The 56,530-nt window shown below is 62.0% G+C and carries 55 protein-coding genes (1 of these 55 running past the window's edge); 28 read left to right on the forward strand and 27 right to left on the reverse strand.

Annotated elements, in window-relative coordinates:
• On the forward strand, positions 1–215 hold the end of the coding sequence (gmk, locus tag LMH93_RS26555; protein ID WP_004575215.1) for a guanylate kinase. The gene continues 406 nt to the left of window position 1, outside the view; only the last 215 of its 621 coding nucleotides appear in the window; its start codon lies off the left edge, out of view; its stop codon occupies positions 213–215.
• A 33-nt stretch (positions 216–248) separates the two neighbouring features.
• Here the strand turns inward: gmk and LMH93_RS26560 are convergent, their stop codons facing one another.
• From LMH93_RS26560 to LMH93_RS26570, 3 genes are all read right to left on the reverse strand, one after another.
• The gene (locus tag LMH93_RS26560) at positions 249–1,790 is read right to left on the reverse strand and encodes an APC family permease (protein WP_003253391.1); all 1,542 of its coding nucleotides are present in this window, start codon (positions 1,788–1,790) and stop codon (positions 249–251) included.
• Positions 1,791–1,909: 119 nt separating this feature from the next.
• The gene (locus LMH93_RS26565; RefSeq protein WP_003253389.1) at positions 1,910–2,677 is read right to left on the reverse strand and encodes a gamma-glutamyl-gamma-aminobutyrate hydrolase family protein; all 768 of its coding nucleotides are present in this window, start codon (positions 2,675–2,677) and stop codon (positions 1,910–1,912) included.
• A gap of 4 nt (positions 2,678–2,681) precedes the next feature.
• Positions 2,682–4,064 carry a glutamine synthetase family protein gene (locus LMH93_RS26570; RefSeq protein ID WP_003253387.1) on the reverse strand — a complete coding sequence of 461 codons (1,383 nt, stop codon included), beginning with the start codon at positions 4,062–4,064 and terminating at the stop codon, positions 2,682–2,684.
• A gap of 205 nt (positions 4,065–4,269) precedes the next feature.
• Here LMH93_RS26570 and LMH93_RS26575 point away from each other — a divergent pair, with 205 nt between their 5' ends.
• The 5 genes from LMH93_RS26575 to LMH93_RS26595 all read left to right on the forward strand — a co-directional run bounded on the left by LMH93_RS26575 (position 4,270) and on the right by LMH93_RS26595 (position 9,006).
• The gene (locus LMH93_RS26575; RefSeq protein ID WP_020192232.1) at positions 4,270–5,142 is read left to right on the forward strand and encodes a LysR family transcriptional regulator; all 873 of its coding nucleotides are present in this window, start codon (positions 4,270–4,272) and stop codon (positions 5,140–5,142) included.
• A 240-nt stretch (positions 5,143–5,382) separates the two neighbouring features.
• The gene (rpoZ, locus tag LMH93_RS26580) at positions 5,383–5,646 is read left to right on the forward strand and encodes a DNA-directed RNA polymerase subunit omega (RefSeq protein WP_003253383.1); all 264 of its coding nucleotides are present in this window, start codon (positions 5,383–5,385) and stop codon (positions 5,644–5,646) included.
• A 59-nt stretch (positions 5,647–5,705) separates the two neighbouring features.
• Positions 5,706–7,814: a bifunctional GTP diphosphokinase/guanosine-3',5'-bis pyrophosphate 3'-pyrophosphohydrolase gene (gene spoT, locus LMH93_RS26585; protein WP_004575214.1), complete on the forward strand. Its 2,109-nt coding sequence runs from the start codon at positions 5,706–5,708 to the stop codon at positions 7,812–7,814.
• Positions 7,815–7,837: 23 nt separating this feature from the next.
• A complete protein-coding gene (locus tag LMH93_RS26590) occupies positions 7,838–8,218 on the forward strand; it encodes a RidA family protein (RefSeq protein WP_003253379.1) in 381 nt (126 codons plus the stop codon).
• 56 nt (positions 8,219–8,274) lie between these two features.
• The gene (locus tag LMH93_RS26595; protein WP_003253373.1) at positions 8,275–9,006 is read left to right on the forward strand and encodes a hypothetical protein; all 732 of its coding nucleotides are present in this window, start codon (positions 8,275–8,277) and stop codon (positions 9,004–9,006) included.
• Positions 9,007–9,175: 169 nt separating this feature from the next.
• Here the strand turns inward: LMH93_RS26595 and LMH93_RS26600 are convergent, their stop codons facing one another.
• Positions 9,176–10,033, reverse strand: coding sequence for an SDR family oxidoreductase (locus tag LMH93_RS26600; protein WP_014861182.1), 858 nt, complete (start codon positions 10,031–10,033; stop codon positions 9,176–9,178).
• Positions 10,034–10,222: 189 nt separating this feature from the next.
• On the opposite strand from LMH93_RS26600, the gene exbB reads away from it, so the two are divergent.
• The 6 genes from exbB to LMH93_RS26630 all read left to right on the forward strand — a co-directional run bounded on the left by exbB (position 10,223) and on the right by LMH93_RS26630 (position 16,930).
• Positions 10,223–11,185, forward strand: a complete 963-nt coding sequence (gene exbB / locus LMH93_RS26605; RefSeq protein ID WP_019752799.1) for a tonB-system energizer ExbB — start codon at positions 10,223–10,225, stop codon at positions 11,183–11,185.
• A 3-nt stretch (positions 11,186–11,188) separates the two neighbouring features.
• Entirely contained in the window at positions 11,189–11,617 is a 429-nt protein-coding gene (gene exbD, locus LMH93_RS26610; protein ID WP_003253367.1) for a TonB system transport protein ExbD, read from the forward strand.
• A complete protein-coding gene (locus LMH93_RS26615; protein ID WP_003253366.1) occupies positions 11,614–12,345 on the forward strand; it encodes an energy transducer TonB in 732 nt (243 codons plus the stop codon). The genes exbD and LMH93_RS26615 overlap by 4 nt, the downstream gene beginning before the upstream one ends.
• A 94-nt stretch (positions 12,346–12,439) precedes the next feature.
• Positions 12,440–13,366 (forward strand): hydrogen peroxide-inducible genes activator, encoded by a 927-nt coding sequence (locus tag LMH93_RS26620; protein WP_185279841.1) that lies wholly within the window; start codon positions 12,440–12,442, stop codon positions 13,364–13,366.
• A 3-nt stretch (positions 13,367–13,369) separates the two neighbouring features.
• Complete coding sequence (recG, locus tag LMH93_RS26625; protein ID WP_014861179.1) at positions 13,370–15,448, forward strand: ATP-dependent DNA helicase RecG; 2,079 nt, start codon at positions 13,370–13,372, stop codon at positions 15,446–15,448.
• Positions 15,449–15,526: 78 nt separating this feature from the next.
• Positions 15,527–16,930 carry an aminoacyl-tRNA deacylase and HDOD domain-containing protein gene (locus LMH93_RS26630; protein WP_003253359.1) on the forward strand — a complete coding sequence of 468 codons (1,404 nt, stop codon included), beginning with the start codon at positions 15,527–15,529 and terminating at the stop codon, positions 16,928–16,930.
• A 178-nt stretch (positions 16,931–17,108) separates the two neighbouring features.
• On the opposite strand, the gene LMH93_RS26635 is transcribed toward LMH93_RS26630, so the two are convergent.
• The 4 genes from LMH93_RS26635 to LMH93_RS26650 all read right to left on the reverse strand — a co-directional run bounded on the left by LMH93_RS26635 (position 17,109) and on the right by LMH93_RS26650 (position 19,451).
• Positions 17,109–17,483: a hypothetical protein gene (locus tag LMH93_RS26635; protein ID WP_003253357.1), complete on the reverse strand. Its 375-nt coding sequence runs from the start codon at positions 17,481–17,483 to the stop codon at positions 17,109–17,111.
• 148 nt (positions 17,484–17,631) lie between these two features.
• Positions 17,632–17,931, reverse strand: coding sequence for an HU family DNA-binding protein (locus tag LMH93_RS26640; protein ID WP_003253355.1), 300 nt, complete (start codon positions 17,929–17,931; stop codon positions 17,632–17,634).
• Between the two features lie 187 nt (positions 17,932–18,118).
• Entirely contained in the window at positions 18,119–19,267 is a 1,149-nt protein-coding gene (locus LMH93_RS26645; protein ID WP_060544887.1) for an NAD(P)/FAD-dependent oxidoreductase, read from the reverse strand.
• A gap of 16 nt (positions 19,268–19,283) precedes the next feature.
• The gene (locus LMH93_RS26650; RefSeq protein WP_003253349.1) at positions 19,284–19,451 is read right to left on the reverse strand and encodes a rubredoxin; all 168 of its coding nucleotides are present in this window, start codon (positions 19,449–19,451) and stop codon (positions 19,284–19,286) included.
• Positions 19,452–19,676: 225 nt separating this feature from the next.
• Between LMH93_RS26650 and LMH93_RS26655 the strand changes: the two genes are divergently transcribed.
• Complete coding sequence (locus tag LMH93_RS26655) at positions 19,677–20,234, forward strand: chorismate--pyruvate lyase family protein (RefSeq protein ID WP_230064752.1); 558 nt, start codon at positions 19,677–19,679, stop codon at positions 20,232–20,234.
• The gene (gene ubiA, locus LMH93_RS26660) at positions 20,234–21,124 is read left to right on the forward strand and encodes a 4-hydroxybenzoate octaprenyltransferase (protein ID WP_004575206.1); all 891 of its coding nucleotides are present in this window, start codon (positions 20,234–20,236) and stop codon (positions 21,122–21,124) included. The genes LMH93_RS26655 and ubiA overlap by 1 nt, the downstream gene beginning before the upstream one ends.
• 120 nt (positions 21,125–21,244) lie before the next feature.
• Here ubiA and LMH93_RS26665 read toward each other — a convergent pair whose 3' ends face one another.
• Positions 21,245–21,616 (reverse strand): COG4315 family predicted lipoprotein, encoded by a 372-nt coding sequence (locus LMH93_RS26665; RefSeq protein ID WP_020190123.1) that lies wholly within the window; start codon positions 21,614–21,616, stop codon positions 21,245–21,247.
• Positions 21,617–21,789: 173 nt separating this feature from the next.
• Between LMH93_RS26665 and phoB the strand changes: the two genes are divergently transcribed.
• The 3 genes from phoB to LMH93_RS26680 all read left to right on the forward strand — a co-directional run bounded on the left by phoB (position 21,790) and on the right by LMH93_RS26680 (position 25,349).
• Positions 21,790–22,479: a phosphate regulon transcriptional regulator PhoB gene (phoB, locus tag LMH93_RS26670; RefSeq protein ID WP_003253341.1), complete on the forward strand. Its 690-nt coding sequence runs from the start codon at positions 21,790–21,792 to the stop codon at positions 22,477–22,479.
• A 48-nt stretch (positions 22,480–22,527) separates the two neighbouring features.
• Positions 22,528–23,835 (forward strand): phosphate regulon sensor histidine kinase PhoR, encoded by a 1,308-nt coding sequence (gene phoR / locus LMH93_RS26675; RefSeq protein ID WP_004575204.1) that lies wholly within the window; start codon positions 22,528–22,530, stop codon positions 23,833–23,835.
• Positions 23,836–24,008: 173 nt separating this feature from the next.
• Positions 24,009–25,349, forward strand: coding sequence for a hemolysin family protein (locus tag LMH93_RS26680; RefSeq protein WP_003253336.1), 1,341 nt, complete (start codon positions 24,009–24,011; stop codon positions 25,347–25,349).
• A 12-nt stretch (positions 25,350–25,361) separates the two neighbouring features.
• On the opposite strand, the gene LMH93_RS26685 is transcribed toward LMH93_RS26680, so the two are convergent.
• The 8 genes from LMH93_RS26685 to LMH93_RS26720 all read right to left on the reverse strand — a co-directional run bounded on the left by LMH93_RS26685 (position 25,362) and on the right by LMH93_RS26720 (position 35,870).
• A complete protein-coding gene (locus LMH93_RS26685; RefSeq protein WP_003253334.1) occupies positions 25,362–26,258 on the reverse strand; it encodes a peptidoglycan DD-metalloendopeptidase family protein in 897 nt (298 codons plus the stop codon).
• A gap of 146 nt (positions 26,259–26,404) precedes the next feature.
• Positions 26,405–27,289: a response regulator gene (locus LMH93_RS26690; protein WP_003253331.1), complete on the reverse strand. Its 885-nt coding sequence runs from the start codon at positions 27,287–27,289 to the stop codon at positions 26,405–26,407.
• 163 nt (positions 27,290–27,452) lie between these two features.
• Complete coding sequence (phoU, locus tag LMH93_RS26695) at positions 27,453–28,223, reverse strand: phosphate signaling complex protein PhoU (RefSeq protein ID WP_003253329.1); 771 nt, start codon at positions 28,221–28,223, stop codon at positions 27,453–27,455.
• Between the two features lie 101 nt (positions 28,224–28,324).
• Positions 28,325–29,158, reverse strand: coding sequence for a phosphate ABC transporter ATP-binding protein PstB (gene pstB / locus LMH93_RS26700; protein ID WP_003253327.1), 834 nt, complete (start codon positions 29,156–29,158; stop codon positions 28,325–28,327).
• A gap of 72 nt (positions 29,159–29,230) precedes the next feature.
• Positions 29,231–30,847 (reverse strand): phosphate ABC transporter permease PstA, encoded by a 1,617-nt coding sequence (gene pstA / locus LMH93_RS26705; RefSeq protein ID WP_173881456.1) that lies wholly within the window; start codon positions 30,845–30,847, stop codon positions 29,231–29,233.
• Positions 30,848–30,918: 71 nt separating this feature from the next.
• Positions 30,919–33,207: an ABC transporter permease subunit gene (locus tag LMH93_RS26710; RefSeq protein ID WP_003253322.1), complete on the reverse strand. Its 2,289-nt coding sequence runs from the start codon at positions 33,205–33,207 to the stop codon at positions 30,919–30,921.
• A gap of 138 nt (positions 33,208–33,345) precedes the next feature.
• Positions 33,346–34,344, reverse strand: coding sequence for a phosphate ABC transporter substrate-binding protein PstS (locus LMH93_RS26715; RefSeq protein ID WP_014754876.1), 999 nt, complete (start codon positions 34,342–34,344; stop codon positions 33,346–33,348).
• A 236-nt stretch (positions 34,345–34,580) separates the two neighbouring features.
• Positions 34,581–35,870, reverse strand: coding sequence for an MFS transporter (locus LMH93_RS26720; RefSeq protein WP_003253318.1), 1,290 nt, complete (start codon positions 35,868–35,870; stop codon positions 34,581–34,583).
• 361 nt (positions 35,871–36,231) lie between these two features.
• On the opposite strand from LMH93_RS26720, the gene LMH93_RS26725 reads away from it, so the two are divergent.
• Positions 36,232–36,630: an acyl-CoA thioesterase gene (locus LMH93_RS26725; protein WP_003253317.1), complete on the forward strand. Its 399-nt coding sequence runs from the start codon at positions 36,232–36,234 to the stop codon at positions 36,628–36,630.
• A gap of 71 nt (positions 36,631–36,701) precedes the next feature.
• The gene (locus LMH93_RS26730; protein ID WP_230064753.1) at positions 36,702–37,598 is read left to right on the forward strand and encodes a D-hexose-6-phosphate mutarotase; all 897 of its coding nucleotides are present in this window, start codon (positions 36,702–36,704) and stop codon (positions 37,596–37,598) included.
• A gap of 124 nt (positions 37,599–37,722) precedes the next feature.
• On the opposite strand, the gene LMH93_RS26735 is transcribed toward LMH93_RS26730, so the two are convergent.
• From LMH93_RS26735 to purE, 4 genes are all read right to left on the reverse strand, one after another.
• Positions 37,723–38,256, reverse strand: coding sequence for a DUF3299 domain-containing protein (locus tag LMH93_RS26735; RefSeq protein ID WP_003253310.1), 534 nt, complete (start codon positions 38,254–38,256; stop codon positions 37,723–37,725).
• A 48-nt stretch (positions 38,257–38,304) separates the two neighbouring features.
• On the reverse strand, positions 38,305–38,550 hold the full coding sequence (locus LMH93_RS26740; RefSeq protein WP_003253308.1) for a GlsB/YeaQ/YmgE family stress response membrane protein: 246 nt from the start codon (positions 38,548–38,550) through the stop codon (positions 38,305–38,307).
• Between the two features lie 108 nt (positions 38,551–38,658).
• The gene (locus tag LMH93_RS26745) at positions 38,659–39,741 is read right to left on the reverse strand and encodes a 5-(carboxyamino)imidazole ribonucleotide synthase (RefSeq protein ID WP_010955825.1); all 1,083 of its coding nucleotides are present in this window, start codon (positions 39,739–39,741) and stop codon (positions 38,659–38,661) included.
• A gap of 10 nt (positions 39,742–39,751) precedes the next feature.
• Positions 39,752–40,243: a 5-(carboxyamino)imidazole ribonucleotide mutase gene (purE, locus tag LMH93_RS26750; RefSeq protein WP_003253304.1), complete on the reverse strand. Its 492-nt coding sequence runs from the start codon at positions 40,241–40,243 to the stop codon at positions 39,752–39,754.
• A 270-nt stretch (positions 40,244–40,513) separates the two neighbouring features.
• Here purE and LMH93_RS26755 point away from each other — a divergent pair, with 270 nt between their 5' ends.
• Complete coding sequence (locus LMH93_RS26755) at positions 40,514–41,140, forward strand: zinc-dependent metalloprotease family protein (protein WP_003253301.1); 627 nt, start codon at positions 40,514–40,516, stop codon at positions 41,138–41,140.
• Here the strand turns inward: LMH93_RS26755 and LMH93_RS26760 are convergent.
• Positions 41,132–42,049, reverse strand: a complete 918-nt coding sequence (locus LMH93_RS26760; protein ID WP_003253299.1) for a LysR substrate-binding domain-containing protein — start codon at positions 42,047–42,049, stop codon at positions 41,132–41,134. The two genes, LMH93_RS26755 and LMH93_RS26760, sit on opposite strands and share 9 nt — an antisense overlap.
• A 182-nt stretch (positions 42,050–42,231) precedes the next feature.
• Between LMH93_RS26760 and aspA the strand changes: the two genes are divergently transcribed.
• The 4 genes from aspA (at position 42,232) to LMH93_RS26780 (ending at position 47,322) form a co-directional block, all read left to right on the forward strand.
• Positions 42,232–43,656: an aspartate ammonia-lyase gene (gene aspA, locus LMH93_RS26765; RefSeq protein ID WP_003253297.1), complete on the forward strand. Its 1,425-nt coding sequence runs from the start codon at positions 42,232–42,234 to the stop codon at positions 43,654–43,656.
• A gap of 230 nt (positions 43,657–43,886) precedes the next feature.
• A complete protein-coding gene (locus LMH93_RS26770) occupies positions 43,887–44,879 on the forward strand; it encodes an AraC family transcriptional regulator (protein WP_003253295.1) in 993 nt (330 codons plus the stop codon).
• 296 nt (positions 44,880–45,175) lie between these two features.
• Positions 45,176–46,219 (forward strand): histone deacetylase family protein, encoded by a 1,044-nt coding sequence (locus tag LMH93_RS26775; protein ID WP_230064754.1) that lies wholly within the window; start codon positions 45,176–45,178, stop codon positions 46,217–46,219.
• Entirely contained in the window at positions 46,219–47,322 is a 1,104-nt protein-coding gene (locus LMH93_RS26780) for a polyamine ABC transporter substrate-binding protein (protein ID WP_019752811.1), read from the forward strand. Before LMH93_RS26775 ends, LMH93_RS26780 begins: the two co-directional genes overlap by 1 nt.
• A 31-nt stretch (positions 47,323–47,353) precedes the next feature.
• Here LMH93_RS26780 and pdxR read toward each other — a convergent pair whose 3' ends face one another.
• Positions 47,354–48,883, reverse strand: a complete 1,530-nt coding sequence (pdxR, locus tag LMH93_RS26785) for a MocR-like pyridoxine biosynthesis transcription factor PdxR (RefSeq protein ID WP_230064755.1) — start codon at positions 48,881–48,883, stop codon at positions 47,354–47,356.
• An 89-nt stretch (positions 48,884–48,972) separates the two neighbouring features.
• Here pdxR and LMH93_RS26790 point away from each other — a divergent pair, with 89 nt between their 5' ends.
• From LMH93_RS26790 to LMH93_RS26800, 3 genes are read left to right on the forward strand one after another with little or no spacing between them, the layout of a single operon-like run.
• On the forward strand, positions 48,973–49,602 hold the full coding sequence (locus LMH93_RS26790) for an FMN-binding negative transcriptional regulator (protein ID WP_003253288.1): 630 nt from the start codon (positions 48,973–48,975) through the stop codon (positions 49,600–49,602).
• An 11-nt stretch (positions 49,603–49,613) separates the two neighbouring features.
• Positions 49,614–50,060, forward strand: a complete 447-nt coding sequence (locus LMH93_RS26795) for a GNAT family N-acetyltransferase (protein WP_012054127.1) — start codon at positions 49,614–49,616, stop codon at positions 50,058–50,060.
• Between the two features lie 7 nt (positions 50,061–50,067).
• Entirely contained in the window at positions 50,068–50,739 is a 672-nt protein-coding gene (locus tag LMH93_RS26800) for a GNAT family N-acetyltransferase (protein WP_230064756.1), read from the forward strand.
• 161 nt (positions 50,740–50,900) lie between these two features.
• Here the strand turns inward: LMH93_RS26800 and oadA are convergent, their stop codons facing one another.
• Entirely contained in the window at positions 50,901–52,709 is a 1,809-nt protein-coding gene (gene oadA, locus LMH93_RS26805; protein WP_003253282.1) for a sodium-extruding oxaloacetate decarboxylase subunit alpha, read from the reverse strand.
• Positions 52,710–52,720: 11 nt separating this feature from the next.
• Complete coding sequence (locus LMH93_RS26810) at positions 52,721–54,136, reverse strand: acetyl-CoA carboxylase biotin carboxylase subunit (RefSeq protein ID WP_003253279.1); 1,416 nt, start codon at positions 54,134–54,136, stop codon at positions 52,721–52,723.
• A 189-nt stretch (positions 54,137–54,325) separates the two neighbouring features.
• Between LMH93_RS26810 and LMH93_RS26815 the strand changes: the two genes are divergently transcribed.
• Positions 54,326–55,288: a LysR family transcriptional regulator gene (locus LMH93_RS26815; RefSeq protein ID WP_003253277.1), complete on the forward strand. Its 963-nt coding sequence runs from the start codon at positions 54,326–54,328 to the stop codon at positions 55,286–55,288.
• On the opposite strand, the gene LMH93_RS26820 is transcribed toward LMH93_RS26815, so the two are convergent.
• Entirely contained in the window at positions 55,230–55,448 is a 219-nt protein-coding gene (locus tag LMH93_RS26820; protein WP_003253275.1) for a PA3496 family putative envelope integrity protein, read from the reverse strand. The genes LMH93_RS26815 and LMH93_RS26820 overlap by 59 nt on opposite strands.
• A gap of 211 nt (positions 55,449–55,659) precedes the next feature.
• Entirely contained in the window at positions 55,660–56,526 is an 867-nt protein-coding gene (hexR, locus tag LMH93_RS26825) for a transcriptional regulator HexR (RefSeq protein ID WP_003253273.1), read from the reverse strand.
• Positions 56,527–56,530: the final 4 nt, after the last annotated feature.

Consider the following 56,530-nt stretch of genomic DNA (forward strand, 5'->3'; position numbering starts at 1 on the left):
ACGGACGCGGGCAGGACAGCGAAGAGATCATTGCCGGGCGCATGAAGGAAGCGGTCAGCGAGATGGTGCACTACGACGAGTATGACTACGTGATCATCAATGATGATTTCGACGCGGCGCTGGCAGACTTGAAAGCGGTGTTCCGCTCGAATCGGCTGCTGTTGAAGAAGCAGCAGCAGCGTCATGCGGCGCTGCTGAAGCAAATGATCGGCTAAAGATCGATGGGGCCGCAGAGCGGCCCCATTGGTTTATTCCTGCAGTGGCAAGGTAGCCTGCTGACGCAGGGTAGCCCCGAGGAAGTACGCCGGCGCACGCATGCGCGACAGCATCATCAGGCCGATACCAAGCACCGAGATGATCGCGGCAATCACGAACACCAGCCCCAGACCGCCCACATGCGAGCCGCTGCCGAAGTCCGGCGACGCACTGTCGATGGCGGTACGCACGAAGATCACCGACAAGATCACCCCACCCACCAGCGGGCACAGGCCGCGCATGATGAAATGGCGCAGGCTGTCGAACAGGCTGCCGCGGAAATACCAGACGCAGGCAAACGCGGTCAGCGAATAGTAGAAGCAGATCATCATGCCCAATGCCGTGATGGTATCTGCCAGCACGTTCTCGCTCAGCGTACGCATGGTTACGTAGAACAGGCCTGCGGCCAGGCCGGCGCAGATGGTGGCATAGCGCGGCGTTTGCGAGCGCGGGCAGACGCTGGCGAACTTCTGCGGTACAGCGCCGTAATAACCCATGGCCAACAGGGTGCGCGCCGGCGCCACGAAGGTGGACTGCAGCGACGCCGCCGTACTGGCCAGCACAGCGATGGACATCAGGATCGCCAGCGGCCCCATGACCGGGCCGGCCAGGTGGGCAAAGACGTTCTCCTGGATGCGCGGGTTGTTCAGGCCCAGACCCGTTTCACTGATACCGGCAAACTGCAGGGTGGCGATGGCGGTGAACAGGTACAGGCCGAGAATCAACATCACGGTCCAGGTAGCGGCCTTGCCCGGCACCTCTTCGCTGCCCACCGATTCTTCACTGACGGTCAGGCAAGTGTCCCAGCCCCAGAAGATGAAGATCGACAGTGACAGGCCAGCGGCAAAGGCCGAGAACGACTCGACACCGAACGGGTTGAACCAGGCGAAATCGAACGCCAGCGGTGGCGGCGCGGTGGTGCCGCCGAAAGCGGCGAAAGCAAAGCCGATCAACACCAGCAACTGCAGGGCCACCAAGCCGTACTGCACAGTCATTGTGGTGGCGATACCCCGACAGCAGATCCACACTGCCAAACCAATGAACACGCAACAGGTAACGATGTTGATCAACAGGTTGTCGGCCAACGCTGCCAGCTCATGCTTGCCGGTGATCTGGCCAAGGAACAGGTAGAAGAAGTCCACCGCCACACCTGCCAGGTTCGACAGCACGATCGTGGTGGCAACCACCAGTCCCCAGCCGCCGATCCAGCCGATCATCGGGCCGAATGCACGCGCCGACCAGGTAAACGAAGTACCGCTGTCCGGCTCCGCCGAGTTCAGCTCGCGATAGCCCAGGGCAACCAGCAGCATCGGCAGGAAGCCCACGATGAACACGGCCGGCAGGTGGGCGCCCACCTCACGTACGGTCGGGCCAAGGGCCCCGGTCAGGGTATAGACCGGGGCGATGGTGGAAATGCCCAGCACCACGCTGGCCAGCAGGCCCAAGCGGCCCTTGGCCAGGCCTTTGCTGCGCTGAGTGTTGCCCGCGTCGGCCGCCACATCGGGTGGGCGGCCGGCTTCTGTGTAATTGCTCATGAGTATTTGCCGTAAATTTTGGAATTGTTTTAACAAGCCTTGGGTACAAGGCTCGCTTTCACTCATTGAAAGCTTGCTATCGGGGACGAGTCATCCGAGACCTTCGGCTGACGCCAGAATCATTCCTGCCGTGAGCCCTCCCGTGCTGCGTAGGCATTGCAGGCCTCGCGAAACGCTTCAAACAGACGCAGCGAAACCGGGTTTTCGTTGAAGCGCCACTCCGGGTGCCATTGCACCCCGAGCACAAAGCCCGGCGCCGCAGGCATGGACACCGCCTCGATCAGGCCATCCGGGGCCCGTGCCTCGACGCGCAGGCCCGGGGCCAGACGGTCGATGCCCTGGCTGTGCAGCGAATTGACCTCGAACTGCGCCACCAGCCCCAGGCGCTCGAACAACCCGCCAGGCTCGATGCTGACCGAGTGGCGAGGGCCGTATTGCACCTCCAGGGGGGCGTCCTCAGGTTCGCGGTGGTCAAGGTAGCCAGGCAGTTCCTGCACACGCTGGTGCAGGCTGCCGCCAAGGGCCACATTCAGCTCCTGATAGCCTCGGCAGATGCAGAATACGGGCACACCGACGGCAATGGCTGCCTGCAGCAGCGGCAGGGTCAGGCGATCACGCGCCAGATCATGCCGGGTACCCGCCACACTGGGGGCGCCATTGTAATGATGCGGCTCGATATTTGAAGGCGAGCCGGTAAAAACAATGCCGTGCAGGCGGGCCAGCAGCGCTTGCGTGTCGCTGCCGCCATCACGGGCCGGCAAGATCAGTGGCAAGCCGGCAAAGCCGGCCGCCTCGACATACTTGTCGCCGACCGTATGCGAGGAGTTCTTCCCTACCTGCTGACGGCAGGCGCTGACACCGATCAAAGGGACCGCATTTGCGCTCATGGGCTTACACCGTGTGCAGGTACCAGTTGTACTCGAGGTCGGAAATCGACACTTCGAACTCGGCCAGTTCGCTTTCCTTGCAGGCCACGAAGATATCGATGTAGTCCGGGCTGATGTATTGGTTGAGGACTTCGCTGTCATCCAGCGCGCGCAGGGCATCGCGCAGGTTGTTCGGCAGGCTTTGCTCCAGCTGCTCGTAGGAGTTGCCTTCGATCGGCGCCTCGGGCTCGACCTTGTTGGTCAGGCCATGGTGAACGCCGGCAAGGATCGCCGCGAGCATCAGGTACGGGTTGGCATCGGCGCCGGCTACACGGTGCTCAAGGCGCACATTGTCGCTGCTGTCGGTGGGCACGCGTACGGCCACGGTGCGGTTGTCCAGGCCCCAGCTCGGCGCATTGGGCACGTAGAACTGCGCACCGAAGCGGCGGTAGGAGTTGATGTTGGGGCACAGGAAGGCCATCGACGCCGGCATGGTTTCCAGCACGCCACCAATGGCGTGGCGCAGCGTATCGCTTTGCAGCGGATCGTCACTGGCGAAGATGTTCTTGCCGGTTTTCTTGTCCAGCAATGAAATGTGCACATGCAGGCCGTTGCCTGCCTGGCCCGGGTAGGGCTTGGCCATGAAGGTGGTGTCCATTTCATGGTCGTAGGCGACGTTCTTGATCAGGCGCTTGAGCAGGATCGCATAGTCGCAGGCCTTCAGCGGATCCGCCACGTGGTGCAAGTTGACCTCGAACTGCGCTGGGGCGCTTTCCTTGACGATGGCGTCGGCAGGCAGGCCCTGTTCCTTGGCTGCTTCGAGCATGTCCTGCAAGCAGTCGGCGTACTCGTCGAGGTCGTCGATCAGGTACACCTGGGTCGACTGCGGGCGCTTGCCGGAGATCGGCGAGCGTGGCGGCTGCGGGCGGCCGTTGAGGTTGTCCTGGTCGATCAGGTAGAACTCCAGCTCGAACGCGGCGCAAATATCCAGGCCCAGGTCGTCGAACTTGCTCACCACCTGGCGCAACACTTCACGCGGGTCGGCGAAGAACGGCTGGCCATCCAGCTCGTGCATGGTCATCAGCAGCTGGGCGGTGGGGCGCTTCTGCCACGGCTCGTCCGACAACGTGCCGGGGATCGGGAAGCAGATACGGTCGGCGTCGCCGATGTCCAGCCCAAGGCCGGTGCTTTCGACAGTGGAACCGTTGATATCAAGGGCGAACAGCGATGCGGGCAGGTTGATGCCCTTCTCGTACACCTTGTGCAGGCTGGCCCGCTCGATGCGCTTGCCACGTACCACGCCATTCATGTCGGAGATCAGCAGGTCTACGTACTGCGTGTCCGGATGGGCCTGGAGGAAGTCATTCATCTCGCTGGAAGAACTGGCGCACGGGGTTACCGACGTCATGGTGTACATCCTTTGATGTGCTGCGGCGATGTGGGGATACGGCTGGCGCCTCACGGGCGACGATGGTTGCAGCTGTTGTTCTTTTCACTTTCCCATCGTGGGGACTGGTTACCCGACCGGGCGCATTGATTCCGGGGGGCCGTTTCACTATAAAATGGCCCAGACGCAACAGACATTGGCAATTTGGCAAGCAGAGCGTGCACCAATGCAATATCAGATAACCCACGCAGACCTCTCTCTGGTCCTGGCACTGGAACGTGGCCGCTCGCTGGCCAAAGCCGCCGAACTGCTCAAAGTCGACGTTTCGACCGTATTCCGCTCGATCCGCCGATTGGAGTCGGCGCTGGGCACTGCTTTGTTCGTCAAGAGCCGAAAGGGCTATCTGCCGACTGACACCGCCCAGGCCTTGGCCGAGCAGGCCGAACGTGCCGAGCAGGCGCTGGAAGCGGCGCGCATTGCCATGACCAGTGGCGAGCAGGTGGTCAGCGGCACGGTGCGCCTGACCTGCACGGAGGCGGTGATGCACAGCCTGTTGCTGCCGGCACTGGCCGAGTTCATGCCCAACTACCCGGCCTTGTCGCTGGAGATGGGCACCTCCAACACCTTCGCCAACCTCAGCCGGCGCGACGCCGACATCGCCCTGCGCCTGACCAACACACCTCCGGAGCACCTGGTTGGCCGCAACCTGGGTTCGACCTCCTATGTAGTCTGCGGCCAGCCACAGTGGCGCGAGCGCCTGAGTGAGTCCCCCGCCAGCGTGCCGTGGATCGCACCAGACGACTCGATGCAGGACCACCCTACGGTGGTCTGGCGCAACCAACAACACCCGGGCCTGAGCCCGCGCTACCAGTGCAGCAGCATGTCGACCATCGCCCAGTTGGTAATGGCCGGCCTGGGCGTGGCAGCACTGCCGGACTACATGGTGCATGCGCTGCCCGGGGTGGATGCACTCAGCGGCCCCCTGCCCGGCTGCGACACTCAGCTGTGGTTGCTGACCCGGCCGGATTGCCGTGCGTTGCGCTCGGTGCAAACCTTGTTCGAAGAGCTGACCCCGCGGTTGCGTGACGCGATGCTCTGAGGTTATCGTCAGGCTCATGCACTGAGGGTGTCTGTTCCGGCCCTTTCGCGGGTAAACCCGCCGCGACAAGCTACGCGGTCCCTGTAGGAGCGGGTTCACCCGCGAAGAAGGCATCGCAGGGTTTGCAGGTACCGCCCGGCAAAACAGCGCTTCCCTATTGGCTGGTGAATTTTTATACTATCGAGTCCGCCTGCCCATTAATGGGCTGCACGCCCACCGCAATTGCTACTGAGGAAGACCATGGCCCGCGTAACTGTTGAAGACTGCCTGGAACACGTGGATAACCGCTTTGAGCTGGTCATGCTCTCGACCAAGCGCGCTCGCCAGCTGGCGACCGGCGGCAAAGAGCCACGCGTTGCGTGGGAAAACGACAAGCCAACCGTTGTTGCCCTGCGTGAAATTGCCGAAGGCATCGTCACCAACGAGTTCATCGCCGCTGAAGAGATCGTCACCGAGGATCCGGTGTTCGCCGCGTTCGAGGACGAGAACAACGAGGCTGTCTGATTGATGCCAGGTCGACGTCGTACGGCGCAAGGCCCTCTTCCTCGGCAGGAGGTGAACCCATGCCGGGTATAGAAGCCTTGGCCGAACGGCTGTCGACCTATCTTGGCCCCGAACAGGTCAACCTGGTTCGGCGTGCCTATTTCTACGCCGAACAGGCTCACGATGGGCAACGCCGCCGCAGTGGCGAGCCCTACGTGACCCACCCGCTGGCCGTGGCCAGCATCCTCGCCGACATGCACATGGACCATCAGAGCCTGATGGCGGCCATGCTGCACGATGTGATTGAAGACACCGGCATCGCCAAGGAAGCCCTCAGCCAGCAGTTTGGCGAGACCGTGGCCGAACTGGTCGATGGGGTCAGCAAGCTGACCCAGATGAATTTCGAGACCAAGGCCGAGGCACAGGCGGAAAACTTCCAGAAGATGGCCATGGCCATGGCCCGCGATATCCGCGTGATCCTGGTCAAGCTGGCCGACCGCCTGCACAACATGCGCACCCTGGAAGTGCTGTCTGGCGAAAAACGCCGGCGCATCGCCAAGGAAACCCTCGAGATCTACGCCCCCATCGCCAACCGCCTGGGGATGCACACCGTGCGCGTGGAGTTCGAAGACCTTGGCTTCAAGGCCATGCACCCGATGCGCTCGTCGCTGATTCATCGAGCAGTGAAGAGCGCACGCGGCAACCGCAAAGAAATCGTCGCCAAGATCGAGCACTCGCTGGCCAACTGCCTGTCCGCCGACGGCATCGAGGGCGAGGTCAGCGGGCGGCAGAAACACCTCTATGGCATCTACAAGAAGATGCGCGGCAAGCGCCGTGCCTTCAACGAGATCATGGACGTGTATGCCTTCCGCATCATTGTCGACAAGGTTGACACCTGCTACCGCGTGCTCGGCGCCGTGCACAACCTGTACAAGCCGCTGCCCGGACGCTTCAAGGATTACATCGCGATCCCCAAGGCCAATGGCTACCAGTCGTTGCACACGACCCTGTTTGGCATGCACGGCGTGCCCATCGAAATCCAGATCCGCACCCGCGAAATGGAAGAGATGGCCAACAACGGCATCGCCGCGCACTGGCTGTACAAGTCAAACGACGACGAGCAGCCCAAGGGCAGCCACGCGCGTGCCCGCCAGTGGGTCAAGGGTATCCTCGAACTGCAGCAACGTGCCGGCAACTCCCTGGAATTCATCGAGAGCGTGAAGATCGACCTGTTCCCGGACGAGGTCTACGTGTTCACGCCCAAAGGCCGGATCATGGAGTTGCCCAAAGGCTCCACGGCCGTCGACTTCGCCTACGCGGTGCACACCGACGTTGGTAACAGTTGCATCGCGTGCCGCATCAACCGCCGCCTGGCGCCGCTGTCCGAACCGCTGCAAAGCGGCTCGACAGTGGAAATCGTCAGCGCCCCGGGCGCTCGGCCAAACCCGGCCTGGCTCAACTTTGTGGTCTCAGGCAAGGCACGCACGAATATCCGCCACGCGCTCAAGCAACAGCGCCGTTCCGAATCCATCAGCCTGGGCGAGCGCCTGCTGAACAAGGTGCTCACTGGCTTCGACAGCAGCCTGGAGAAAATCCCCCAGGAACGCATCGAGTCTATTCTCGCCGAGTACCGCCTGGAGCTGCTAGAAGACCTGCTCGAAGACATCGGCCTGGGCAACCGCATGGCCTACGTGGTCGCGCGCCGCCTGCTGTCGGCCGAAGGCGAACAGCTGCCGGCGCCAGAAGGCCCGCTGGCGATCCGCGGCACCGAAGGCCTGGTGCTCAGCTACGCCAAGTGCTGCACGCCGATCCCGGGTGATCCGATTGTCGGCCACCTGTCGGCCGGCAAAGGCATGGTCGTGCACCTGGAGAACTGCCGCAACATCAGTGAAATCCGCCACAACCCCGAAAAGTGCGTGCAACTCTCCTGGGCCAAGGACATCACTGGCGAGTTCAATGTCGAACTGCGTGTCGAACTGGAACACCAGCGCGGGCTGATCGCCCTGCTGGCCAGCAGCGTCAACGCCGCCGACGGCAACATTGAAAAGATCAGCATGGACGAACGCGACGGCCGTATCAGCGTGGTCCAACTGGTGGTCAGCGTGCACGACCGCGTGCACCTGGCGCGTGTGATCAAGAAGCTGCGTACCCTGACCGGTGTGGTCCGCATCACCCGCATGCGTACGTAGTCCGCCAACCGCAAGGAGTCATCATGAGCAAAACCGTCATCAACAGCGACAAGGCCCCTGCCGCCATCGGCACCTACTCGCAGGCGATCAAGGCCGGCAACACCGTGTACATGTCGGGCCAAATCCCTCTGGACCCGAAGACCATGGAACTGGTCGAAGGCTTCGAAGCCCAGACCGTGCAGGTGTTCGAGAACCTCAAGGCCGTGGCTGAAGCTGCTGGCGGTTCGTTCAAGGACATCGTGAAACTGAACATCTTCCTCACAGACCTGAGCCACTTCGCCAAGGTAAACGAGGTGATGGGCCGCTACTTCGAACAGCCCTACCCGGCCCGCGCCGCCATCGGCGTTGCCGCGTTGCCGAAAGGCTCCCAGGTCGAAATGGACGCCATCCTGGTCATCGAATGATGCCCTGGTGACGGGCCCTGCCCGTCACCCTCCTTCCTCTGCAAGGTTACCCCGTCATGCGTCAAGCACTGCCCTTCGCGCTGGCAGCCCTGCTACTGGGCGGCTGCACCAGCCACAAACCCGAAGATTTCAACGGTATCTGGATCAACCAGGAAGCCATCACTGCGGCGGTCAAAGCCGGCAGCCTGCGCCAGGCGCTGAATGAGCACGGCCCAGTGTTCGAGTGGAAGCTCGACGTGGCCAATCAGCAAGCTAGCTATAGCAATGGTTTCGAGGCCGCTGACGGCCAGCTGAGCGCCAATGAAAAGCAATGGCAGGCCCGTTTCCAAGGCGGCCAGACCGAGCAGCTTTCGCTCGATGGCGACGAGCTGCTGGCCGTCGCCCAGAACGGCGCCAAGCAAACCTTCGTGCGCGCCAAGACACCGGCGACAGCCAATGCACCACTGGGCAGCAGCTTCGAGAAAGCGCTTTACCAGGCCTACCTGGGTGGTGACTGGAAGATCGTCGACGGCCAAGGCAAAGGTGCCAGTGTACGCTTCAGCGATACCGGCAACGTCACCGGCCTACCGGGGCCGGACCGCTTCGCCCTGTGCCTGGCAGGTGATTGCGCGACCATGGGTGGCAACAATGACAGCCTGTGGCTGGAGCGCAACCAGCGTGGCGCACCGTTCATCATCAAGCGCGATGGTGACAAGCTGGAGATTTTCCAGGCAGTGAACCGTGCCCAGCCGGATGAAATGCCAGAGCTGGCAGCGGGCAAGCGTCAATGGGCGCTGGAGCGCAGCTGAGATGATGCACGGTCCCTGTAGGAGCGGGGTTACCCGCGAAGAAGACACCGCGGTGGATGGCACGGGCTTCGCCCGTGTTCGCGGGCAAGCCCGCTCCCACAGGGATCGCGCCAGTTTTTAGAAATTGAGCAAGACAGTTGCTCCCACAAGGGATCGCGCCACCTGCCAGCTAGGCTTTTCCTGCCAGAATCGCGGCGTAGCCTTCCTTGTAGCTCGGATACTCAGGCGCCCAGCCCAGCGCCCGCGCCCGCGCATTGCTGCAGCGCTTGCTGCCAGTACGCCGCACCCGCTGCTCATCGGACCATTCGGTAACCCCCATGTACGCCCGTAGCCAGGCCACCACATCGGCCAGTGGCGCCGGGTCGTCATCAACGCCAATGTAGCAGTCGTCCAGAGCCTTGCCATCAGCATCGGCCTGCAGCAGAAACGCCAGCAGGCTGGCGGCATCTTCGGCATGAATGCGGTTGCCATACAGCGGTGGCTCCTCGGCAACGCGGTAACCCTGACGCACCTGGCTCAGCAACCACTCACGCCCTGGGCCATAGATACCGGTCAGGCGGACCACGCTCGCCGGGATGCCGCTGGCCAGTGCCAACCGTTCAGCCTCCAGCATCACACGCCCGGAATAGCCCTCAGGCTCGGTGGCAGCGCCCTCCTCTATCCACTCGCCGCCTTTCTGCGCATACACACTGCTGCTTGAGACGAACAGCAGGCGACGCGGGCGCTGGCCACGCTCGGCCAACCAGGCCAACACATGGCGCAAACCATCGACATAGGCTGCTTGGTAACCCGCCTCATCGTGCTGGCTGGCCGCCACGCAGTACACCAGGTAGTCCAGCGGGCCCTGTGGCCAGGCCTGCGGTATCGACGGTTCGGCCAAATCTGCGGCAACCGGCTGAACCCCTGCGGGCAGCTGACCAACAGAACGGCGCAGGCCGCTCACCTGCCAGCCTTTAGCCAACATCTGCTTGGCCAGACGCCCACCCACATCACCACAACCCACCACCATCACGGAAAGGTCTGACATCTCTAAACTCCCTAGACCAATTGATCAGCCTGGCCACGCTACACGATGGGCGGCTAGACCATAGGCGAAAAAAGCTACAATATTACTTTTGTTAACAAGAATTACTTGCAATAATGGCCGCCAAATTGTTCTCGGCCTACATCGAGGCCTTGGAGAACGTTCACTTTTTCTTCATCAGGTCCGGCCAGCATGACACGTACTCAACCTTCCGCTTCGCCAACCCCGTCGCGCGCCTGGCGCGCCATCGCCGCGCTGACACTCAGCCTGGTGCTGGCCCCGGTGGCCATGGCCGATGAGCCAACCACCAACGCAGCCACACCTGCGGCTGCTACTGCCCCGGCCGCACCCGCTGCTGCCCCGGTCGATGCGCCGGCGCCTGGTGCCACTGCCACCAACCCGGCAGATGCAGACCCAAGCGTTCAAGCCCTGGTCGAAGACACCTCGCTGGGCATGGCCCATGACCTGTCCCCATGGGGCATGTACAAGAACGCCGACATCGTGGTGAAGATCGTCATGATCGGCCTGGCCATCGCCTCCATCATCACCTGGACCATCTGGATTGCCAAAGGCTTCGAGCTGATGGGCGCCAAGCGCCGCCTGCGGGGTGAAATCGCCCAGTTGAAGAAGTCCACCACCCTGAAGGAAGCCAGCGAAGTCTCCAACAAGGAAGGCACCCTGGCCCATACCCTGGTCCACGATGCCCTCGAAGAGATGCGCCTTTCGACTAACGCTCGCGAAAAAGAAGGCATCAAGGAGCGCGTCAGCTTCCGTCTGGAGCGCCTGGTGCATGCCAGCGGCCGTACCATGAGCAGCGGCACCGGCGTCCTCGCAACCATCGGCTCCACCGCACCGTTCGTTGGCCTGTTCGGTACCGTATGGGGCATCATGAACAGCTTCATCGGCATCGCCAAGACCCAGACCACCAACCTGGCCGTCGTTGCCCCAGGTATCGCCGAAGCGCTGCTGGCCACTGCTCTGGGCCTGGTCGCGGCAATCCCGGCCGTGGTCATCTACAACGTCTTCGCCCGCTCCATTGCCGGTTACAAGGCACAGGTGTCCGATGCCTCCGCTCAGGTACTGCTGCTGGTCAGCCGTGATCTGGACCACCAGGGTAGCGAGCGCGCCGCCCCGCACATGGTGAAAGTGGGGTAAGCCATGGGCCTGCATCTCAACGAAGGTGGCGACGACCTCGCCGAAAACCACGAAATCAACGTTACGCCGTTCATCGACGTGATGCTGGTGCTGCTGATCATCTTCATGGTCGCCGCCCCCTTGGCCACGGTCGACATCAAGGTCGACCTGCCGGCCTCAACCGCCAAACCGGCGCCAAGGCCAGAGAAACCGGTGTTCGTCAGCGTCAAGGCCGACCAGAAGCTGTATGTCGGCGACGATCAGGTTGCTGCACCCGACCAGCTTGGCCCGATGCTCGACGCCAAGACCAAGGGTGACAAGGAAACCACCATCTTCTTCCAGGCTGACAAAGGCGTGGATTATGGCGACCTGATGGAGGTGATGAACAACATGCGCGCGGCCGGCTACCTGAAAGTCGGTCTGGTAGGTCTCGAGACGGCAGCCAAGAAATGATGAAAACGCGCTCTAACATGGCGCGCTACGGTGGCAGCCTGGCGATCGTGCTGGGTGTGCACGTGGTCGCCGTGCTGCTGACGCTCAACTGGTCGGTACCACAGGCCATCGAACTGCCCCCGGCAGCGATGATGGTCGAACTGGCACCGTTGCCGGAGCCTGCGCCACCACCACCCCCAAAGGCAGCTCCGCAGCCACCGGCACCGGTCGAGGAACCACCGTTGCCGAAGCTGGCAGAAGCGCCCAAGCCCAAGATCGCCATCCCCAAGCCGCCCAAGCCAAAGGCCAAGCCGCAGCCGCCCAAGCCCGAGAAAAAGCCTGAGCCGCCGAAGGAAGCACCACCCACCGAGCAAACGGTGGACGCACCGCCCAGCAACACGCCACCGCAGAAGTCCGCGGCACCGGCACCGAGCATTGCGTCCAACAGCAACGCCCTGCCAACCTGGCAGAGCGACCTGCTGCGCCACCTTGCCAAGTACAAGCGTTACCCGGAAGACGCGCGCCGTCGTGGCCTGCAAGGCATGAACCGCCTGCGCTTCGTGGTCGACGCCGAAGGCAAGGTCGTGTCGTACTCCATGGCCGGTGGCTCGGGCAGTGCCGCACTGGACCGGGCGACCCTGGAAATGATCCGTCGGGCCGGCACGGTACCCAAGCCGCCACCCGAGTTGCTGAACAATGGCACGATTGAAGTCGTGGCACCGTTCGTCTACTCACTGGACCGCCGCTAAGACTTTTGTTTCTGTCACAATTCGGCAAGTCTGATAACGTGCGTCTATCAATTGCAGCCGCTATGCTGGGCTCGCAACTTCATGGACGCACGTTATGACCCTCACAGAATTACGCTACATCGTCACACTCGCCCAGGAACAGCACTTCGGCCATGCCGCCGAGCGCTGTCACGTGAGCCAACCCACCCTGTCGGTCGGTGTGAAGAAGCTCGAGGACGAGCTTGGCGTTCTGATCTTCGAGCGCAGCAAAAGCGCAGTACGTCTGACCCCGGTCGGCGAAAACATCGTCGCCCAAGCGCAGAAGGTACTGGAGCAGGCCCAAGGCATTCGCGAGCTGGCCCAGGCCGGCAAAAATCAGCTGACCGCTCCGCTCAAGGTCGGCGCTATCTACACCGTCGGCCCCTACCTGTTCCCGCACCTGATCCCGCAGCTGCACCGCGTAGCGCCGCAAATGCCGCTGTACATCGAAGAAAACTTCACCCACGTACTGCGCGAAAAGCTGCGCAACGGCGAACTGGACGCGGTGATCATCGCCCTGCCGTTCAACGAAGCCGACGTGCTGACGCTACCGCTATACGACGAACCGTTCTGCGCCCTGATGCCTGCCGACCACCCATGGACGGCGAAGAAGACCATCGACACCGCCATGCTCAACGACAAGAGCCTGCTGCTGCTTGGTGAGGGCCACTGCTTCCGTGACCAGGTACTGGAAGCCTGCCCTACCCTGAACAAGGGGGGTGAAGGCTCACGGCACACCACGGTTGAGTCCAGCTCGCTGGAAACCATCCGTCACATGGTGGCTTCCGGCCTTGGCGTATCGATCTTGCCGCTGTCGGCAGTGCACAGCCATCACTATGCCCCCGGCGTCATCGAAGTGCGCCCGCTGACGGCACCGGCACCGTTCCGCACGGTCGCCATCGCCTGGCGCGCCAGCTTCCCGCGGCCAAAGGCCATCGAGATCCTCGCCGATTCGATCCGCCTGTGCTCGGTCGCCAAAAGCCCTGCGGAACAACCGGCCTGAGTCATGAGTGAGCTGTCGAAGGTCCCGGTCACAGTACTGAAAGGCGTGGGCGAGGCTATGGCGGAGAAACTCGCCAAGGTCGGCCTGGAAAACCTGCAGGACGTGTTGTTCCACCTGCCCCTGCGCTACCAGGACCGTACGCGCGTGGTGCCAATCGGCCAACTGCGTCCCGGCCAGGACGCGGTTATCGAGGGCGTGGTCAGTGGTGCCGATGTGACCATGGGCAAGCGCCGCAGCCTGGTGGTGCGCCTGGGCGACGGGAGCGGTGTGCTGACATTGCGCTTCTACCACTTCAGCAACGCGCAGAAGGAGGGCCTGAAGCGGGGCACCCACCTGCGCTGCTACGGAGAAGCCCGCCCCGGCGCTTCGGGCTTGGAAATCTACCACCCGGAGTACCGTGCGCTGAACGGCAACGAGCCACCACCACCGGTGGAGCAGACCCTGACGCCGATCTACCCGTCCACCGAAGGCCTTACCCAGCAACGCCTGCGCCTGTTGTGCCAGCAGAGCCTTGCGCTGCTTGGCCCGCGTAGCCTGCCCGACTGGCTGCCTGACGAACTTGCCCGGGACTACCAGCTGGCACCCTTGGACGAAGCCATCCGCTACCTGCACAACCCGCCGGCCGACGCTGACCTCGACGAGCTCGCCGAAGGCCAGCACTGGGCTCAACACCGCCTGGCCTTCGAAGAGTTGCTGACCCATCAGCTGTCGCAGCAACGCCTGCGCGAAAGCCTGCGCAGCCTGCGTGCGCCGGTACTGCCCAAGGCCACGCGCCTGCAGGCGCAATACCTGGCTAACCTGGGCTTCCAGCCGACCGGCGCGCAGCAGCGGGTAGCCAACGAAATTGCCTACGACCTTAGCCAACACGAACCGATGATGCGCCTGGTGCAGGGCGACGTGGGTGCCGGCAAGACCGTGGTCGCTGCACTGGCGGCGCTGCAGGCGCTGGAGGCTGGCTACCAGGTGGCATTGATGGCACCCACCGAGATCCTCGCCGAGCAGCACTACATTACCTTCAAGCGCTGGCTGGAACCGCTGGGCATCGAAGTCGCCTGGCTAGCCGGCAAACTCAAGGGCAAGGCCCGGGCTGCTTCCCTGGAGCAGATCGCCAACGGTGCACCCATGGTGGTCGGCACCCACGCGCTGTTCCAGGAAGAGGTAAGGTTCAAGCACCTGGCCCTTGCAATCATCGACGAACAGCACCGGTTCGGCGTGCAGCAGCGCCTGGCCCTGCGCAAGAAGGGCGTGGCCGGCGAACTGTGCCCGCACCAGTTGATCATGACCGCCACACCTATTCCGCGCACGCTGGCCATGAGCGCCTACGCCGACCTGGACACCTCGGTGCTCGACGAATTGCCGCCAGGCCGTACGCCGGTGAACACCGTGCTGGTGGCCGACAGCCGCCGCTTCGAAGTGGTCGAGCGGGTACGCGCCGCCTGCGCCGAGGGGCGCCAGGCCTATTGGGTATGCACGCTGATCGAAGAGTCCGAAGAACTCACCTGCCAGGCCGCCGAAAGCACCTACGAGGAGCTTGGCAGCGCGCTAGGCGAGCTGAGGGTGGGGTTGATCCACGGGCGCATGAAACCGGCGGAAAAAGCCGAGATCATGGCCGAGTTCAAGGCTGGCAACCTGCAGCTTCTGGTCGCCACCACGGTCATCGAGGTGGGCGTGGACGTGCCCAACGCCAGCCTGATGATCATCGAGAACCCCGAGCGCCTGGGCCTTGCACAGTTGCACCAGCTGCGCGGCCGGGTAGGCCGAGGCAGTGCCGTGAGCCATTGCGTGCTGCTGTACCACCCGCCGCTGTCGCAGATCGGCCGCGAGCGCTTGGGGATCATGCGCGAGACCAACGACGGCTTCATCATCGCCGAAAAAGACCTTGAACTGCGGGGCCCGGGTGAGATGCTCGGCACCCGCCAGACCGGTCTGCTGCAGTTCAAGGTCGCCGACCTGATGCGCGACGCCGACCTGCTGCCGGCCGTGCGCGACGCGGCCCAGGCCTTGGTATCACGCTGGCCGGAACACGTCAGCCCGCTGCTGGACCGCTGGCTGCGCCACGGCCAACAATATGGCCAAGTGTGACGCCAGTCCCAGAATGGATCCAGATTTGCTCGCAGGCTGGTTATACTTCGCGTTTAAAAGAAACAGTGGATACGGACCATGACTGAAGTTGCCCTGGACACCGCAACCCCACACGCCCCCTCCGTCATCAGGCTGCTGCTCGACAAGCTCGGCGTGCCCTACCGCCAGGTGGTCGAACACTCGCACCTGCCTGCGGCTTCGCGGGTGCAGGCTGTCCTTCTCGACGACGAGGTCGGCGCCCTCATGGTGCTGTTCCCGCAGAGCCACCTGCTGGACCTCAACCGCCTGGCCGAGCTGACCGGGCGCAAGCTGACCGCGGTGTCGGTGCCGCGCCTGAAGCAGATGCTCGACAAGCACCACCTCAAGGCCCTGCCGGGCATCCCGGCGCTGACCAGCTCGCCATGTCAGTACGAAAAGAGCCTGCTCGACGCCGAAACTGTCTTTATCCAGTCAGGCGAAGCCGGCCTGTTGCTGGAAATCGAACGCGCACACTTCAAGCGCATGCTGGCCAAGGCCAGCGCCAGTAGCTTTGGCCAGCAAGTCGAAGCGATCAGCCCCAATCTCGACCGCCCCGATGACGACACCCGGGAAATCACCGATGCGGTCCAGGCCTTCACTGCCCGACGCATTCAGAAACGCCTAGAAGAAACCATCGAAATTCCACCGCTCGCCGACACCGCGCAGAAGATCATCAAGCTGCGGGTAGATCCCAACGCCAGCATCGACGACATCACCGGCGTAGTCGAAACCGACCCGGCGCTGGCGGCACAGGTGGTGAGCTGGGCTGCATCGCCCTACTATGGATCACCGGGCAAGATCCGCTCGGTAGAAGACGCCATCGTGCGTGTGCTGGGTTTCGACCTGGTGATCAACCTGGCCTTGGGCCTGGCGCTGGGCAAGACCTTGAGCCTGCCCAAAGACCACCCGCAGCAGGCCACGCCCTACTGGCAACAATCGATCTACACCGCCGCGATCATCGAAGGCCTGACCCGCGCCATGCCGCGCGCAGAACGCCCCGAGGCCGGGCTGACTTACCTGGCCGGGCTACTGCACAACTTTGGCTACCTGCTGCTGGCGCACGTGTTCCCACCGCATTTTTCGCTGATTTGCCGCCACCTTGAGGTCAACCCGCATTTGAACCATACCTATGTGGAACAACACTTGCTGGGCATCAGCCGCGAACAGATCGGTGCCTGGCTGATGAAGCTGTGGGACATGCCAGAAGAGCTGTCGACTGCCTTGCGCTTTCAGCACGATCCAGCCTACGACGGCGAATATTTCGCGTTCCCCAACTTGGTGTGCCTGGCCACCCGCCTGCTGCGCTCGCGAGGTATAGGCTCAGGGCCGCAGGAAGAGATTCCTGACGAGCTGTTGGAACGCCTGAGCATTACCCGGGACAAGGCTGAGGATGTGGTGAACAAGGTGCTCGAAGCCGAGAACCTGTTGCGTGAGCTGGCTTCGCAGTTCCACACACCGCATTAAGCATTAACACATAGTCTGTGGCAGCAACTGTCTTGCTCAATTTCTAAAAGCTGGCGCGATTGGACTGTGGGAGCGGGCTTGCCCGCGAACACCGGCGAAGCCGGTGCCATGCACCGCGTCGCTTGTTTCGCGGGCACGCCCGCTCCCACAGGTACAGCATGGGCATCCCCGTCGGGTTTCAGCCTTTCTTCTTCGGTTTCAGGTATTTCATCAACCCCTGGAACCACATCACCAGCGCCGGATTGCCCTTGATCTGGATGTGCTTTTCCTGAATCCCCTGCATGAACGCCAGCTGCTTGTTACCCGCCTGCATGGTGGCGAAGCCATAAGCGGCGTCCCTGAAGGCAATGGCGAACGCCGGCTGTGGGTGCGCGCCGCCCTTGCTGCTGATGCGTTCGTTGTGGACGATGAAGTGTCGGGCGACCTTGCCGTCCAGGGTCTGCATCTGGAACACCAAGTCCTTGCCCTTGAGCTGCTGCTGGAATGCGGGGTTATTACGGCTGGCCCTGGCCATCAACAGCCCCATGGCCCAGAGAAGAAAGCGGAACTTCATCAACGCGCCTCGAATGAAAAGTGACTAAGGCGCGCAGTTTATCCTTTTCCAGAACTATTTATGCAAGTTCGAAACATTTTGCCTGCAGAAAGCACAACGGGCGCCTTGGGGCGCCCGCTTGGCCGACACTGGGGTTGTCAGGGAGCGATCACTTGCCTTTCTTGGCTGGCTTGGCGGGGGCGTTAACGCTGTCGCGCAGGTTCTTGCCAGGCTTGAAGGCCACGGTATTGCTGGCCTTGATCTTGACCGGTTCCCCAGTTTGCGGGTTCTTGCCGGTACGCGCGCCGCGATGACGTTTTTCGAAGGTGCCGAAACCGACCAAGGTCACGGTGTCCTTGTCCAGGGCACCGGTAATGCTGTCGAGAATCGCGTTCAAAACCTGATTGGCCTTTTCCTTGGTCAGATCAGCCTTATCGGCGATGACGGCGGCGAGTTCTGGTTTGCGCATAGTGAAGCCTCTTTGACGGAATTCTTGTTGTTATGCCGTGCTGCCTCTGGGAGCAGCGCTCAAGGCACCGCAGGCTCTAATCTGCGGCAGACGGGAGTGAGAATGGCACGAGCTCAGGGGCCGCGCCAGTATCTGGGCGGCCATTGTGCAGGCAACAACAGGATAAATCCGACAGAACAGCCGCTATTTACGCCATAACCGCTGGTAACTGACGATTCAGCGCCAGCTTCTCCATCACCGCCGCTCCGGTCAGGGCGTAGCCCAGCAACTTGCCGTCGGCATCAAGGCAGAGCACCTTGAGGTCACTGCCCTGCCCCTCTACCTGCCAGGTGCCTTCGCAACCCTGTGGCGCTGGCGAGACGACCAGCGGACAGGCCGGGGTTTTCACGGTGATAGGCATCGGCCCGTAGGAAACTGCCGTCGGCTTGCCGGCCAGGGTTTGCGCCAGCGCCCGGGCACAGCTCATCAGCGGCATCACGTACAGCAGGTTGATGCCATCGACTTCGGCACAGTCGCCAAGGGCGAAGATGTTGGCGTGTGATGTACGTAGCTCGCGGTCTACGCTTACACCTCGATTGGTCTGCAGCCCAGCTGCGGCAGCCAGATCGGTACGTGGGCGCAGGCCGATGGCCGAAACCACCAGGTCGCAGGCAATCACGCTGCCATCCGACAGGTGCGCCTCCAGGCCTTGGGTCACCTGCTGCAGGCGGGTCAGCACCGGCCCCAAGTGAAAGCGTACTCCCAGCCCCTCCAGCCCACCCTGTACAGCCGCCGCAGCGGCCGGGTGCAGCAGGGTCGGCATGACCTGTTCACACGGCGCCACAACGTCGACCTTGAAACCACCCAGGCTCATGTCGTTTGCGAATTCGCAGCCGATCAGGCCGGCGCCGAGGATCAGGACACGCTGCTTGCCCGCGGCGGCAGCACGGAAGCGCGCGTAGTCCTCCAGATCGTTGATCGGGAATACCAGATGGCCGCCATCACCCTCGATCGGCACTTGCACGGTCTGCGCCCCCCAGGCCAGCACCAGATCGCGGTATTCCACGGCCTCTTCGCCGATCCACAGCCGCTTGTGGCCCGGGTCGATGCCGCTGATGCGGGTATGGGTGCGGACCTCGGCGTTCAATTGCTCGGCCATGGCACCCGCCTCAGCCATGCACAGGCCGTCGGCGTCCTTCTGCTTGGCAAAGCCCATGGAAAGCATCGGCTTGGAGTACGAACGACCATCGTCGGCGGTGATCAGCAACAGCGGCGTCTGCGTATCGAGCTTGCGAAATTCACGGGCCAGGTTGTAGCCCGCAAGGCCGGTACCGATGATTACCACAGGGGACGTCATGTCGTGCTTTCCTCGATTAACCGATGGAGATCATTTCAAAGTCGCTTTTGCCGACACCGCAGTCGGGGCACAGCCAGTCTTCAGGCACATCCTCCCAACGGGTGCCGGGGGCGATGCCGTCGTCGGGCCAGCCTTCGGCTTCGTCGTAGATCAGGCCACAGACAATACATTGCCACTTTTTCATCAGGTCTATTTCCTCGGTTCAGGCTGGGGCTTGTGTTGCTGCTGATGGCCTCTTGGCGGACAAGCCCGCTCCTACAGTGACCGCGCAGGCCTGGCGGGCTTGCCCGCGAACAGGGCCAGCGCGCAATGCGTGGGGGCTTTGTAGCGGCCCTGCCGGCAGTATGCAAGCAGTTGGGGCAATCATGCTAAGCTCGCCGCCTCTCTGGCTGTAACAAAGCATACCGACGTGTCGTACGAATCCCCGCAAGCAGCCGCTGTCGCGTGGCTGCCGTATTCACAGCTGGCGACCGACATCGACCAGCCCACCCTTGACTGGCTGTTCGACGAGGGCTCGCTGACCCGCCGCCTGACCCGTCTGTCCATCGATCACTTTTCCGTCACCCCGTTGTTCGAGGGCTGGCAGCCGCTGCGCGATGACGAATGCCAAGCGCTGGGCATCGCTGCTGGCGCCGAAGGCTGGGTGCGCGAAGTGTACCTGCGCGGCCATGGCCAACCTTGGGTGTTCGCCCGCAGCGTGGCCAGCCGCAGCGCCCTGGAACGTGGCGGTCTGGACCTGGAATCCTTGGGCAGCCGCTCGCTGGGCGAGCTGCTGTTCTGCGACCAGGCGTTCATCCGTCATCCACTCGAAGTGTGCACTTATCCACAGGCCTGGCTGCCGTCCGAAGCTGCACATGCGGCGCTTTGGGGCCGCCGCTCGCGCTTCGAGCGCAACGGTCTGGACCTGCTGGTGGCAGAAGTGTTTCTGCCGGCATTGTGGCAAGCGGCCAAGGAGGAAATCCGCTGATGTACCTGCAACTGCTCAAGTCGCTCAACCGCCTGCATCCACGGGCCTGGGACTTCGTCCAGCTCAGCCGTATGGACCGGCCGATAGGCATCTACCTGCTGTTGTGGCCGACCCTGTCGGCAGTGTGGATTGCCGGCAATGGGTCACCCACCCTGGCCAATGTGCTCATCTTCGGCCTTGGTGTGGTGCTGATGCGCGCGGCCGGCTGCTGCATCAACGACTTTGCCGACCGCAAGGTTGACGGCCACGTCAAGCGGACCGCCGACCGCCCCCTGGCCAGTGGCCGGGTGCGGCCACGCGAGGCGCTGACACTGTTCGCGATTCTGGTCGGGGTGAGTTTCCTGCTGGTGCTGTGCACCAACAGCCGCACCGTCTGGCTGTCGTTCGGGGCGGTGGCCTTGGCGTTCTGCTACCCGTTCATGAAGCGCTACACCTACTACCCGCAGGTGGTGCTGGGGGCGGCGTATTCGTGGGGCATTCCCATGGCTTTTACAGCCGCTGGCGGTGAGTTGCCGGCCGGCGCCTGGCTGCTGTATATCGCCAACCTGCTGTGGACGGTGGGTTATGACACCTATTACGCCATGGTCGACCGCGATGACGACCTGAAAATTGGTGTGAAATCCACTGCGATCCTGTTCGGCGACGCTGATCGCAGCATCATCCTGACCCTGCAGTTGCTGTCGCTGGGCTGCCTGTTGCTGGCCGGTAGCCGCTTCGACCTGGGTGGCTGGTTCCACCTTGGGTTGCTGGGTGCGGCGGCGTGCTTTGCCTGGGAATACTGGTCAACGCGCAAGCTGGACCGGGAATCGTGCTTCAAGGCGTTTCTGCACAACCACTGGGCGGGGATGCTTGTGTTTATCGGGGTGGTGCTGGATTACGCGTTGCGCTGAGTAGTTTGGGGCTGCTGCGCAGCCCATCGCGACACAAGGCCGCACACATTGATCGGCGTACGTCGAACCATGTGGGAGCGGCCTTGTGTCGCGATGGGCCGCACAGCGGCCCCGGCTATCTCAAGGCTTGGCAACGTGCCAGACGTCTTTCATGCCGTCACCGGTCATGTCACCGGCCTTCTTGTCCTTGATGAAGGTATACAGCGGCTTGCCGTCGTAAGCCCACTGCATCGAACCGTCGTCACGCGTTACATGGGTCCATTTATCCTTCGGTGCTTCGTCTTCTTTCTTGACCATCAACGGTGGCCAGTTCTTGGCGCACTCGCCATTGCACATCGACTTGCCACCCGCATCCTTGTCAAAGGTGTACAGGGTCATGCCGGCATGATCGACCCACATGCCATCCTTCTCCATGGCATGGTGGGCCAACGCCACCCCCGGGAGCGCCAACGCAGTGAAAAGGGCCATCCAGCTCAGCGTATGTCGTGTCATTGGATTCACCATTGTTTCGGGGGGAAATGGGTTCGGGTTGCCATTAAAGCGGCCCTCTGTAGCCTAGTTCAGTCACGGAATGTCGCCAGAACGGCCAACACCCTGTCACACAGCTGCAATAATTCCGTTATCTAATGCGGGCCAAGACACCGAATCCAGGAGAGGTTTTGAGCATGGTAGGCAGGAACATTCTGATCGTCGACGACGAAGCGCCCATTCGCGAGATGATCGCCGTTGCCCTGGAAATGGCCGGCTATGACTGCCTGGAAGCGGAAAACTCCCAACAGGCCCACGCGATCATCGTCGACCGCAAACCGGACCTGATCCTGCTCGACTGGATGCTGCCGGGCACCTCCGGCATCGAGCTGGCCCGCCGCCTGAAGCGCGACGAGCTGACCGGTGATATTCCGATCATCATGCTCACCGCCAAGGGTGAAGAAGACAACAAGATCCAGGGCCTGGAAGTGGGCGCCGACGACTACATCACCAAGCCGTTCTCGCCGCGTGAACTGGTAGCGCGACTGAAAGCCGTGCTGCGCCGCACTGGCCCGAGCGACAGCGAGGCGCCGATCGAGGTCGGCGGCCTGCTGCTCGACCCGATCAGCCACCGTGTGACCATCGACGGCAAGCCGGCCGAGATGGGCCCTACCGAATACCGCCTGCTGCAGTTTTTCATGACCCACCAGGAGCGCGCCTACACCCGAGGCCAATTGCTGGACCAGGTGTGGGGCGGCAACGTCTACGTCGAGGAACGTACCGTCGACGTGCACATCCGTCGCCTGCGCAAGGCGCTGGGTGAAGCTTACGAGAATCTGGTACAAACCGTCCGGGGCACTGGCTACCGCTTCTCGACCAAGAGCTGATCGAGCTCTGGAGCGCCAAGCTGCACATCGTTGTACAAGGATCGTCAATTGAACCAGAACTGGCATGCAACCCTGATTCGCCATCTGCTGTTGCTGATTACCGTCTGCCTGATCGGCGGGCTGATCAGCGGCTACTACGGCTGGAGCCTGGCCATTGGCCTGGCGCTCTATCTGGGCTGGACCCTCAAGCAACTGCTGCGCTTGCACGACTGGCTGCGCAATCACCAACCCGACGAAGCACCGCCCGATGGCTACGGCCTGTGGGGCGAGGTATTCGATAGCATCTACCACCTGCAACGCCGCGACCAGCGCGTACGGGGCCGCCTGCAGGCAGTGATCGACCGGGTGCAGGAGTCCACCGCTGCGCTGCGTGACGCGGTGATCATGCTCGACAGCGACGGCAACCTGGAATGGTGGAACCGCGCCGCCGAGACCCTCCTGGGCTTCAAGACCCCACAGGACGGCGGCCAGCAAGTGACCAATCTGGTGCGCCACCCGCTCTTCAAAGAGTACTTCGAGGCAGAAAACTACCTCGAACCGCTGGAAATCCCTTCGCCGATCAATGACCGCATGCGTGTGCAGTTGCACATCACCCGCTACGGCAACAATGAACACCTGATGCTGGTGCGCGATGTCACCCGCATTCACCAGCTGGAACAGATGCGCAAGGACTTCGTCGCCAACGTGTCCCACGAGCTGCGCACGCCGCTGACGGTAATCACCGGCTACCTGGAAACCCTGCTGGACAACGTCGAGGACGTGAACCCGCGGTGGAGCCGCGCCCTGCAGCAGATGAGCCAGCAAGGCTCGCGCATGCAAACCCTGCTCAACGATTTGTTGCTACTGGCCAAACTGGAAGCCACCGATTACCCATCGGACAACCAGCCGGTGGCGGTCGATGCCCTGCTCGCCGCCATCAAGAACGACGCCCAGGCCCTGTCCGGGCCGCGCAACCAGCGCATCAGCCTGGAAGCTGCGCCTGGCGTCAAGCTGAAGGGCAGCGAGTCGGAATTGCGCAGTGCCTTTTCCAATCTGGTGTTCAATGCAGTCAAGTACACCCAGGACGAAGGCAGCATCCGCATCCGCTGGTGGGCCGATGCCCAGGGCGCACACCTGTCGGTGCAGGACTCGGGGGTGGGCATCGATGCCAAGCATTTGCCACGCCTGACCGAGCGCTTCTACCGCGTAGACTCCAGCCGTGCATCGAATACCGGCGGTACCGGGCTGGGGCTCGCAATCGTCAAGCATGTGCTGATGCGCCACCGGGGCAAGCTGGAAATCAGCAGTGTACCGGGGCATGGCAGCACCTTTACCTGTCACTTTGCGCCAGCACAATTGGCCAACGAAAAGGCTTGAGATTGAGGCTGCTGCGCGGGCCTTCGCGGGCATGCCTGCTCCCACAGGGACTGCAATGAGTCCGCTGCCCTTTGCTTTTACGGCCCCAGCCGCTACATTGGGTCCCCTGTGCCAGCAAAAGCTGGCACTTTTTTTCTCTCTATCTCAAAGACGGACCCCGTAAAAACTCCATCATGGACCCTTCCTCTGGTATTAGCCTCACCTCGTTATTCGCCGACTTCGGCATGATCATCTTTGCCTTCCTGCTGGTGCTGCTCAACGGCTTCTTCGTTGCTGCGGAGTTCGCCATGGTCAAGCTGCGCGCTACACGCGTAGAGGCCATCGCCGAAAAGCACGGCTGGCGTGGCAACATCCTGCGCAAGGTTCACAACCAGCTCGACGCCTACCTGTCGGCCTGCCAATTGGGCATTACCCTCGCCTCGCTGGGCCTGGGCTGGGTGGGTGAGCCCGCCTTCGCCCACCTGCTGGAACCATTGCTGGCCTATTTCGGCGTGGACAGCGCCGAGCTGGTCAAGGCGATCTCGTTCTTCGTCGCCTTCTTCGTCATCTCGTACCTGCACATCGTGGTTGGCGAGCTGGCCCCCAAGTCCTGGGCTATCCGTAAGCCAGAGCTGCTGTCGCTGTGGACCGCCGTGCCGCTTTACCTGTTCTACTGGGCGATGTACCCGGCCATCTACCTGCTCAATGCCAGCGCCAATACCATCCTGCGTATTGCCGGCCAGGGCGAGCCTGGCCCGCACCACGAGCACCACTACAGCCGCGAAGAACTTAAGCTGATCCTGCACTCCAGCCGTGGCCAGGACCCAAGCGACCAAGGCATGCGCGTGCTGGCCTCGGCCGTGGAAATGGGCGAGCTGGAAGTGGTCGACTGGGCCAACTCGCGTGAGGACATGATCAGCATCGACGCCCATGCGCCTCTGAAGCAGATCCTGGCCCTGGTGCGCCGCCACAAGTTCAGCCGCTACCCGGTGTACGACGCCGAGCGCGAAGAATTCACCGGCCTGCTGCACATCAAGGACCTGCTGCTGGAGCTGGCTGAGCTGGAGCACTTGCCAGAGACCATCGACCTGGAGGACCTTGCCCGGCCACTCGAACGCGTGTCGCGGCACATGCCGCTGGCCCAGTTGCTGGAGCAGTTCCGTAAGGGCGGCGCGCACTTCGTGCTGGTAGAGGAAGCCGATGGCAAGGTGATCGGCTACCTGACCATGGAAGACGTGCTGGAAGTGCTGGTGGGCGACATCCAGGACGAGCACCGCAAGACCGAGCGTGGCATTCTCGCCTACCAGCCGGGCAAGTTGCTGGTGCGCGGCGACACCCCACTGTTCAAGGTCGAACGCCTGCTGGGTATCGACCTTGACCACATCGAGGCCGAAACCCTGGCCGGGTTGATCTACGAGACGCTCAAGCGCGTGCCGGAAGAAGAGGAAGTGCTGGAAGTCGAAGGGCTGCGCATCATCATCAAGAAGATGAAAGGGCCCAAGATCGTACTGGCCAAGGTGCTGAAGCTGGATTGATGGCCCAATCGGTCAGGGGTTGCCGGCAGTGAAATCCGGCATCCCGCTGATCGGCCTGTCGAAGCGGTAAGGTATCGACTCCAGCGCCAACCCCACATTGCGCTGCACCACAAAATGCAGGTGCGGCCCAGTGCTGTTGCCGGTATTGCCCGACTTGGCCAGCATCTGGCCCTGCCGTACCCGTTGCCCCTCCGCCACCATCACCGAACCACGCATCAGGTGAAGGTAGACGCCCATGGTGCCGTCCGGGTGCAAAATCCTGACAAAGTTACCCGAGGGGTTGGGGCCGCGCCCGCTCTGGCTGTTCTGCGTCTTCACCACCACCCCTTCCCGCGCCGCGATGATGGGGGTGCCTTCGGGCATGGCGATATCCATGGCGTAGCGCCCTCGGGGCCCAAAATGACTGACACGGCCATTGGGGCCCTGAGTGACGCGGAACGGCCCGCCAATCCACGGGAACGCATAGCGGAAGCCTAGCGGCCGTTTGCCCGGATCACCCATGGCCTGCAGCAGGGTCGAACGGTAGTTCAGCAGCAGCCCGGGCCGCCCCCTGAGCACACTGAGCATCTGCGTGGTGCGCGGCGGCAGCAGCCGGCGCACGATACGCGGGGCATCACCGCCTTGTGCGTTGACCAGGTTGTCCAGCCGCAACTCTACCTCTACCGGCACATGCAGCTCGTTTCGTGCCGAAAAGCTCACGCCACCGTCGAAGGTTTTCGCGTTCAGCAGTACCTGGCCTTCGAGCGTTTCGACCATGGGTTCGAGCAACACCAAGGGCTTGGCGCCGGGGCCAGGGCGGTCGGAATAGGAGACGACACCGGAATCGTCAGTGATCTTGTAGAGCGTCACGCCCTGGCTCGACGCCGAGGCCATGAGCAATGCACAGAACAGCAGCAGGCGCGCGGGCATGATAGTGGCTTTTTGACAGTTATGATCTGTCGAAGCCTAGCAGCGGGTTTTACGGTAGGTATTGCAGTTGGTCGGATGGGGCAACTCGGGCTTGGGCAGGAGCACCCGTGTGCTGCTCCTGCCCAAAGCATGACGCGGGGCCGGGGTCAGGCACCGGGGGTGAAGTGCTTCTGCGCAGTGCCGCGGGCAATCAACCGAGACAGGTAGTCGAGCTTCTGGGCATCCTGATCGACAAACTTGAACGTCAACTGCAACCAGTCGCTGTCAGGTTTTGGCTCCAGCGCCGCCACCGCATGCAGGTAGCCGTTCAGGCGAGCAACTTCGGCACTTTCGCCCTGCTCCAGGTCCAGCACCGCACCTTCCAGCACCTGTGGCAGCACTTCGCTGCGGCGTACCACCAGCAGTGCCTCTTTCAGGCTCAACGCCTTGATCACGCATGGCTGCATGCCACTGGCCAGGCGCAGCTGGCCCTGGCCGCGGCCGCTCGGCGCGGGGGCAGCAGGTGCGGGTGCGGCGACCAAAGGCTTGGCCGGTACCGGCGCTGCAACCTTGACCGCTTCGGGCTTGCCCGCAGTCAGCGCGTTCAACGAATCGTTGGCAAACGCCGGGTTGGCTCGCGCCGGGCCGGTGGCCATCAGGCTGTCGAGCTTACCGATCTTGGTCAGGGCTTTTTTTACCTTGGTCAGCAGTTGCTCGTTGGTGAACGGCTTGCCTACAAAATCGGAAACGCCCGCCTGGATCGCCTGAATGACGTTTTCCTTGTCGCCACGGCTGGTCACCATGATGAACTGCAGGTTCTTCAGTGCAGGCTGCTGACGGCACCAGGTCAGCAGTTCCAGGCCTGACATTTCCGGCATTTCCCAGTCGCAGAGGACCAGATCGAACGCTTCCTTGCCGAGCATGGCCATGGCCTTGCGACCGTTGACCGCGTCGTCGATGGCCATACCCGGGAAGGCGTTGCGCAGACACTTGCGGACCAGATCACGGATAAACGGGGCGTCATCCACGACCAGCACATTCACTTTACTCATCGATACTCCTTATGAATCCCGACTAGCCTACTGCCAAATAATGGCCATTTGCTACAACCTGGTCACGCCGGGACTTCTTCACATCGTTCGCGGGTGCCTGCCGGCTCTCGACCGCAAACGAAAACGCCCGGCCAAGGCCGGGCGTCGATGCTCGGGAGCAACCTTACTTATCGTCAGATTCACCCGGAACATTAGCCTTTTCGCCGTTGGCGACGGCAGTGCCCTGCACTTCTGCCGTCATGCGCTTGAGGCCCATGTGGCGCACGTCGGTACCGCGCACCAGGTAGATCACCAGTTCGGAGATGTTGCGCGCATGGTCGCCAATACGCTCCAGCGAGCGCAGCACCCAGATCACGCTCAGCACCCGCGAGATAGAGCGCGGGTCTTCCATCATGTAGGTCACCAGCTCACGCAGCGCGGTCTTGTATTCGCGGTCGATGGTCTTGTCGTACTGGGCCACCGACAGCGCCAGGTCGGCGTCGAAGCGGGCAAAGGCGTCCAGCGCATCCCGGACCATGTTGCGCACTTGGTCGCCAATGTGGCGCACCTCGACATAACCACGTGGCGACTCGCCCTCTTCGCACAGCTGGATGGCGCGGCGGGCGATCTTGGTCGACTCGTCACCGATGCGTTCCAGGTCGATCACCGACTTGGAAATGCTGATGATCAGGCGCAGGTCCGAGGCTGCTGGCTGGCGGCGGGCGAGGATGCGCAAGCACTCCTCGTCGATGTTGCGCTCCATCTGGTTGATCTGCTCGTCAACCTCGCGCACCTGCTGGGCCAGACCAGAGTCGGCTTCGATCAGCGCGGTAACCGCGTCGTTGACCTGCTTTTCCACCAGCCCGCCCATGGCCAGCAGGTGGCTGCGCACCTCTTCCAGCTCGGCGTTGAACTGCTGGGAAATGTGATGGGTAAGGCTTTCTTTGTTGATCATCGTTTTGTCCTTTGGTAGCGCGGCCCTGTAGGAGCGGGTTCACCCGCGAACACCGGCAACGCCGGTGCCAGACACCGAGGTGCCTGTTTCGCGAGCGGCGCTTAGCCGTAGCGACCGGTGATGTAGTCTTCGGTCTGCTTCTTCGCCGGGTTGGTGAACAGGGTATCGGTATCCCCGAATTCGACCAGTTTGCCCATGTACATGAACGCGGTGTAATCCGAAACACGCGCCGCTTGCTGCATGTTGTGGGTCACGATGACGATGGTGTACTTGGATTTCAATTCATAGATCAGTTCTTCGACCTTCAAGGTCGAGATCGGGTCCAGCGCCGAGCACGGTTCGTCAAGCAGCAGCACCTCCGGCTCCACGGCAATGGTGCGGGCGATGACCAGACGCTGCTGCTGGCCACCGGACAGGCCCAGCGCCGACTCGTGCAGACGGTCCTTGACCTCGTCCCACAAGGCCGCACCCTTCAACGCCCACTCGACGGCCTCATCAAGCACGCGCTTCTTGTTGATGCCCTGGATGCGCAGGCCGTAGACCACGTTCTCGTAGATGGTCTTGGGGAACGGGTTCGGCTTCTGGAACACCATGCCCACACGCCGGCGCAGTTCGGCAACGTCTTCGCCCTTGCGGTAGATGTTGTTGCCGTACAGGTTGATGGCACCTTCCACACGGCAACCGTCAACCAGGTCGTTCATCCGGTTGAAGGTGCGCAGCAGGGTCGACTTGCCGCAGCCGGATGGGCCGATGAAGGCGGTCACACGCTGCTTCGGGATGTTCATCTGCACGTCGAACAGCGCTTGCTTGTCGCCATAGAACAGGCTCAGGCCCGGCACTTCGATGGCCACGGTTTCTTCAGCCATTCGCAGGCTTTGCTTGTTGCGGCCCAGGGCAGACATGTCGATGCCATGGGTGTGGGAATCTTGCTGCATGGTCAACTCCATACGCTATCAAGTCGTTTCAAAGGGCCGCCCGGCTTACGGGCGGCACGCTTGCAATCAGGGTCAGCCGTCCAGCGCCTTGTACTTCTCGCGCAGGTGGTTGCGAATCCACACGGCAGAGAGGTTGAGGGTCGCGATCACCAGCACCAGCAGCAGCGCAGTGGCATAAACCAGCGGCCGCGCAGCTTCGACGTTCGGGCTCTGGAAGCCGACGTCATAGATGTGGAAGCCCAGGTGCATGATCTTCTGGTCCAGGTGCAGGTACGGGTAGTTACCATCCACCGGCAGCGACGGCGCCAGCTTCACCACACCTACCAGCATCAGCGGCGCCACTTCGCCGGCGGCACGGGCCACGGCGAGGATCATGCCAGTCATCATGGCCGGGCTGGCCATGGGCAGGACGATTTTCCACAGGGTCTCGGCCTTGGTTGCGCCCAACGCCAGCGAGCCCTCACGCACGGTGCGCGGAATTCGCGCCAGGCCTTCTTCGGTGGCCACGATCACCACCGGTACCGCCAGCAATGCCAGGGTCAGCGATGCCCACAGCAGGCCCGGGGTACCCAGGGTCGGCGCCGGCAACGCTTCGGGGAAGAACAGGCGGTCGATCGAGCCGCCCAGCACATAGACGAAGAAGCCGAGACCGAACACACCGTAGACGATCGCAGGAACACCGGCCAGGTTGTTCACCGCAATGCGGATAAGCCGGGTGACCGGGCCCTGCCTGGCGTATTCACGCAAGTACACGGCAGCCAGCACGCCAAACGGGGTAACGATCACGGCCATGATCAGGGTCATCATCACGGTACCGAAGATGGCCGGGAAGATACCGCCCTCGGTGTTGGCTTCACGCGGGTCGTCGCTGAGGAACTCCCAGACCTTGCCGAAGTAGGTGCCCAGCTTGGTAAACGCCGACATGCCGTTCGGCTGAACGGCATGCACCACCTTGCTCAGGTTGATTTCCACTTCACGGCCGTTGCCATCCCGGGCCACCAGGCTGTCGCGGGAGAAAGCCTGGTGCAGGCCGGTCAGGCGTTCTTCGATAGCCTTGTAGCGGCTGTTCAGTTCGGCACGATCGGCGTCCATGTCGGCCTGGGCGGCGGCGTCCAGCTTGCCGTCCAGCTCCAGCTTGCGCGCTTGCAGGCGCAGGCGCTCAAGGCCATGGTTGATGGCACCGATGTCCTTCTTCTCCAGCTGCTGCAGCTCACTGTTGAGCTGGTTGGCACGCTTGAGGCGGGCCTGCAGTTCGTTCCAGGCAGCGGGGCCTTCGGCAACCACACGGCCTTGTTCCTTGACGCTGACCAGGTAGCCATAGAAGTTGCCCCACTCGCGGCGCTCAAGGGCCATCAGGTCAGCGGGGCGCTGTTCGTCGACCAGCCAGTCGCCGACCACCCAGGTAAAGTCGCTGCCGTTGAGGTCGCGGTTACCCACCTTGATCAGCTCGCGGGTCATGAACTCCGGGCCCTGGTCAGGCACTGGCAGGCCAGCCCCCTTCAGACGAGCACGGGGTACTTCCTCCTTCTGCACCACTTCGCCAATGACGACGTGATCGGCCTGGCCTGGCACCTTGTAGGTGGCCTGGACAAGATCGGCTGGCCAGAAGTGGCCCAGGCCGCGCACGGCGATCACCGCCAGCAGGCCGACGGTCATGATCACGGCCATGGCCACCGCGCCGCCGCTCATCCAGACGCCTGGGGCGCCGCTCTTGAACCAGCCTTTGAGGGAATCCTTTTTCACGGATCGCTACCTTTCTATCAAAGCGACGAGTATTTCTTGCGCAGACGCTGGCGAATCAGCTCGGCCAAGGTGTTCATGATGAAGGTGAACATCAGCAGCACCAGGGCGGCCAGGAACAGCACGCGATAGTGGCTGCCACCGACTTCCGACTCCGGCATTTCCACGGCCACGTTGGCGGCCAGGGTGCGCATGCCCTCGAACAGGTTCATCTCCATCACCGGTGTGTTGCCGGTGGCCATCAGCACGATCATGGTCTCGCCGACCGCACGGCCCAAGCCGATCATCAACGCCGAGAAGATGCCCGGGCTGGCGGTGAGGATGACCACGCGAGTCAGGGTCTGCCAAGGCGTCGCGCCCAGTGCCAGCGAGCCCAGGGTCAGACTGCGCGGCACACTGAACACGGCATCTTCGGCAATCGAGTAGATGTTCGGGATGACCGCGAAGCCCATGGCGATACCGACCACCAGGGCGTTGCGCTGGTCGTAGGTGATGCCTAAATCGTTGGTGATCCACAGGCGCATGTCACCGCCGAAGAACCAGCTTTCCAGGTGCGGGCTCATGGTCAGGGCGAACCAGCCGGTGAACAGGATGACCGGAATCAGGATCGCCGCTTCCCAACCATCCGGTACACGCAGGCGGATCGACTCCGGCAGCCGGCTCCAGAAGAAGCCGGCCAGCAGGATACCGATCGGCATCAGCAGGAACAGGCTGAACACACCGGGCAGGTGGCCTTCCAGGTACGGGGCCAGGAACAGGCCGGCGAAGAAGCCGAGGATCACCGTCGGCATCGCTTCCATCAGCTCGATCACCGGCTTGACCTTGCGGCGCATGCGCGGGGCCATGAAGTAGGCGGTGTAGATGGCTGCGGCAATGGCCAGCGGGGCGGCCAGGATCATGGCGTAGAACGCGGCCTTCAGGGTTCCGAAGGTCAGCGGCGACAGGCTCAGTTTAGGCTCGAAGTCAGTGTTCGAAGCGGTCGATTGCCAGACGTACTTCGGCTCGTCGTAGTTCTCGTACCACACCTTGCCCCACAGCGCGCTGAACGAAACTTCCGGGTGCGGGTTGCGCAGGCTAAACGGCAACAATTTGCCGCCTTCTTCGATGATGATGCGGTTGGCGCGTGGCGACAGGGCCAGCGTGCCAGGGCCTTCGGCAGCCGGCTCTACCAGCAGGGTTCGGTGTGCAGTGCTGTGGAACACGCCCAGTTTGCCTTCGGCGTCGAGGGCGATGAAGCCCTTGCGGCGCTCTTCGGCGTCGATCTGCACGATCGGCGCCTTGCCCATCTGGAAGGTACGGATCTGCTTGAAGCGCGATTCGCCATCCGGGTCGCGGGCCATGAACCACTGGGCCAGCCCGCCCTTGGAGTCACCGATGATCAGCGAAATGCCGCCAACCAGCTGGGCCGTGGCAGTAATTTCGGTGTCGGCGCTATCAGACAACTTGTAACGGCCGTTGAGGCTCTTGTCGCGCAGGCTGAACACGTCGGCCGTGGCGCGGCCGTTGATCACGTACAGCCAGTGCTGGCGTGGGTCGATGAAGATATTCTTCACCGTCTCGGTCATTTGCGGCAGTTCGATGCGGTTCTGCTCGGTGGTGACCTCTTCGGTCATCATGTTTTCCGTGCGCGTCAGCTCGACCACCTGCAGCTGAGCACCGGTAGAGCCGGCCAGCAGCAGGGTGTCACCATTGACGTTGACGCTGACGTGGTCCAGCGCACGCCCCTGCTCGTCGAGCACGAACGATTGCTCGCCGTACGGATAGTCGATGCCAGGGGTGATGGTTTTCTTGTTGTCCGGGTAGGTGATCTTGTAGGTGTGGTGGAACACCAGGGCCTGGCCATTGGACAAGCCCAGAACCACCAGCGCGCTGCCCGGCTGGTCAGTACTGATGGAAGTAACCTGGGTGTCCGCCGGCACTGCCAGATCGACACGCTTGAGTTCGTTACCGGTCTTGGTATCGAAGAACAATGCCTGGCCCTTGTCCGAAACACGCATCCCCACCTGATTCTGCTCTTCAAGCGCGATCATCAGTGGCTTACCGGCATCCTGCTGCAGCCATGTCGGCTCCAGGGCTTTCTTGCTGGTCAGCTCGGCGCCCTGGAACAGTGGCAACACCACATAAGCCAGGTAGAAGAAGATCAACGTGATTGCCGCCAATACGGCAAGCCCGCCTACCAGCACATACCAGCGGGTCAGGCGGTCCTTGAGCGCGCGCATGCGGCGCTTGCGTTGCAACTCGGGCGTATTGAAATCAATGCGCACGGGCTGGGAGTTTTGGGTCATGTTGGAATTGGCCAGATCATTCATGCGCACACCCTAGCGGTCCCGTGTGACAAAAACATTACAAAGTGGTGACGCGCGAAAGCCCGCCGCACAGGGAACCTGGCTTCGGACTGGAAATTCGTGGAAGAGGCCGGGCTGTGGCACCGGCCTCCTCTTAATTACTTACTTCTTTGCAACGTTACCGGCGTGCGACAGGCCCAGGTCAGCCAGGGTCTTGTCGACGACTTTGGCCGGCAGCGGGATGTAGCCATCCTTCACCACCACCTGCTGGCCCGCTTGCGACAGCACCAGCTTGACGAACTCGGCTTCCAGCGGGGCCAGAGGCTTGTTCGGCGCCTTGTTGACGTAGACGTACAGGAAGCGCGACAGCGGGTAGGTGCCGTTCAGGGCGTTGGCTTCGTTGTCTTCAACAAACTCGCCGCCTTCTTTCTTGGCCAGGGCTACGGTCTTCACGCTGGCGGTCTTGTAACCAATACCCGAGTAGCCGATGCCGTTCAGCGAGGAGCTGATCGACTGCACGACCGAAGCCGAGCCAGGCTGTTCGTTGACGTTAGGCTTGAAGTCGCCTTTGCACAGGGCTTCTTCCTTGAAGTAGCCGTAGGTGCCCGATACCGAGTTGCGGCCGAACAGCTGGATTGGCTTGTTGGCCAGGTCGCCGGTCACACCGACGTCGCCCCAGGTCTTGATCTCGGCCTTGCCACCGCACAGGCGAGTGGAAGAGAAGATGGCGTCAACCTGAGCCATGGTCAGGCCCTTGATTGGGTTGTCCTTGTGCACGAACACGGCCAGGGCGTCGACGGCGACCGGGATGGCGGTCGGCTTGTAGCCGTACTTCTGCTCGAAGGCTTGCAGCTCGACGTCCTTCATCTTGCGGCTCATCGGGCCGAGGTTGGCGGTGCCTTCGGTCAGCGCGGGTGGCGCGGTAGAGGAGCCGGCAGCCTGGATCTGGATGTTTACGTTCGGATATTCCTTCTTGTAGGCCTCGGCCCACAGAGTCATGAGGTTCGCGAGGGTGTCGGAACCGACGCTGGAGAGGTTGCCCGAAACACCCGTGGTCTTGGTGTAGGTCGGGATCGCAGGATCGACAGCGGCTACCGCGTTGGCGGTTGCAACGCCAGCGGCGGCAAAGGTAAGGGCCGCCATCAAACGCTTCAGTTTCATGCCTTGCTCCTAGCAGGAATATTGGGGTGTTGGATGGAACGGGCCCAAGTATCGGCAGGCCGCATGAACACGATATGACTTCATTATGACAATTGGATGAAAGGCCATCACTGAAAGCAGGTGTGGCCTCTTCGCGGCTAAAGCCGCTCCTACAGGTCCGGTGTCGGCCTTGAGGCCTGTGCCAAACCCTGTAGGAGCGGCTTTAGCCGCGAAGAGGCCAGTAGCCGTAGCGCAGATCAGCGCTTGTTGGCGAGCAGATACAGGCCCACGGCCAGACCGACGGCGCACAGGCCTGCCACGTAGTAGGCAGGCGCCATCGGGCTCACCTTCAGCAGTGCGGTCACCACCATCGGTGTCAGCCCACCAAAGATGGCGTAGGCCACGTTGTACGAGAACGACAACCCGCTGAAACGCACCACCGCCGGGAACGCCTTGACCATTACATAAGGCACTGCGCCAATCACACCCACGCACAGGCCGGTCACGGCATACAGCGGGAACAGCAACTCGGGGCGGGTCGGCAGGCTGTGGTAGAAGGTCCAGGAGCTGGCCAGCAGCAGCAGGCTGCCGATCACGAACACGCGGCCTGCACCAAAGCGGTCGGCCAGGCTGCCGGCACCTATACAACCAAAGCTGAGCAACACGATGGCCAGGCTGTTGGCTTTGAGCGAGTCGGTCGGGCTGATGTGGTAGAAGCTCTGCAGCAGCGCCGGGGTCATCAGGATGACCACCACGATGCCGGCTGAAAGCATCCAGGTCAGCAGCATGGACAGGATGATCGGACCACGGTGGTCACGCAGCACGGCGCGCAGAGGCAACTCCTCGGCCAGTGCCTTGCGTTGCTGCATTTCGGCGAACACCGGGGTCTCGTGCAGCCAACGGCGCAGATACACCGAGAACAGGCCGAACACACCGCCAAGCAGGAACGGGATACGCCAGGCGTAGTCAGCCACTTCTTCCGCGCTGTACACGCTGTTGATCAAGGTCGCTACCAGCGAGCCCAGCAGAATGCCGGCAGTCAGGCCGGCGGTCAGGGTGCCGCAGGCATAGCCGGTGTTGCGAGCCGGCACGTGTTCAGAGACGAACACCCATGCGCCCGGTACTTCGCCGCCGATTGCCGCGCCCTGGATCACACGCATCAGCAACAGCAGGATCGGTGCCCACATACCGATCTGCGCATACGTCGGCAGCAGGCCCATGATCAGGGTCGGCAGGGCCATCATGAAGATGCTCAGGGTGAACATCTTCTTGCGCCCGAGCAAGTCGCCGAAGTGGGCCATGATGATGCCGCCCAGCGGCCGCGCCAGGTAGCCGGCGGCGAAGATGCCGAACGTTTGCATCAGCCGCAGCCACTCGGGCATGTCGGCCGGGAAGAACAACTTGCCCACCACCGTCGCGAAGAACACGAAGATGATGAAATCGTAGAACTCCAGCGCGCCGCCCAGGGCGGACAGTGAGAGGGTCTTGTAGTCGCTGCGGGTCAGCGGCCGCGAGGGCTGCTCGATACTGCTGGGCACGGAAGTCATCGCTCGTTGTTCTCTTTATAGGGCATGCAGGCCGCTTGGCGCGCGGCTTCTGGATTGGAGACAGGCGAAGATAGCAAATTGCCGAGCTACGCCGAAAGCGATACAAAATCCACACAGATATTCGTGAATGCGCGGTCGTCGCTGGCCGTTATGCCCTATATACTGGCATTTCGTAGGATTATGTTGCTCCTAACGTGGGATGTTGTGCGAAAACGCCGGTCACTATTGTCAGGCGGTTTCGCAGAGTTTCCCTACGGCCGCCCAGTGAAACGAAATCGGCGTAGTATGTTTCAAGCTGAATCGTTTACCCGGCCTTTGCGCCACACCAACGAAAAGCGTCACGGGTCAGAGGCCCCATCGCATGATTGAGCTCGAACAAGAAGATCCAATCCCGCAAGGCGACCTGGCCTTGCAAATCACCGCATTGCCGCGAGAAACCAACGGTTTCGGCGATATCTTCGGCGGTTGGCTGGTTGCCCAGATGGACCTGGCAGGCACGGCCATGGCCAGCCGTGTCGCCGGCGGCCGCGTAGCCACCGTCGCCATCGACCGCATGGCCTTCCTGGTGCCCGTCGCGGTCGGCGCACAGCTGTCTTTCTATACCCAGACCTTGGAAATCGGCCGCAGCTCGATCCAGATGATGGTCGAAGTGTGGAGCGACGACCCGCTGTCCAGCGAATGGCGCAAGGTCACAGAAGCGGTATTCGTCTTCGTCGCCATCGACGGCAGTGGTCGTACCCGCTCGGTGCCTCGTCGCTGAGCCACGCTGGCGGTAAACTCATTGCATCTGCCCGGGTCCAAGGCCCACTGGCAATCAATGAGAAGAACGCAATGGCTACCTTTCAGGTCGTAACCGAGCAACATGGCGAACTCAACTGCTGGCGTATCAGCAGTGACCGTGCCGAACTCCTGATCGCCCAGCAGGGCGCACAGGTCCTCAGCTACCAGCAGGTGGGCGAACCGCCGCTGCTGTGGCTGAGCGACCAGGCCATCTTCCGCCAGGGCAAGTCGGTACGCGCCGGGGTACCGGTGTGCTGGCCATGGTTTGGCAACCTGCAGCGCAACCCTCAGGCCGTCCAGGCCATGTACCAGGGAACACCGGCGCCTGCCCACGGGCTTGCGCGCACGCGTGACTGGCAATTGCTGGGTATCGAGGAAGTGGGCGAGACCCTGCGGATCGAGTTCGAACTGCCTGAAGCGCGGGGCGACCTGCCCGGTTGGCCCCATGATGTCGAGCTGAAACTGGTGGTGGAGATGGGCGCAGACCTGACACTGAGCCTGACCAGCCGCAACATGGGCAATACCCCCGTGACCATCAGCCAGGCCCTGCATAGCTACTTCGCGGTCAGCGATGTGCGCCAGGCGCGGGTCGAGGGTGTCGACGGGCTGGGTTATATCGAGACCCTGGCGGACTGGGAACAGCGCCAGCAGCAAGGGGCACTGATGTTTGCCGGGGAGACGGACCGGATCTACCTGAACACCCCGCAGACCCTCAGCATCGTCGACCCGCATTGGGATCGGCGGATTACCTTGACCAGCAGCGGCTCGCGCTCGGCGGTGATCTGGAACCCGTGGACCGAGCGGGCGAAGGAGCTGGCGGACATGGCTGACGATGGATGGCAGCGAATGCTGTGCATCGAGACGGCGAATGTGTGGGATGACCTGGTGGAATTGAAGCCCGGGCACAGCAGTTCGCTAGCGGTCAGGATTGTCAGCGAAATGATCTGAGTTTTACGGTGCCTGTGCCGGCCTCTTCGCGGGTAAACCCGCTCCTACAGATACCCCGCGGCATGCGAGGCCTGTGGACGCCGGGTAGGAGCGGGTTTACCCGCGAAGAGGCCGGCACAGCCGTTCAGAGATCAGCATCCTCCACCACCCTCACCTTCCCCGCATCCAGCGCATAGGCCGCATCGGCCAGGTCATTGCTGACCTTCTCCACCTTCAGCTTGCCGCTGACCCACAGCGGGGTGTAGATGTCATCGATCTTCAGGCCTTTCGGGTAGCGCACCAGTACCAACTGGTTGGGCGGCGGTGGCGGCACATGGATGCACGCACCCGGGTACGGCACCAGGAAGAACAACGTACTGTTGCCCTTGGCGTCACTCTCCAGCGGCACAGGGTAGCCACCTAGGCGGATATCCTTGCCATTCATGGCTGCAACGGTCTTGGTCGAGTACATCACCGCAGGCAGGCCCTTGCTCTGCTTGAGGCCTCCCTTGGCGGTAAAGGTGCCCATGGCTTCCGGTGAGTTGTGGTCGATTTCAGGCATTTGTTCGAGTGCCTTCTGGTCCGACCTGGGCATCAGCTCCAGCCAGTCGGTTTCGGGCAGTTCGGCATGGGCCAGGGTACTGGCCAACAGCAAGGGGACAAGGAAAAAGGCACGCATGGAAATGCTCGGCAACTCGAATGAATTGCCGAGCATTCTAACCAGTAATCAGCGTTTCTTGATGAATCCGTAGATCACCAGCAGCACCACGGCACCGACCAGCGCGCCAAGGAAGCCTGCCGCTTGCCCAGCCTGGTATATACCCAGTGCCTGGCCGCCATAGGTAGCCAACAAGGAGCCGGCAATACCCAGCAGGATGGTCATGATCCAGCCCATGCTGTCATCGCCCGGCTTGATGAAGCGGGCCAGCAGGCCGACGATGAGGCCGATGAAGATGGTTCCAATGATACCCATGGCAATCCCTCTGCAGTGAAGTTGGAACAAGCCAAAGCCTAGACGGGCTTCGGCTTGTTGCCATATTCAGAGGGCATGCCGCTTGCGGAAGTTCGATTCGAAGCCCGATCAGTTGCTGATCAGCGCCTCTACTTCGGCAATCTTGCGCTCGAGGGTGGCCATGTCAGGGCAGCGCAGGGTGGCGTGTCCTACCTTGCGGCCAACCTTGAAGGCCTTGCCGTAGTGGTGCAGGTGACAGTCGCCGATGGCGACAACCTTGTCCACGGCCGGTACTTCACCGATGAAGTTGAGCATCGCGCTCTCGCCCACCTTGGCGGTCGAGCCAAGTGGCAGGCCGGCAACGGCACGCAGATGGTTCTCGAACTGGCTGCACTCGGCGCCTTCGATGGTCCAGTGCCCGGAGTTGTGCACGCGCGGGGCGATTTCGTTGGCCTTCAAGCCACCGTCAACCTCGAAGAACTCGAAGGCCATCACGCCAACGTAATCCAGCTTCTGCAACACGCGGCCGACGTAATCTTCGGCCAGAGCCTGCAGCGGGTGTGCCTGGCTGGCTACCGACAAGCGCAGAATGCCGCTCTCGTGGGTATTGTGCACCAGCGGGTAGAAGCGGGTTTCACCATCGCGGCCACGCACGGCCACCAGCGACACCTCGCCGGTGAACGGCACGAAGCCCTCCAGCAGGCATGGCACGCTGCCCAGCTCGGCGAAGGTACCCACCACGTCTTCTGGCGTGCGCAGCACCTTCTGGCCCTTGCCGTCGTAACCCAGCGTGCGGGTTTTCAGCACGGCCGGCAGGCCGATGCTGGCCACCGCGGCGTCCAGATCTGCCTGCGAGAGGATGTCGGCGAAGGCCGGGGTGGGGATGCCCAGGTCGCGGAACATGCTCTTTTCGAACAGGCGGTCACGGGCGATGCGCAGCGATTCGGCGCTGGGGTACACGGGCACGAACTGCGAGAGGAAGGCCACGGTCTCGGCCGGGACGCTTTCGAACTCGAAGGTGACCAGGTCGACTTCGTCGGCCAGCTGACGCAGGTGGTCCTGATCACCGTAGTCGGCACGCAGGTGTTCGCCCAAGGGCGCAGCGCAGGCGTCCGGTGCCGGGTCGAGGAAGGCGAAGTTCATGCCCAGCGGGGTACCCGCCAAGGCCAGCATGCGGCCCAGCTGGCCGCCACCGATTACACCGATCTTCATGGGTTGAGCCTCAAGCCTGGCGCGGGTCTGGGTTGTCCAGCACGGTGTCGGTCTGTTCCGTGCGGAACTGCTTCAACGCCGCGTGGTACTGCGGGTACTTGGCGCCCAGAATGCTGGCCGACAACAGGGCAGCGTTGACCGCACCGGCACGGCCGATGGCCAGGGTGGCAACCGGCACACCGGCTGGCATCTGCACGATCGACAGCAGCGAATCGACGCCCGACAGCATCGACGACTGCACCGGCACGCCCAGCACCGGCAGGTGGGTCTTGGCGGCGCACATGCCTGGCAGGTGGGCTGCGCCACCGGCACCGGCGATGATCACCTCGATGCCACGGCCCTCAGCCTCCTCGGCATACTGGAACAGCAGATCCGGGGTGCGGTGGGCGGAAACCACCTTCACTTCGTAGGGAATGCCGAGTTTTTCCAGCATATCGGCGGTGTGGCTAAGGGTGGACCAATCGGACTTGGAGCCCATGATCACGCCAACCAGTGCACTCATCGTCGAGCCTCTCCTGCAAGCGCCTTCTGGCGCGCTAAAAGCAACAAGCCACGCAGGTGGGCCGGCGTGGCTTGTCATACGGATTCTGAATCGACCAGGTCGGCCGAAGGCGCGGGATTGTAACGTATTTAAAGGCTGGCCGCCCACCCCTACAAGCACATGCCGGATCAAAGGGCAAGCTGTCTCGTGGGACAACTTTTTCCTGCTGCCTCGGGGTCGACGAGTGCTGCACGCTCGCAGCCCTTAACTCGCGCACTTTGGTACGTCTACATGAAAACTCCATGCTTTTTCGCACTTTCGTTTGGCCTGGTACTCAGCTTGCAATTGCCAAGTGCTTCGGCGGCCCACTCGCTCACCGTCACCGTCTATGTGCACGACGACCTGGCCGATATGCACGACGGGCAATTGAACGAAGACTTCTTCCAGCATTGGCTGAACGAAATGCGCCGTTTCAGCCAACATCCCATCGAAGTGATATTTCAACGCAATGTAAAACACATAACCGATATTGCTTATGCAGGAATGCCGTCCGAAAAGCTCCTGGAAGCTTTCAGCCAGCAGGTGTATGCACAACAGCGACACCGGCTCTACTCTCTCATGGACAAACATCTCCTGCTCACTCGCAACAGCTACGATCATAGCGGCCTGAACTACAACGCCGGCTTGGCCTATTTCAAGCAGAAAACGGCCATTGCCTCTGTGGCCGCATACGGTGCTGCCGCTCATGAAATTGGCCATCTGCTAGGTGCCACGCATGAAGACGCCGAACTGAAGTTCAATGGCTGGGTGTGCGAAACGTACACGCACCCCCGTGTACCGGCACGATCCAACTGCTACCGCTACAGCGACAGGAATCGTGCAAATATCACTGATTACCTGACATACAACTCAAATTGACGCTTCACCTTGTGCGCCAGACGACTCCAGCTTGCGCCATAGCAAGCGGACGTTAGCCTTACGCACCAAAGCACAGCGGTACAGGCGGATTTCCAGCGGCACATGCCATTGGCTACCGCCGCAGATCGCCAGTTCACCGCGTTCGAGCTCGCCACGCATCGACAGGCGCGGCACCCAAGCGATGCCCATCCCCTCCAGGGCCATGCTCTTGAGGCTGTCGGCCATGGCGGTTTCGTAGACGGTGGTATAACGCAGGTTGCGCTGGCGCAACAGCAAGTTGACCGAGCGGCCGAGGAATGCGCCGGCGGTGTAGGCTAGCAACGGCACACTGCCCTCGCCCTCCAGGTCGAACAACGGCTTGCCATCGGCATCCACGGCGCACACCGGCAGCATTTCAGTGGTGCCCATGTGCAGCGACGGGAAGATCTCGGCATCCATCTGCAAGGCCGCGTCCGGGTCATAGAACGCCAGCATCAGGTCGCAGCCGCCTTCGCGCAGTGCATGCACAGCATCTCCGACGTTAGTCGCAACCAGGCGGGTGGCGATGTTCAAACCGTCGTTGCGCAGCTGGGCCACCCAACGGGGGAAGAAACCCGACGCCAAGGAGTGTGCCGCAGCTACCTGCACCACTTCGCCCTGCCCGCCTTCCAAGTGATGCAAATGGCGGAGAATTTCGCTCAACTGGTCGACAACAGTACGCGCTGTGACGAGAAATAGCTGACCCGCCTCGGTCAGCTCGATGGGTGTGCGAGAGCGGTTCACCAGTTGCAGGCCCAACGCCGCCTCAAGGCTGCGAATGCGCCGGCTGAAGGCCGGTTGGGTCACGAAACGCCGCTCTGCGGCCTGGGAAAAACTGCGGGTAGCGGCCAGAGCACTGAAGTCTTCCAGCCATTTGCTTTCAAGGTTCACGAAGCACATCTCCCGGCGCGCACCAAAATGGAACACGCTCGAATATCAATTGGCGTCACATGAAACACTATGCCGTTTGTGCATAGGTTAGCGTGCAATAGCATTGGCCGCAAAAACACCTTCAGGCCTAGGATTGGCGCCATTCCGGCATGTGCCGGGTCAAAATCGAGATGATATACATCATGTCCTCTGCTGCATCGTTCCGCGTCGAAAAAGACTTGTTGGGTACCCTTGAAGTTCCTGCAGATGCCTACTACGGCATCCAGACCCTGCGCGCTGCCAACAACTTCCACCTCTCCGGTGTTCCGCTGTCGCACTACCCGAAGCTGGTCGTGGCCCTGGCCATGGTCAAGCAGGCCGCTGCCGACGCCAACCGTGAGCTGGGTCACCTGAGCGATGCCAAGCACGCTGCCATTTCCGCAGCCTGCGCCCGCCTGATCAAAGGCGATTTCCACGACCAGTTCGTGGTTGACATGATCCAGGGCGGCGCTGGTACTTCTACCAACATGAACGCCAACGAAGTCATTGCCAACGTTGCGCTGGAGGCCATGGGCCACCAGAAGGGTGAGTACAAGTACCTGCACCCTAACAACGACGTGAACATGGCGCAGTCGACCAACGACGCCTACCCGACCGCAATCCGCCTGGGCCTGTTGCTGGGTCACGACGCGCTGCTGGCCAGCCTTGATAGCCTGATCCAGGCCTTCGCTGCCAAGGGTAAAGAATTCGACCACGTACTGAAGATGGGCCGTACCCAGCTGCAGGACGCCGTCCCGATGACCCTGGGCCAAGAATTCCGCGCCTTCGCCACCACCATGACTGAAGACCTGCAGCGCCTGCGCTCGCTGGCTCCGGAACTGCTGACCGAAATCAACCTGGGCGGTACCGCCATCGGTACTGGCATCAACGCCGACCCTGGCTACCAGGCCTTGGCCGTACAGCGCCTGGCCACCATCAGCGGCCATCCGCTGGTACCCGCTGCCGACCTGATCGAAGCCACCTCCGACATGGGCGCCTTCGTGCTGTTCTCCGGCATGCTCAAGCGCACCGCGGTCAAGCTGTCGAAGATCTGCAACGACCTGCGCCTGCTGTCCAGCGGCCCGCGTACCGGCATCAACGAGATCAACCTGCCAGCGCGTCAGCCAGGCAGCTCGATCATGCCAGGCAAGGTCAACCCGGTTATTCCAGAAGCTGTGAACCAGGTGGCCTTCGCCATCATGGGCAACGACCTGGCCCTGACCGTCGCCGCCGAAGGTGGTCAGCTGCAGCTGAACGTGATGGAGCCGCTGATCGCGTACAAGATCTTCGACTCGATCCGCCTGCTGCAACGCGCCATGGACATGCTGCGCGAGCACTGCATCGTCGGCATCACCGCCAACGAACAGCGCTGCCGTGAACTGGTCGAGCACTCGATCGGCCTGGTTACCGCCCTGAACCCGTACATCGGCTACGAGAACGCCACCCGTATCGCCCGCGTTGCCCTGGAAAGCGGCCGCGGCGTACTGGAACTGGTGCGCGAAGAGAAGCTGCTGGACGACGCGATGCTCGACGACATCCTGCGTCCGGAAAACATGATCGCTCCACGTCTGGTTCCGCTGAAAGCGTAATCAGGCCGCTGTAAACAGTCTCACCAGGTCGAGGGACTAGACACCTCTCAACCTTTCCAAGGCCCGAGCGCTTGCTTCGGGCCTTTTTTTTGCCTGAAGGTTTTGGAGGCCGCTATGCAGGCCTTCGCAACACCCGGCCGCGCCGGCAGGGTATGTGGTTTGCCTGCAGCCCCGTAGATCGGCACACAACTTGCTCCATAATGCGTCCCAGCCCAACGGGATTACCCAGCATGCTGCACAGCCACCTGACCACCCTCAACGCAGTTTCGCTGATCCTCAACGTCTTCCAGGCAGACGGTTGCGAGGCGTCGGCGTTGCTGGCCGGCAGCGGCATTGGCCCGGCAGACCTGGGGCATGCCGATGCGCGCATCACCACCCAGCAGGAGCTGCAGGTTTGCGCCAATGCTGTGGCCCGGCGCGAGGACATTGGCCTGGAACTGGGCCAGCGCATGCGTGTGTCGTGCTACGGCATGCTCGGTTACGCGCTGCTCTCCAGTGCCACTTTGGGTGACGCCTTACGCCTGGCGCTGCAGTATCCGGCACTGCTGGGAACAGTCTTCAAGCTGCGCTTGCTCGACGACGGCCAACGTGTCTGGTTCAGCGCCAGCGATTACCAGGACAGCCCGGCGCTGAGCGCTTTCAACGCCGAGTTCTGCCTGGTGTCGCTGAAAGTCATCTGTGACGACCTGCTTGGCCGGCCGTTGCCGCTGCTTGGCGCACGCTTCGAACACCCTCGCCCTGGTTACCACGCGCTCTATGCCGAAGCGTTTCAATGCCCGATCGGTTTCGCCGCCGAGGACAATGCCTTTGCCTTCGAACGGCGATGGCTGGATATGCCGCTGCCGCTGGCCGACCCGATTACTCACAAAGCCATGAGCGAGCGCTGCCGGCGCCTGAACCTTGAATTCACCGGTCGCCAGGCATGGCTGGGGCGGATTCGCCAGCTGCTGGCGCAGCAACTGGACGCAGCACCTGGGCTGGAAGGGCTTGCGCGGCAGATGAACTGCTCGTCGCGCACCCTCCGCCGGCATTTGCAGGCGCTGGGCAGCAGTTATCAACAGCTGCTGGACGAGCTGAGGTTCGAGCGGGCCAAGCAGTTACTGGCCGATGAACAGATGCCGATCTACCGGATTGCGGAGACTTTGGGGTTCAGTGAGACAGCCAGTTTTCGGCATGCCTTCCAGCGCTGGAGTGGCGTGGCGCCCAGCCATTTTCGTGGTTGACCTGTTCTGGCCTCTTCGCGGGTAAACCCGCTCCTACAGGGGCGTCACAACCCCTGACGCCCTGGCGGCCATTGTAGGAGCGGGTTCACCCGCGAAAGGGCCGGGCCTGCCGGCCAATGTCCAAAGGCCGTTCACCGTTGCCGCCGCTGCCTTACCCGCGACGAGGCTGGGGTAGGTCACCACCCATCTGGCCAAAGACCTTGGCCATATCGATCCCCTTTTGGCCGTTTGCGTCGTTCTCCCCTGCTGATCAGCCCATGACAATGGACCCACGCCAGTCCCACCGGAGAACAACAATGCTGACGATCTATTCCGATGACCACCGCCTGCACCACGGCCGCTGCGAGCTGATCGATGGCAAGCTGATGCCCTGTTTCGAAATGCCTTCGCGCGCCGACCATGTGCTCGACCAAGTGAAAACCCGCAACCTCGGCGACATCCAGGGCCCGACCGACTTCGGCCGTGCGCCGCTGTTGCGCGTCCACAGCGCCGATTACCTGGATTTCTTCGAAGGCGCCTGGGCGCGCTGGGCTGCACTGGGCCAAGAGGGTGACCTGCTGCCCTTCACCTGGCCAGCCCGCACACTGCGCCAGGTCAAGCCGACCGGCCTGCATGGCGAACTGGGTTACTACAGCTTCGATGCCGGCGCCCCCATCGCCGCGGGTACCTGGCAGGCGGCCTATAGTGCTGCACAAGTTGCCCTGACCGCCCAGGCAGCGATTCAGCAAGGCGCCCATGCGGCGTTCGCCCTGTGCCGTCCGCCAGGGCACCACGCTGCCGGCGAAGTGATGGGCGGCTACTGCTATCTGAATAACGCCGCCATCGCTGCCCAGGCCTTCCTCGACCAAGGCCGACGCAAGGTCGCCATTCTTGACGTCGACTACCACCACGGCAACGGTACCCAGGACATCTTCTACAGCCGCGATGACGTGTTCTTCGCCTCGATACACGGCGACCCGCAGGACGAATTCCCGTTCTTCCTCGGCTATGCCGATGAAACAGGCGAAGGCGCAGGCCAGGGCTACAACATCAACTACCCCTTGCCGGCCGGTAGCGACTGGGCCGCCTGGAGCGCAGCCCTGGAGGATGCCTGCAAGCGCATCGCCAGCTATGACGCCGACGTGCTGGTCATCTCACTGGGTGTGGACACCTTCAAGGACGACCCCATCTCGCAGTTCAAGCTGGACAGCCCGGACTACCTGGAAATGGGCAAGCGCATCGGCCAACTCGGCAAGCCGACCCTGTTCGTGATGGAAGGCGGCTACGCTGTGGAGGAAATCGGCATCAACGCGGTCAATGTGCTGGAAGGCTTCCAGCGCGCCCAGCCAGGAGCCCGATAATGGTCCGACTCAAACGTCTGCTCGCCCCGTTCATCGCTGCCACCCTGTTCGCGGGCGCCCTGAATGCGCAAGCCGAGCAGCGCACCCTGCGTGTATATAACTGGTTCGATTACATCACCCCGCAGACCTTGACTGCCTTCCAGAAGGACAGCGGCGTGAAGCTGGTGTACGACATCTTCGACACCAATGAGGCGCTGGAAGCCAAGCTGCTAACCGGCAACTCCGGCTATGACGTGGTAGTACCGTCCAACGTGTTCCTCGCCAAGCAGATCGAAGCGGGGGTGTTCCAGCCGCTGGATCGCAGCAAGCTGCCGAACTGGCAACACCTGGACCCGGCACTGATGAAGCTGATCGAGGCTAACGACCCGGGCAATAAGTTTGCCGTGCCGTATATGTACGGCACCGTGCTGATTGGCTTCAACCCGGCCAAGGTCAAGGCTGCACTCGGCGACAACGCGCCGGTGGACAGCTGGGACCTGATCTTCAAGGAAGAGAACATCGCCAAGCTCAAGCAGTGCGGCGTGGCCCTGCTCGACTCGCCGTCGGAGATTCTACCGCTGGCCCTGCAGTACCTGGGCTTGCCGCCGAACAGCGACAAACCGGCTGACTACAAGAAGGCCGAGGAGCTGATGCTGAAGATTCGTCCGCATATCACCTACTTCCACTCCTCGAAGTACATGGCAGACATCGCCAATGGCGACATCTGTGTGGCAGTGGGCTACAGCGGCAGCTTCTCGCAGGCAGCCAACCGCGCCCGTGAGGCAAACAACGGCGTGGTGGTGGACATGCGCCTGCCCAAGGAAGGCGCGCCGATCTGGTTCGACATGCTGGCGATTCCAAAGGGCGCTGCGAACCCGGAGGATGCGCATACGTTCATCAATTACCTGCTGCGGCCAGAGGTGATTGCGCCGATCAGCGACTTCGTGGGGTATCCGAACCCGAACAAGGATGCGACCGACAAGGTGAATCCGACGATTCGCAACAACCCCAACCTGTATCCGACGGCAGAGGCGATGGCCAAGCTGTATACCCTCAAGCCTTTGACGCGAGATGCCGAACGGGCCAGAACCCGCGCCTGGACGCGGATAAAGTCCGGTACCTGATGTTGAACCGGGGGCTGCTTTGCAGCCCCACTCATTTTTTCCAGACTTTGCGTAGTTTCATCAAGGCCTCGGCAATCTCGCCCTCCGGCACTGCCGCAAAGCCCAGCACCAGCCCTGCCCGCTTATCCACAGGCACCTCGCAGTCCGCCAACCAGAAATTGCTCAGTGGTGTCACTTCCACCCCCACCGCCTCAGCCTTGGCCACCAACTCCTGCTCCCGAGCAAAGTTATCCACATCGACCTTCACATGCAGCCCAGCCGCCACTTCCGGCATTGCGCCCAACCCCGGAATATCCACAAGCCAACCGGCCTTGAGCACATCGCGCCGCTTCAATGCCGCCTTGCGCATACGGCGGATATGCCGCTGAAAATGGCCACGGGCCATGAACTCGGCCATCACGCACTGGCTGCTGACCTCCGAATGCCGCACCGCCAACGCTTTGCCTTGGCTGAAAGCCTGCACCAGCTTCGACGGAAGCACCAGGTAGCCCAGGCGTAACGCCGGGAAGGCGATCTTGCCGAAGGTACCGACATACAGCACCCGCCCGTGCCGGTCGAGCGCTGCCAGCGGGGCCAGCGGTGCACCGCTGTAGCGATACTCGCCGTCGTAGTCGTCCTCGATGATCCAGCCGTCACTGCGTTCAGCCCAGGCCAGCAATGCCAGGCGACGTGCAAGGCTCATGGTCACCCCGGTCGGGTATTGGTGCGCAGGCGTGACATAGGTCAGTCGGCAATCCGTCAATTGTTCCAGCCGGCTGCAGTTCAGCCCGTCTTCATCCACAGGCACGCCACACACCCGGCCGCCCGCGAGCGTGAAGGCATGAGCGGCCGCCCGATAGCCTGGGTTTTCCACAGCCACACCGTCGCCCGGTTGCAGCAGCAACTGTGCACAAAGGCTGATGGCCTGCTGCGCACCGCTTGTGATCACAATTTGTTCAGCCGTACAGCTCAGCCCCCGCGAGCGGCGTAGATAGGCCGCTATCAGATCGCGCAAAGCCGGCTCGCCAGCGGGGTCACCATAGCCCAGTTGCGCAGGGGACGGGTTGCGCCAGAAACCCGCCTGTAGCTTGGCCCAGACGTCAAACGGGAACAGGTCGAACGCCGGAATGCCAACGCGAAAAGCACGCGGCGCACCGCTTCTGGGCGATGGCAAATGGTTGTTTTTCAGGCGCTGCAGAGGTGCGCTGAAAAGCCTCCCGCTGGATAAATCCTCAGTATTTTCTTCACGGAATGTGGATAACCCTGTTGATAAGCCCAGGGATAACCCTGTGGATACTTGTGTGGACAGTTTTGGCAGCCGGCTAACGTAGGTGCCATCACCGACCCGGCTTTCGATGAAGCCCTCGGCATACAGTTGATCGTAGGCGCGCACCACGCTGTTGCGTGAAAGCGCCAACATGGCAGCCAGGTCGCGCGTAGCCGGCAGGCGAGTACCACTGCTCAGGCGTCCATCCAGTACCCGCGCTCGCAACGCCTGATACAGCTGCTGGCTAAGCCCGCGGCTGCGATCCAAGGCGATCCCGGCAGGGTCGAAAGGCAAGATGAGGGGCGACTCGCGCATGATATTGGACCTATGAAAACAGGCATTAATGGATCTTACCCAGAACCAATAGCCTGCCTAGGATGGAACCATTCGACAAGGATCCCGCCATGTACAACAGTAAGCCGCACCAGGAACACGACCTCACCCGCTTACACCAGCACATGCTAGACACCCGCCTGGCCGTTCTGGTCAGCCAGGGCGAACAGGGCCTTCTGGCCACGCACCTACCGGTGCTGGTCGATACCGCCGAGGGCGATTTCGGCACCGTGTATGCCCACCTGGCCCGGGCCAACCGCCAATGGCAAGACCTTCAACACGGCGGCGAAGCACTGTTGGTATTCCCCGGCGCCGATGCCTATGTCAGCCCCGGTTTTTACCCAAGCAAGGCCGAAAACCCAAAGGTGGTGCCGACCTGGAACTACCTGGCGGTGCACGCTTATGGCCCGGCCGAAGTTATCCATGAGGCCGAGCCGCTACTGGCTATCGTAAGCCGCCTGACCGACCGCCATGAACAGGGTCGCAGCGAACCCTGGAAAGTCACCGATGCCCCTGCCGACTACATCGAGGGCATGCTCCGCGCCATCGTCGGTATCCGTCTGCCCATCGCGCGCCTGCAAGGTGCGCGCAAGCTCAGCCAGAACCGCTCCGGGCACGACATCGATGGCGTGCGCGAGGGCCTGAGCGCCAGCCCCGATCAACGGGACAATCAACTCGCGGCGCACATGCGCCAACTCTGAAGGAATAGCCCATGCCCAACCTTACCCTGCGCCCTGTCACTGCCCAAGATCACGCGGCCTGGCACGCCCTGTGGCAGGCCTACTTGCACTTCTACGAGACCGAGCTGGCCGATGCCGTCAGCCTGAGCACCTGGCAACGCCTGCTCGACCCCAGCGAGCCAACCCATTCGACACTGGCCTGGGTCGACGGCAAGGCGGTGGGGATGGTCAACTTCATCTACCATCGCTCCAACTGGAGCATCGAGAATTCCTGCTACCTGCAGGACCTATATGTGGACAGCACGCAACGTGGCCTGGGCATTGGTCGACAGTTGATCGAGCACGTCTACACCACTGCCAAAGCCGACAACTGCATCAAGGTGCACTGGCTGACCCACGAAACCAACGCCACCGCCATCAGCCTGTACCAGCAGGTTGCCGAGCGCTCGGGCTTCATCCAATTCCGCAAAGGCTTGTAGGCCGAACATGACAGACGCATTGAACTGGAAACCCGCCGCAACCCCCAAGGCCGAGCCCATTGAAGGCCGCTTCATCCGCCTGGAGAAGCTCGATCCAGGGCGCCATGGCGAAGACCTCTGGGAAGTGCTGCAGGGTCCGGCTTCCGATCCGGTGCTGTGGGACTACCTGCCGTACGGCCCGTTCGCCGAACGTGCCGCCTTTGACCGCTGGCTGGAAGGCAACGCTGCTAGCCGCGACCCGCTTTTCTACACCGTCATCGACCGCGCCAGCGGCCAGGCCCAAGGCATCCTCAGCCTGATGTCGATCGTGCCTGACCATGGTCGGATCGAGATCGGCCACATTGCCTTCGGCGCCGCCATGCAGCGTACGCCCAAGGGTACCGAGGCGGTGTACCTGCTGGGCAAGCTGGGCTTCGCGCTGGGTAATCGACGGCTGGAGTGGAAGTGCAATAACGCCAATGCCCGTTCCAAACGTGCGGCAGAGCGATTCGGCTTCGTCTACGAAGGGGTGTTCCGCAAGCACTTGGTGGTGAAAGACCATAACCGCGATACGGCGTGGTATTCGATTACCGATGATGAATGGCCGGCGGTGGCTGCCGGGTTTGAGCGGTGGTTGAGTGAAGAGAACCAGCAACCGGGTGGCCAGGTGGAAAGCCTTGAGGTGTGCCGCAGAGGTTGAGCGGTGTGCTGAATCAGCTGGCCTCTTCGCGGGTGAACCGCCCCTACAGGGATGCGCGTTGTGAGGTTCGGGTCTACCCGCGCAGAGGCTAGTGATTCCGGCACAAAAAAAGGGGAGCATCCGCCCCCCAGAGGTTAACCAGTTGTAGATGAGGGCTTAAATCAGCCCTCGATCTCGATCAGGATCTCACCTGGCGTCACGCGATCACCCTTGGCCACATGGATGGCCACGACCTTGCCTGCGATGGCCGCCTGCACTTCGGTTTCCATCTTCATGGCTTCGGTGATCAAGACCGCCTGGCCGGCCTTGACCATGTCACCTTCCTTGACCAGCACATCAACGATGTTCCCCGGCATGGTGGTGCTTACGTGGCCAGGGTCAGTAGCCTGCTTGCGCTTGCTGCCGCCACCGCTGACGAACTCGTTGAGTGGCTCGAAGACCACTTCCTCCGGCATGCCGTCGATCGACAGATAGAAGTGACGCTTGCCTTCGGCCTTCACGCCCACACCGGTGATGTCGACGCGGTAGGTTTCGCCGTGTACGTCGATGACGAACTCGGTCGGCACGCCTTCACCGCCTGGGGCAGCCACGGCACCGGCTTCCGGAATCGGCAGCAGAACTTCAGGCGTCAAGGTGCCAGCTTCGCGTTCTTCGAGGAACTTGCGGCCAATGTCCGGGAACATGGCAAAGGTCAGCACGTCTTCTTCGCAACGGGCCAGGGCACCGATGTCGCTACGCAACTTGGCCATTTCCGGCTTCAGCAGGTCAGCCGGGCGCACATCGATCACTTCTTCGCTGCCGATAGCCTGGCGACGCAGTTGCTCGTTGACCACACCCGGAGCCTTGCCATAGCCACCTTGCAGGTACAGCTTCACCTCATTGGTGATGGTCTTGTAGCGCTCACCCGCCAGCACGTTGAAGAAGGCCTGGGTGCCGACGATCTGCGAGGTCGGGGTGACCAGCGGCGGGAAGCCGAGGTCTTCACGCACACGCGGGATTTCGGCCAGCACTTCGTTCATGCGGTTGAGGGCGCCCTGCTCCTTGAGCTGGTTGGCCAGGTTGGAAATCATGCCGCCCGGTACCTGGTTCACCTGCACCCGGGTGTCCACCGCGGTGAACTCGCTTTCGAACTGGTGGTACTTCTTGCGCACGGCGTAGAAGTACAAGCCGATCTCCTGCAGAAGCTCCAGGTCCAGGCCGGTGTCGAACTCGCTGCCCTTGAGCGCAGCAACCATCGACTCGGTACCCGGATGGCTGGTGCCCCAGGCGAAGCTGGAGATGGCGGTATCGATGTGGTCCGCGCCATTTTCCACAGCTTTGAGCTGGCACATGGCAGCCAGGCCGGCGGTATCGTGAGAGTGGATGAACACCGGCAGCGACTGTTCAGCCTTCAGCGCCTTGACCAGCTCGCCAGTGGCGAACGGGGTCAACAGGCCAGCCATGTCCTTGATCGCCACCGAGTCGCAACCCATGGCTTCCATCTGCTTGGCCTGGTTCACGAAGGCTTCGATGGTGTGTACCGGGCTGGTGGTGTAAGCGATAGTGCCCTGGGCGTGCTTACCGGCGGCCTTGACCGCTTCGATGGCCACGCGCAGGTTACGCACGTCGTTCATGGCGTCGAAAATGCGGAACACATCGATGCCGTTGACCGCCGCCTTGGCGACGAAGGCCTTGACCACGTCGTCGCTGTAGTGGCGGTAGCCCAACAGGTTCTGGCCGCGCAGCAGCATTTGCAAACGGGTGTTTGGCAGCGCTGCGCGCAGCTTGCGCAGGCGCTCCCACGGGTCTTCCTTGAGGAAGCGCACGCAGGCGTCGAAGGTGGCACCACCCCAGACTTCCAGCGACCAGTAGCCAACCTTGTCGAGCTTGTCGCAGATCGGCAGCATGTCTTCGGTACGCATGCGGGTAGCCAGCAGGGACTGGTGAGCGTCGCGCAGGATCGTGTCGGTTACGTGAATTTTCTTGGACATTATAGGGTTCCTCACAGGCCTGCGTGGGCGGCGATGGCGGCGGCGATGGCCAGGGCCAGCTCTTCGGGTTTGCGCTTGATCGAGTAGTTGGTCAATTCAGGGTGGCTTTCGACAAAGCTGGTATTGAACTGGCCGCTACGGAATTCCGGATTGCGCAGGATTTCCTGGTAGTACGCGGCGGTGGTCTTCACCCCTTGCACGCGCATGTCATCCAGGGCCCGCAGGCCGCGGTCCATGGCTTCTTCCCAGGTCAACGCCCACACCACCAGTTTCAGGCACATGGAGTCGTAGAACGGTGGAATGGTATAGCCGGTGTAGATCGCCGTGTCGGTGCGCACGCCCGGGCCGCCGGGGGCGTAGTAACGGGTGATCTTGCCGAAGCTGGGCAGGAAGTTGTTTTTCGGGTCTTCAGCATTGATACGGAACTGCAGGGCGTAGCCGCGGTGCTGAATGTCTTCCTGCTTGACCGACAGTGGCAGCCCCGAGGCGATGCGGATCTGCTCACGCACGATGTCGATACCGGTGATTTCCTCGGTAATGGTGTGTTCCACCTGCACCCGGGTGTTCATTTCCATGAAGTACACTTCGCCATCGGCGAGCAGGAACTCCACGGTACCGGCGTTCTCGTAATTCACCGCTTTGGCCGCACGCACCGCCAGGTCGCCGATGTAGGCGCGCTGCTCAGGAGTGAGCTGTGGGCTCGGGGCAATTTCGATGAGCTTCTGGTTACGGCGCTGGATAGAGCAGTCGCGCTCGAACAGGTGCACTACGTTACCGAAGCTGTCACCGAGAATTTGCGCCTCGATGTGCTTCGGGTTGACGATGCATTTCTCCAGGAACACTTCGGCCGAACCGAATGCCTTGGTCGCCTCGGAAATGACCCGCGGGAAGTTCTGTTCCAGTTCTTCGCGGCTATTGCAACGGCGAATACCACGGCCGCCACCACCGGAGGTAGCCTTGAGCATCACCGGATAACCGATGCGATCACCTTCGCTCAGGGCTTCATGAATATCGGCAACGTTGCCTTCGGTGCCCGGGGTTACCGGCACACCGGCGGCGATCATGGTGCGGCGCGCTTCGGTCTTGTCGCCCATACGGCGAATCACGTCGGCGGCCGGGCCGATGAACTTGATCCCGCGCTCGGCGCAAATTTCTGCCAGTTCAGCGTTTTCCGAAAGGAAACCATAGCCCGGGTGCAGGGCATCACAGCCGGTTTCCACAGCCAGGTTCACCAGCTTGCGCGGGTTGAGGTAACCGGCCAGCGGCTCGGCACCGATGCTGTGTGCTTCGTCAGCGCGCTTGACGTGCAAGGCATGCCGGTCGGCGTCGGAAAAGATCGCTACCGAGCGAATGCCCATCTCGGCGCAAGCACGCACGATCCGAACTGCGATTTCACCTCGGTTGGCGATCAGGATTTTTTTTATCACTGGAGTCTTCCCAAAGCCGTAGGAACAGTCGAGCCGGTTCTACCGGTCGGCGCGTGACCAGACGATGCTGGCCAGTCGCGTATTCACCCTAGCGCTGTAGGTCGATAAACAAAAATCAATATTTGTTAGAGGCTGTATTAGCAAAAGCTTATAGTTGGGTAACAAGGTGTTGCCGAAGAGCAGATTAAAATGCGTAAGTCCTTGATGCGTATGACATTGCGTCAACTCCAGATCTTCAATGAGGTGTGCGATTTGCGGTCGTACAGCCGTGCTGCGGAGGAGATGGCGCTGACGCAACCCGCCGTTAGTCTACAGATCCGTCAGCTTGAAGAGCTGATCGGTCAGCCATTGTTCGAGTACGTGGGCAAGAAGCTCTACCTGACCGAGGCGGCCGAGGCCCTGCAGCGCGCCAGCCACGATATCTTCGGGCGCCTGGAGAGCCTGGACATGCAGCTGTCGGACATGCAGGGCTCACTGCAGGGTCAGTTGAAACTGGCGATCGAGTCCAGTGCCAAGTACTTCGTGCCACACCTGTTCGCCGCCTTCAAGCAGCGTCACCCGGAAGTCAACCTGACCCTGACGGTAGTCAACCGTGCCCAAGCCATCCGCCGCCTTTCCGATAACCGCGACGACCTGATCATCATGTCGATGGTGCCGCAAGACATGGGCCTGGAGTTTCTGCCGTTCCTCAACAACCCGATCGTTGCGGTTGCGCCGCCACAGCACCCGCTGTGCAAGCTGGACCAGTTGCGCATGCAGGACCTGGAGCCTCATACGCTGCTGGTCCGCGAGCAAGGTTCGGGAACACGCAAGGCGTGCGAAGAGTACTTCAAGGACAAGCGTGTGCATTTCGCCCAAACGCTTGAAGTAGCCTCGGCCGACGCCCAGCGCGAATGCGTGATCGCCGGGCTGGGGATCGCCCTGTTGACCCGTCACGCAGTCAACCTGGAGCTGGCCACCGGGATGCTGAAGGAATTACCGGTCGAGGAGCTACCGCTGTACCGTAGCTGGTGCGTGGTGCAGGCCAAGGCCAAGCGGCAGTCGCCGGTGGCCTTGGCGTTTCTTGCATTCATCCGCGGTGAACGTGCATTGATCAGCGCGCTTGTTGAACGTTTTTCGGGGAAACTGCCGCCGACGACTGCCATACCGTGAGTGCTTGCAGCTCGGGGTAGTCCGCCAGGTCGCGGAGCAGTTGACGTTGGTCGCAATAGCTCTCGATCGCGCGGCGGTATTCCATGCGACGCTGATCTTTTTCCTGCTGCTTGCGAGCCTTGGCGTTGGGTTGGTACGTACCGTCGAAGTCACGAGCCATTGCCTGTCTCCCAGATAGTATGCGGGAGTTTCAGACTGGCCTTGATGGTTTACCGTTTGGCGGTGGAATGGTGACAGAATCGTGAATTTTCACTGCCTGTACCGGCCTCTTCGCGGGCTTACCCGCTCCCACAGGAATTGCACCGATTTATAGAGGAGCACAGTACCTGTGGGAGCGGGCAAGCCCGCGAAGAGGCCAGTGCAGGTTGAATTCAGTCGTCGGTAGCCTTGATCGACTTGGGCGACAGACGCAAGCTGCGCAAGCTGCGTTTCACGCTCTTCAGGTGGTTGACCAGGCTAGGCCCGCGCGCCATGGCAACGCCCATGGCCAGCACGTCGATCACCACCAGGTGGGCAATACGCGAGGTCAGTGGGGTGTAGATCTCGGTGTCTTCATGCACGTCGATCGCCAGGTTGACCGTCGATAGCTCGGCCAGCGGCGTCTGGCTGGGGCACAGGGTAATCAGGTTGGCGCCGCTCTCACGGACCAGGTTGGCAGTGATCAGCAGGTCCTTGGAACGGCCCGATTGGGAAATACACACCGCCACATCACCCGGTTTCAGGGTAACCGCCGACATCGCTTGCATGTGGGGGTCGGAATACGCTGCCGCGCTGAGCAGCAGGCGGAAGAACTTGTGCTGGGCATCGGCCGCAACGGCACCGGACGCGCCAAAGCCATAAAACTCTACCCGTTGCGCCTGGGCCATGGCGCTCACGGCTTGTTGCAGCGCCTGCGGATCAAGGTGCTCGCGCACTTCCATCAGGGTGTGCAGGGTGGTGTCGAAGATCTTCAGACTGTAGTCGGCGACCGAATCGTCTTCGTGGATGGCGAACTGACCGAAGCTGGCCCCGGCAGCCAGGCTTTGCGCCAGCTTCAGCTTCAGGTCCTGGAAGCCCGAGCAGCCAATGGCCCGGCAGAAACGCACGATGGTCGGCTCACTGATACCCACGCTGTGCGCCAAATCGGCCATGGAGCTGTGCATGACGGCAGCCGGGTCGAGCAGCACGTGGTCGGCCACTTTCAGTTCCGATTTGCGCAGCAGGTGGCGCGATTGGGCGATATGTTGCAACAGATTCACAGGC

Origin of the sequence: Pseudomonas sp. CIP-10, from assembly GCF_020911845.1 — a bacterium.
GTDB classification, from domain to species: domain Bacteria; phylum Pseudomonadota; class Gammaproteobacteria; order Pseudomonadales; family Pseudomonadaceae; genus Aquipseudomonas; species Aquipseudomonas alloputida.

Coding starts and splice junctions, on each gene's coding strand:
- LMH93_RS26560 (WP_003253391.1), bottom strand. CDS start 1,790: ATGAGCAATTACACAGAAGCCGGCCGCCCACCCGATGTGGCGGCCGAC.
- LMH93_RS26565 (WP_003253389.1), bottom strand. CDS start 2,677: ATGAGCGCAAATGCGGTCCCTTTGATCGGTGTCAGCGCCTGCCGTCAG.
- LMH93_RS26570 (WP_003253387.1), bottom strand. CDS start 4,064: ATGACGTCGGTAACCCCGTGCGCCAGTTCTTCCAGCGAGATGAATGAC.
- LMH93_RS26575 (WP_020192232.1), top strand. CDS start 4,270: ATGCAATATCAGATAACCCACGCAGACCTCTCTCTGGTCCTGGCACTG.
- rpoZ (WP_003253383.1), top strand. CDS start 5,383: ATGGCCCGCGTAACTGTTGAAGACTGCCTGGAACACGTGGATAACCGC.
- spoT (WP_004575214.1), top strand. CDS start 5,706: ATGCCGGGTATAGAAGCCTTGGCCGAACGGCTGTCGACCTATCTTGGC.
- LMH93_RS26590 (WP_003253379.1), top strand. CDS start 7,838: ATGAGCAAAACCGTCATCAACAGCGACAAGGCCCCTGCCGCCATCGGC.
- LMH93_RS26595 (WP_003253373.1), top strand. CDS start 8,275: ATGCGTCAAGCACTGCCCTTCGCGCTGGCAGCCCTGCTACTGGGCGGC.
- LMH93_RS26600 (WP_014861182.1), bottom strand. CDS start 10,033: ATGTCAGACCTTTCCGTGATGGTGGTGGGTTGTGGTGATGTGGGTGGG.
- exbB (WP_019752799.1), top strand. CDS start 10,223: ATGACACGTACTCAACCTTCCGCTTCGCCAACCCCGTCGCGCGCCTGG.
- exbD (WP_003253367.1), top strand. CDS start 11,189: ATGGGCCTGCATCTCAACGAAGGTGGCGACGACCTCGCCGAAAACCAC.
- LMH93_RS26615 (WP_003253366.1), top strand. CDS start 11,614: ATGATGAAAACGCGCTCTAACATGGCGCGCTACGGTGGCAGCCTGGCG.
- LMH93_RS26620 (WP_185279841.1), top strand. CDS start 12,440: ATGACCCTCACAGAATTACGCTACATCGTCACACTCGCCCAGGAACAG.
- recG (WP_014861179.1), top strand. CDS start 13,370: ATGAGTGAGCTGTCGAAGGTCCCGGTCACAGTACTGAAAGGCGTGGGC.
- LMH93_RS26630 (WP_003253359.1), top strand. CDS start 15,527: ATGACTGAAGTTGCCCTGGACACCGCAACCCCACACGCCCCCTCCGTC.
- LMH93_RS26635 (WP_003253357.1), bottom strand. CDS start 17,483: ATGAAGTTCCGCTTTCTTCTCTGGGCCATGGGGCTGTTGATGGCCAGG.
- LMH93_RS26640 (WP_003253355.1), bottom strand. CDS start 17,931: ATGCGCAAACCAGAACTCGCCGCCGTCATCGCCGATAAGGCTGATCTG.
- LMH93_RS26645 (WP_060544887.1), bottom strand. CDS start 19,267: ATGACGTCCCCTGTGGTAATCATCGGTACCGGCCTTGCGGGCTACAAC.
- LMH93_RS26650 (WP_003253349.1), bottom strand. CDS start 19,451: ATGAAAAAGTGGCAATGTATTGTCTGTGGCCTGATCTACGACGAAGCC.
- ubiA (WP_004575206.1), top strand. CDS start 20,234: ATGTACCTGCAACTGCTCAAGTCGCTCAACCGCCTGCATCCACGGGCC.
- LMH93_RS26665 (WP_020190123.1), bottom strand. CDS start 21,616: ATGACACGACATACGCTGAGCTGGATGGCCCTTTTCACTGCGTTGGCG.
- phoB (WP_003253341.1), top strand. CDS start 21,790: ATGGTAGGCAGGAACATTCTGATCGTCGACGACGAAGCGCCCATTCGC.
- LMH93_RS26680 (WP_003253336.1), top strand. CDS start 24,009: ATGGACCCTTCCTCTGGTATTAGCCTCACCTCGTTATTCGCCGACTTC.
- LMH93_RS26685 (WP_003253334.1), bottom strand. CDS start 26,258: ATGCCCGCGCGCCTGCTGCTGTTCTGTGCATTGCTCATGGCCTCGGCG.
- LMH93_RS26690 (WP_003253331.1), bottom strand. CDS start 27,289: ATGAGTAAAGTGAATGTGCTGGTCGTGGATGACGCCCCGTTTATCCGT.
- phoU (WP_003253329.1), bottom strand. CDS start 28,223: ATGATCAACAAAGAAAGCCTTACCCATCACATTTCCCAGCAGTTCAAC.
- pstB (WP_003253327.1), bottom strand. CDS start 29,158: ATGCAGCAAGATTCCCACACCCATGGCATCGACATGTCTGCCCTGGGC.
- pstA (WP_173881456.1), bottom strand. CDS start 30,847: ATGAGCGGCGGCGCGGTGGCCATGGCCGTGATCATGACCGTCGGCCTG.
- LMH93_RS26710 (WP_003253322.1), bottom strand. CDS start 33,207: ATGAATGATCTGGCCAATTCCAACATGACCCAAAACTCCCAGCCCGTG.
- LMH93_RS26715 (WP_014754876.1), bottom strand. CDS start 34,344: ATGAAACTGAAGCGTTTGATGGCGGCCCTTACCTTTGCCGCCGCTGGC.
- LMH93_RS26720 (WP_003253318.1), bottom strand. CDS start 35,870: ATGACTTCCGTGCCCAGCAGTATCGAGCAGCCCTCGCGGCCGCTGACC.
- LMH93_RS26725 (WP_003253317.1), top strand. CDS start 36,232: ATGATTGAGCTCGAACAAGAAGATCCAATCCCGCAAGGCGACCTGGCC.
- LMH93_RS26730 (WP_230064753.1), top strand. CDS start 36,702: ATGGCTACCTTTCAGGTCGTAACCGAGCAACATGGCGAACTCAACTGC.
- LMH93_RS26735 (WP_003253310.1), bottom strand. CDS start 38,256: ATGCGTGCCTTTTTCCTTGTCCCCTTGCTGTTGGCCAGTACCCTGGCC.
- LMH93_RS26740 (WP_003253308.1), bottom strand. CDS start 38,550: ATGGGTATCATTGGAACCATCTTCATCGGCCTCATCGTCGGCCTGCTG.
- LMH93_RS26745 (WP_010955825.1), bottom strand. CDS start 39,741: ATGAAGATCGGTGTAATCGGTGGCGGCCAGCTGGGCCGCATGCTGGCC.
- purE (WP_003253304.1), bottom strand. CDS start 40,243: ATGAGTGCACTGGTTGGCGTGATCATGGGCTCCAAGTCCGATTGGTCC.
- LMH93_RS26755 (WP_003253301.1), top strand. CDS start 40,514: ATGAAAACTCCATGCTTTTTCGCACTTTCGTTTGGCCTGGTACTCAGC.
- aspA (WP_003253297.1), top strand. CDS start 42,232: ATGTCCTCTGCTGCATCGTTCCGCGTCGAAAAAGACTTGTTGGGTACC.
- LMH93_RS26770 (WP_003253295.1), top strand. CDS start 43,887: ATGCTGCACAGCCACCTGACCACCCTCAACGCAGTTTCGCTGATCCTC.
- LMH93_RS26775 (WP_230064754.1), top strand. CDS start 45,176: ATGCTGACGATCTATTCCGATGACCACCGCCTGCACCACGGCCGCTGC.
- LMH93_RS26780 (WP_019752811.1), top strand. CDS start 46,219: ATGGTCCGACTCAAACGTCTGCTCGCCCCGTTCATCGCTGCCACCCTG.
- pdxR (WP_230064755.1), bottom strand. CDS start 48,883: ATGCGCGAGTCGCCCCTCATCTTGCCTTTCGACCCTGCCGGGATCGCC.
- LMH93_RS26790 (WP_003253288.1), top strand. CDS start 48,973: ATGTACAACAGTAAGCCGCACCAGGAACACGACCTCACCCGCTTACAC.
- LMH93_RS26795 (WP_012054127.1), top strand. CDS start 49,614: ATGCCCAACCTTACCCTGCGCCCTGTCACTGCCCAAGATCACGCGGCC.
- LMH93_RS26800 (WP_230064756.1), top strand. CDS start 50,068: ATGACAGACGCATTGAACTGGAAACCCGCCGCAACCCCCAAGGCCGAG.
- oadA (WP_003253282.1), bottom strand. CDS start 52,709: ATGTCCAAGAAAATTCACGTAACCGACACGATCCTGCGCGACGCTCAC.
- LMH93_RS26815 (WP_003253277.1), top strand. CDS start 54,326: ATGCGTAAGTCCTTGATGCGTATGACATTGCGTCAACTCCAGATCTTC.
- LMH93_RS26820 (WP_003253275.1), bottom strand. CDS start 55,448: ATGGCTCGTGACTTCGACGGTACGTACCAACCCAACGCCAAGGCTCGC.